35 protein-coding genes and 2 pseudogenes (1 of these 37 cut by a window edge) are annotated in these 52,545 nt (G+C 71.9%); 15 read left to right on the forward strand and 22 right to left on the reverse strand.

Features of this window, described 5'->3' with window-relative positions:
* From ACZ7LT_RS27700 to ACZ7LT_RS27735, 8 genes are all read right to left on the reverse strand, one after another.
* Positions 1–784, reverse strand: partial view of a DUF6039 family protein gene (locus tag ACZ7LT_RS27700; RefSeq protein ID WP_471238828.1) — the 5' portion only. It extends 146 nt beyond the left edge of the window; only the first 784 of its 930 coding nucleotides appear in the window; it begins with the start codon at positions 782–784; its stop codon lies off the left edge, out of view.
* A gap of 15 nt (positions 785–799) precedes the next feature.
* Positions 800–3,067, reverse strand: a complete 2,268-nt coding sequence (gene fabD / locus ACZ7LT_RS27705; protein ID WP_471238829.1) for an ACP S-malonyltransferase — start codon at positions 3,065–3,067, stop codon at positions 800–802.
* 4 nt (positions 3,068–3,071) lie between these two features.
* On the reverse strand, positions 3,072–3,932 hold the full coding sequence (locus ACZ7LT_RS27710) for a DUF6039 family protein (RefSeq protein ID WP_471238830.1): 861 nt from the start codon (positions 3,930–3,932) through the stop codon (positions 3,072–3,074).
* An 87-nt stretch (positions 3,933–4,019) separates the two neighbouring features.
* A complete protein-coding gene (locus ACZ7LT_RS27715; RefSeq protein ID WP_471238831.1) occupies positions 4,020–5,585 on the reverse strand; it encodes an MDR family MFS transporter in 1,566 nt (521 codons plus the stop codon).
* A gap of 285 nt (positions 5,586–5,870) precedes the next feature.
* Entirely contained in the window at positions 5,871–12,062 is a 6,192-nt protein-coding gene (locus tag ACZ7LT_RS27720) for an SDR family NAD(P)-dependent oxidoreductase (protein ID WP_471238832.1), read from the reverse strand.
* Positions 12,063–12,133: 71 nt separating this feature from the next.
* Positions 12,134–13,006, reverse strand: coding sequence for an ACP S-malonyltransferase (locus ACZ7LT_RS27725; RefSeq protein WP_471238833.1), 873 nt, complete (start codon positions 13,004–13,006; stop codon positions 12,134–12,136).
* Positions 13,007–13,010: 4 nt separating this feature from the next.
* The gene (locus tag ACZ7LT_RS27730) at positions 13,011–13,778 is read right to left on the reverse strand and encodes an enoyl-CoA hydratase/isomerase family protein (RefSeq protein ID WP_471238834.1); all 768 of its coding nucleotides are present in this window, start codon (positions 13,776–13,778) and stop codon (positions 13,011–13,013) included.
* A complete protein-coding gene (locus ACZ7LT_RS27735) occupies positions 13,778–15,007 on the reverse strand; it encodes a hydroxymethylglutaryl-CoA synthase family protein (RefSeq protein WP_471238835.1) in 1,230 nt (409 codons plus the stop codon). Before ACZ7LT_RS27735 ends, ACZ7LT_RS27730 begins: the two co-directional genes overlap by 1 nt.
* 196 nt (positions 15,008–15,203) lie before the next feature.
* Between ACZ7LT_RS27735 and ACZ7LT_RS27740 the strand changes: the two genes are divergently transcribed.
* The 3 genes from ACZ7LT_RS27740 (at position 15,204) to ACZ7LT_RS27750 (ending at position 17,332) form a co-directional block, all read left to right on the forward strand.
* On the forward strand, positions 15,204–15,956 hold the full coding sequence (locus tag ACZ7LT_RS27740) for a 4'-phosphopantetheinyl transferase family protein (protein WP_471238836.1): 753 nt from the start codon (positions 15,204–15,206) through the stop codon (positions 15,954–15,956).
* A 13-nt stretch (positions 15,957–15,969) separates the two neighbouring features.
* Positions 15,970–16,539, forward strand: a complete 570-nt coding sequence (locus ACZ7LT_RS27745; protein ID WP_471238837.1) for a YdeI/OmpD-associated family protein — start codon at positions 15,970–15,972, stop codon at positions 16,537–16,539.
* A gap of 82 nt (positions 16,540–16,621) precedes the next feature.
* Positions 16,622–17,332 (forward strand): Crp/Fnr family transcriptional regulator, encoded by a 711-nt coding sequence (locus ACZ7LT_RS27750; protein WP_471238838.1) that lies wholly within the window; start codon positions 16,622–16,624, stop codon positions 17,330–17,332.
* 109 nt (positions 17,333–17,441) lie between these two features.
* On the opposite strand, the gene ACZ7LT_RS27755 is transcribed toward ACZ7LT_RS27750, so the two are convergent.
* Positions 17,442–18,671, reverse strand: coding sequence for a glycosyltransferase (locus ACZ7LT_RS27755; RefSeq protein ID WP_471238839.1), 1,230 nt, complete (start codon positions 18,669–18,671; stop codon positions 17,442–17,444).
* Between the two features lie 93 nt (positions 18,672–18,764).
* A complete protein-coding gene (locus ACZ7LT_RS27760) occupies positions 18,765–19,379 on the reverse strand; it encodes a flavodoxin family protein (RefSeq protein WP_471238840.1) in 615 nt (204 codons plus the stop codon).
* Positions 19,380–19,676: 297 nt separating this feature from the next.
* On the opposite strand from ACZ7LT_RS27760, the gene ACZ7LT_RS27765 reads away from it, so the two are divergent.
* The 5 genes from ACZ7LT_RS27765 to ACZ7LT_RS27785 all read left to right on the forward strand — a co-directional run bounded on the left by ACZ7LT_RS27765 (position 19,677) and on the right by ACZ7LT_RS27785 (position 26,819).
* The gene (locus tag ACZ7LT_RS27765; RefSeq protein ID WP_471238841.1) at positions 19,677–21,185 is read left to right on the forward strand and encodes an aldehyde dehydrogenase family protein; all 1,509 of its coding nucleotides are present in this window, start codon (positions 19,677–19,679) and stop codon (positions 21,183–21,185) included.
* On the forward strand, positions 21,185–22,708 hold the full coding sequence (locus ACZ7LT_RS27770) for a GMC family oxidoreductase (protein ID WP_471238871.1): 1,524 nt from the start codon (positions 21,185–21,187) through the stop codon (positions 22,706–22,708). The genes ACZ7LT_RS27765 and ACZ7LT_RS27770 overlap by 1 nt, the downstream gene beginning before the upstream one ends.
* Positions 22,708–23,781, forward strand: a complete 1,074-nt coding sequence (locus tag ACZ7LT_RS27775; RefSeq protein ID WP_471238842.1) for a quaternary amine ABC transporter ATP-binding protein — start codon at positions 22,708–22,710, stop codon at positions 23,779–23,781. The genes ACZ7LT_RS27770 and ACZ7LT_RS27775 overlap by 1 nt, the downstream gene beginning before the upstream one ends.
* A gap of 73 nt (positions 23,782–23,854) precedes the next feature.
* On the forward strand, positions 23,855–25,822 hold the full coding sequence (locus ACZ7LT_RS27780; protein ID WP_471238843.1) for an ABC transporter permease subunit: 1,968 nt from the start codon (positions 23,855–23,857) through the stop codon (positions 25,820–25,822).
* A gap of 1 nt (position 25,823) precedes the next feature.
* A complete protein-coding gene (locus tag ACZ7LT_RS27785; RefSeq protein ID WP_471238844.1) occupies positions 25,824–26,819 on the forward strand; it encodes an ABC transporter substrate-binding protein in 996 nt (331 codons plus the stop codon).
* 61 nt (positions 26,820–26,880) lie between these two features.
* On the opposite strand, the gene ACZ7LT_RS27790 is transcribed toward ACZ7LT_RS27785, so the two are convergent.
* From ACZ7LT_RS27790 to ACZ7LT_RS27800, 3 genes and pseudogenes are all read right to left on the reverse strand, one after another.
* The gene (locus ACZ7LT_RS27790) at positions 26,881–27,222 is read right to left on the reverse strand and encodes a hypothetical protein (protein ID WP_471238845.1); all 342 of its coding nucleotides are present in this window, start codon (positions 27,220–27,222) and stop codon (positions 26,881–26,883) included.
* 69 nt (positions 27,223–27,291) lie between these two features.
* Positions 27,292–29,153, reverse strand: a pseudogene (locus tag ACZ7LT_RS27795) (serine/threonine-protein kinase).
* A gap of 49 nt (positions 29,154–29,202) precedes the next feature.
* Entirely contained in the window at positions 29,203–31,554 is a 2,352-nt protein-coding gene (locus ACZ7LT_RS27800) for a phosphoketolase family protein (protein WP_471238846.1), read from the reverse strand.
* 147 nt (positions 31,555–31,701) lie between these two features.
* Between ACZ7LT_RS27800 and ACZ7LT_RS27805 the strand changes: the two genes are divergently transcribed.
* The 5 genes from ACZ7LT_RS27805 (at position 31,702) to ACZ7LT_RS27825 (ending at position 39,890) form a co-directional block, all read left to right on the forward strand.
* Positions 31,702–33,180, forward strand: coding sequence for a glutamate-cysteine ligase family protein (locus tag ACZ7LT_RS27805; RefSeq protein ID WP_471238847.1), 1,479 nt, complete (start codon positions 31,702–31,704; stop codon positions 33,178–33,180).
* Positions 33,181–33,264: 84 nt separating this feature from the next.
* Positions 33,265–35,322: a DUF4139 domain-containing protein gene (locus ACZ7LT_RS27810; protein WP_471238848.1), complete on the forward strand. Its 2,058-nt coding sequence runs from the start codon at positions 33,265–33,267 to the stop codon at positions 35,320–35,322.
* A 6-nt stretch (positions 35,323–35,328) separates the two neighbouring features.
* Positions 35,329–36,918 (forward strand): DUF4139 domain-containing protein, encoded by a 1,590-nt coding sequence (locus ACZ7LT_RS27815; RefSeq protein WP_471238849.1) that lies wholly within the window; start codon positions 35,329–35,331, stop codon positions 36,916–36,918.
* 171 nt (positions 36,919–37,089) lie between these two features.
* The gene (gene katG / locus ACZ7LT_RS27820) at positions 37,090–39,279 is read left to right on the forward strand and encodes a catalase/peroxidase HPI (RefSeq protein ID WP_471238850.1); all 2,190 of its coding nucleotides are present in this window, start codon (positions 37,090–37,092) and stop codon (positions 39,277–39,279) included.
* 170 nt (positions 39,280–39,449) lie between these two features.
* A complete protein-coding gene (locus tag ACZ7LT_RS27825) occupies positions 39,450–39,890 on the forward strand; it encodes a nuclear transport factor 2 family protein (protein ID WP_471238851.1) in 441 nt (146 codons plus the stop codon).
* 62 nt (positions 39,891–39,952) lie between these two features.
* On the opposite strand, the gene ACZ7LT_RS27830 is transcribed toward ACZ7LT_RS27825, so the two are convergent.
* Positions 39,953–40,744, reverse strand: coding sequence for a class I SAM-dependent methyltransferase (locus ACZ7LT_RS27830; RefSeq protein WP_471238852.1), 792 nt, complete (start codon positions 40,742–40,744; stop codon positions 39,953–39,955).
* Between the two features lie 152 nt (positions 40,745–40,896).
* On the opposite strand from ACZ7LT_RS27830, the gene ACZ7LT_RS27835 reads away from it, so the two are divergent.
* Entirely contained in the window at positions 40,897–42,423 is a 1,527-nt protein-coding gene (locus ACZ7LT_RS27835) for a hypothetical protein (RefSeq protein WP_471238853.1), read from the forward strand.
* Positions 42,424–42,488: 65 nt separating this feature from the next.
* Here the strand turns inward: ACZ7LT_RS27835 and ACZ7LT_RS27840 are convergent, their stop codons facing one another.
* Positions 42,489–42,680, reverse strand: coding sequence for a DUF6381 family protein (locus ACZ7LT_RS27840; protein WP_471238854.1), 192 nt, complete (start codon positions 42,678–42,680; stop codon positions 42,489–42,491).
* Between the two features lie 155 nt (positions 42,681–42,835).
* Here ACZ7LT_RS27840 and ACZ7LT_RS27845 point away from each other — a divergent pair, with 155 nt between their 5' ends.
* Positions 42,836–43,624, forward strand: coding sequence for an Fpg/Nei family DNA glycosylase (locus ACZ7LT_RS27845; protein ID WP_471238855.1), 789 nt, complete (start codon positions 42,836–42,838; stop codon positions 43,622–43,624).
* Between the two features lie 90 nt (positions 43,625–43,714).
* Here the strand turns inward: ACZ7LT_RS27845 and xdhC are convergent, their stop codons facing one another.
* The 7 genes and pseudogenes from xdhC to ACZ7LT_RS27880 form a co-directional block, all read right to left on the reverse strand.
* Positions 43,715–44,524 (reverse strand): xanthine dehydrogenase accessory protein XdhC, encoded by an 810-nt coding sequence (gene xdhC, locus ACZ7LT_RS27850; RefSeq protein WP_471238856.1) that lies wholly within the window; start codon positions 44,522–44,524, stop codon positions 43,715–43,717.
* 1 nt (position 44,525) lies between these two features.
* Positions 44,526–46,970 carry a xanthine dehydrogenase molybdopterin binding subunit gene (gene xdhB / locus ACZ7LT_RS27855; protein WP_471238857.1) on the reverse strand — a complete coding sequence of 815 codons (2,445 nt, stop codon included), beginning with the start codon at positions 46,968–46,970 and terminating at the stop codon, positions 44,526–44,528.
* Entirely contained in the window at positions 46,967–48,430 is a 1,464-nt protein-coding gene (locus ACZ7LT_RS27860; RefSeq protein ID WP_471238858.1) for a xanthine dehydrogenase small subunit, read from the reverse strand. The genes xdhB and ACZ7LT_RS27860 overlap by 4 nt, the downstream gene beginning before the upstream one ends.
* A gap of 606 nt (positions 48,431–49,036) precedes the next feature.
* On the reverse strand, positions 49,037–50,476 hold the full coding sequence (locus ACZ7LT_RS27865) for a DEAD/DEAH box helicase (RefSeq protein WP_471238859.1): 1,440 nt from the start codon (positions 50,474–50,476) through the stop codon (positions 49,037–49,039).
* Between the two features lie 118 nt (positions 50,477–50,594).
* A complete protein-coding gene (locus tag ACZ7LT_RS27870; protein WP_471238860.1) occupies positions 50,595–51,092 on the reverse strand; it encodes a protease inhibitor I42 family protein in 498 nt (165 codons plus the stop codon).
* Between the two features lie 151 nt (positions 51,093–51,243).
* Positions 51,244–52,371, reverse strand: coding sequence for a serine hydrolase domain-containing protein (locus ACZ7LT_RS27875; protein WP_471238861.1), 1,128 nt, complete (start codon positions 52,369–52,371; stop codon positions 51,244–51,246).
* Between the two features lie 75 nt (positions 52,372–52,446).
* Positions 52,447–52,545: pseudogene (locus ACZ7LT_RS27880) on the reverse strand (DUF4097 family beta strand repeat-containing protein); the annotation flags it as partial.

Here is a 52,545-nt window from a genome sequence, read left to right on the forward strand (position 1 = left end):
GGGCCATCAGCTCCTGGTAGGCCTGGACGTCCGCCATGTGGATGAAGAAGTGCAGACGGTCCATCTGCCCGAAGGCCTCCTCGAACAGCAGGACCGTCGTCCGGCCCTTGGCGTTGAGGTTGTACGTCTCCGCGAGGGTCCGGGCGAGCACCCGCGCCTCGGCGCGGTAGGCGTGGTTGGCCTGGGCGGTGCGGTGCATGAGCAGCCCGGACGACGCGCTGGTGACGAGGGTCTCGACGGGCAGCGAGGTCTGCTGTGCGGCCGGCAGCAGCTGGAACCGGGCCCGGCCGTCCACCTGCTCGATCGGGTTCAGGTCGGCCTTCGCCATCGCCTCGGTGGCGGTGCCGAAGATGCCCCAGCGGTGCGGCAGCAGCACGGTCTCGCGCACGCTCCCCGCCTCGAACAGCTCCTCCCAGCCGTCGTCCTCGCCGGAGGCGCGCCCGAAGACACCGCTGCCCCGGTCGGCGCCGCGCTGGGTCAGCGCCGTGTAGTCCTGCAGCGAACGCAGGTGGATCAGCCAGTGCAGCCGTCCCCGGGTCCCGAACGCGTCCTCGTAGCTGAGCGCGGTGGCGACGCCCTCGTACTGCTCGTTGAAGCTCTCGGCCAGGGCGCGGGTGGCGGCCCGGGCGCGCGGGCCGTGACCGGCCCGGATCTGGGCGGTACGCCACAGCACGACCTCGGCCGAGGCGGTGTCGAGCGTCTTGTCCGGCGGCGTACGCACCTGGTGCTGGGCGGTTGCCACGGTGTGCAGGGAGTCGTCCATCGGGTACTTCCCTTCGCTCAAGAACGGATGTGTCGGTCAGCGGGTGGCCGGGGAGGCCGGGCGGGCGCCGGCGGCGGCGAGGACGTCGGCGGCGCCGGTCATCAGCAGGTCCGCGATGGCGTCGACGTCGCGCCGCCGCCACGACTCCAGGGCGGTCCCCTCCACCAGCCGGTTGAAGGCGCCCATCGCGGACCCGCAGTGGATCTGGAAGTTGGCGGTGTTGTCCTTGACGCCGTCGAGCGCGGCTCGTGTCGAGTCGGCGAAGTACCACTTGAAGACGAGCGCCATCCGCCGCTTCGCGTCACGCTCGGCGTCGCGGGCGGTCTCGGGCCGGCCGGTGTCCCGGTAGTGCCGTACGACCTCCTCCCACACCTGGTCCACGGACCGGCGGAAGCAACTGCGTTCGAGGACGGAGAGGGTCCTGGGGTCGATGTCCTCCAGGCGTGCGTGCCGGCGGTACAGCTCGTAGAGCTGGTTGGCGCGGGCGGGGAACATCGTTCCGCGCCGGACCACCTGCACGCGGGAGCCGATCTCGAAGAGGTCCCCGGCGGGGGCGTAGGTGACGTCCTGCACGTCGAGTCCGGCGAGCAGGTCCTTCACCGCGTCGGAGGTGCCGGCCTGCGGACTGCACTGGTTGACGCTGCCCGTGAGCACGAAGTCCGCGCCGAGCAGGAAGCAGGCCGCCACCGCCTCCGGGGTGCCGATCCCGCCCGCCGCGCCGACCCGCACGGGCTCCCCGCCCGCCTGCGGCGCGGCGCGCCGCGCCAGCCGCCGGAAGGTGGGAACGAGCGCGAGAGCCACCCCCTGGTCGGTGTGGCCGCCCGAGTCGGACTCGACGCAGAGGTCGGAGGCGACCGGCAGGTCCGCGGCGACCGCCGCCTCCTCCCGTGTCAGCGCGCCTTCCGTGACCAGTCGGGCGAGCAGCTCCGGCGAGGGCGGGGCGAGGAACTGCCGCGCCACCTCCGGCCGGGACACCTTGGCGAGCACCTGGCGGGCCGCCACCGGCCGCCCGGAACCGTCGCGGTACGCCCCCTTGGCCCGGAACAGCACCAGCGGCGCGGTGACCCGGGTGAACGCGGCGGCCTCGACGAAGCGCACCCCACGCCGCAGGAAGAGCTCGACGGTGGCCCGTTCCAGCTCACCGTCGGCCATGTCGTGCAGAAGGTTCATGCCGTACGCGGCACCGGACGGCAGCCGCCGTTCGATGTCGTCCAGGGCCGCGCCGATCTCGGGGAGGGACAGCCCGCCCGTACCGAAGAAGCCGAACAGTCCGGCCCCCGCCATCCGGATCACCAGATCGGTGGAGGCGATGCCCTGGTACATCGACCCGGCGACATAGGCGTGGCGGGTGCGGTAGACCTCACGGAACCGGGCCGAGCCGAGGTCGGTGCCGGGCCGGTGAACGGGCCTGTCTCCGACGTCTTTTGGGGCTGCGGGAGCCGCGGCGGGTGCCCGGCGGCCGGAGCGCGCCTCATGCCAGAAGCCCGTGAGCGTCCGGCCGCGGCCGATCTCCCACACCTCGTCCACTCCGGTGTCCAGCAGGTGGGTCATGGTCTCGGCCCAGCGGACCCGGGAGCGGATCTGACGGCCCAGCAGCGCCGCGACCGGTTCCCCGGCGGGGTACGGCCTGGCCGTCACGTTCGCGATCACGGGCAGCCGGGGCGGCGACAGCGGCGCATCGGCCAGTACGGCCGCGAACCGCTGGGCCGCCGACGCCATGTCCCGGGAGTGGAAGGCGGCGCTGACCGGCAGGCGTACGCACCGGATCGCCGGATCGCCCGCGGTCAGCAGGCCGGTGACCGCCGACACGCCCTCGGGCGCGCCGGAGATCACCACCTGGGTCGCCGAGTTGTCGTTGGCGACCTCGACGTCGTCGCGGCCGGACTCGGCGAGTACCCCTTCCACCTCGGCGAGGCCGGTGCCGATGACGGCGGCCATGGCGCCGCCGTCGGCCTCACCCATGAGCCGTCCACGCTCGGCGACCAGACGCAGCCCCGTGGCGAAGTCCAGTACACCGGCCACCATCAGCGCGTTGAATTCACCGAGGCTGTGCCCGGCGACCACATCGGGCTCGCCCCGTTCGGCGCGCTGCGCCAGGTACGTGAGTGCGTGGACGGTGAACAGGGCGGGCTGGGCGTAGCGGGTCAGCCGGAGCCGGTCGTCGTCGTCACGCAGGCACAGGTCCCGGATCGAGTAGCCGAGGATGTCGTCGGCGAGGGCGCAGTGATCGGGGAAGGCGTCGAAGACCTCGGCGCCCATGCCCCGGCGCTGGCTACCCTGCCCGGCGAAGAGCAACGCGCGCACGGCGTCAGAGCTGGCGGGGGACGAGGAGGGTGTCGGTGACCCCACCGGGCACGAAGGCCTGGGCTCCGGTGCCGCCGCCCTTCTCGGGGGCGATCATCTCCCGCTCCAGCAGCTTGCGGAACTGCGGGTCGCGGTCCGGCAGGTTGCGCAGCTCCTCCCACGCCTCGTACGAGGAGAGGTGGATCAGCATGTGCAGCCGGTCCATCGCGCCGAAGGTCTCTTCGTAGAGGTACGAGGTGACCTTGCCGCGCAGGTGCTCGTTGACGTAGTTCTGCCAGGCGAAGGCGTAGTACCGCGCTTCCTTGCGGGTCGCGTACCGGGCGTCGGCGACGCGGTGCACCATCAGCGGGGCGTTGGCGGAGTTGAGCTGCTCCTCCGGGGGCACCGCGGTCTGCCGCCAGGCCTCGGGCACCCACGCCTCGTGGGTGTCGTCCTCGGCGTAGTCCAGGCCGTGCTGGGGCACGAGGATCTGCTCGGTGATGCTGCCCTGCACCACGGCGTTGCCCCAGTTGCCGAAGCCGCGGTCGTCGGCGACCACGTCGTCGTTGAGCAGGATCTTGGTGGTCTCGTCGTGGTCGACCATCTCCAGGCTGGCGGCGTAGTCGGCCGGGCTCTTCATGTTGATGAACCAGTGGTGCCGGGCCTGGTCGCCGAACGCCTCCTGGAAGAAGAAGAACGTCATGCCGTTGAGGTCGGCCTTGTTCATGTGCTTGAGGACCTCGGAGACGAAATTCAGGCCCTCTTGTTCGTGTCCCGGCTTGAATTGGGCGTAGCGGGAGATGATGAATCCCGCATTGCCCGAGTGAAGCAGTTCGCTCTCGGGTCGTTCGACCTGATGGCGGGCCGGCCTCATAATGTCGGTCACCGCGACCTCCGCTCTTCGTCGGATTCGATGTGCCGACCCTAGGAGGAACGGGGATCGCGGCGACGCACAGTTTTGCGCAGACGGCGCTCAGTGCTCTTCGTCGGAAACGGTTTCTTTCTCGGTGGTGCTTTCTTCCGGGGTCTCGGTCGCGGGTGTCTCGGGCATCAGGAGACTCAGGACGAGCGCCAGGACGGCGAACGGCACGACGGCCAGGAAGACGGCGGCGAGCGCCTCGCCGTACGCCCCGACGACGATGTCCCGTTGCTCCCGGGCGAGGCCGCGGATGGCCTCGATGCTGCCCAGCGACGACTCGTCCAGCCCGCTGGCCGCCCCGCCGCGCGCGTCGGCCAGCAGCGCCGTGAACCGGCTGTTGAGTACGGCACCCAGCAGCGCCACACCGATCGCCGACCCGAGCCGTTGGAAGAAGCTGACCGCTGCGGTCGCGGCGCCGATGTCCGCCGGGGCCACGACGCCCTGGACGGCGGTGATGATCGGCTGGAGCGTGAAGCCCGCCCCGATACCGAAGACCACACCCAGCAGGATGATCAGCCAACTCGGGGTGTCCGCGCGGATGAAGCCGAGCGGGAGCAGGGTCACCACCAGCAGGGCGGCGCCGACGACCGGGAAGATGCGGAAGCGACCCGTGGCACTCATCCGGTTTCCGGCGTAGATCGAGGCGAAGCCGACGCCGATCATGGTCGGGACCACCGCGAGCCCGGCGGTGAACGGCGACATGCCCTTCACCGCCTGGAAGTACACCGGCAGGAAGACCACGCCGGTGAACAGGGCCAGGCCGGCGATCATGCTGTAGGCCGAGCCGAGGGAGAAGAGCCGCAGGCGGAACAGGTCCATCGGCACGACGGGTTCGGCGGCCCGCCGCTCCACGATCACCAGGGCGACGGTCAGTACGACGCTGAGCGCGACCAGTCCCAGCGCGAGCGGGTCGGTCCAGCCCCGCTCGCCACCGGCCCAGCTCAGGTACAGCAGCAGCGGGGTGGTGGCGGCGATCACGAGCGTGGCGCCGAGGTAGTCCACCTTCTGGCTGCGCCGTTCGGTGGCGACGCGGCGCAGGGCGGAGGCGGTGACGAACAGCGAGAGCAGGCCCAGCGGCACATTGATCAGGAAGATCCACCGCCATCCGATCGCGTCGACGAGGCCGCCGCCGACCAGCGGACCGGCCAGGGTCGCGATGCCGAAGACCCCGGCGACCATTCCCTGGTAGCGGCCCCGGTCACGGACCGGGACGACATCGGCGATCACGGACAGGGCAAGGGCGTACAGCGCGCCCGCGCCGAGGCCCTGCACCGCACGGGCGGCGATCAGCTGGGTGATCTCCTGGGCGACACCGCAGAGTGCCGACCCCACGATGAAGATGCTCGTCGCCACGACGAAGACGATGCGGCGCCCGAACTGGTCGGACACCTTGCCCCAGACCGGGGTGCTCGCCATCGACGTCAGAAGATAAGCCGTGATCACCCAGGCGAGGTTCTCCAGGCCGCCCACGTCACTGACGATGCTGGGAAGGGCCGTGCTGACCACCGTCTGGTCGAGGGCGGACAGCAGCAGACCGGTCATCACGCCGATGATCGCGCGGTTGATCTGTTGTTTGCTCAGCTCCGGTCCGGCCGAGACCGGTGAATGCGACGTCGTCATGGGCAGTCAAGGGCACGGTCCCCGAAGGTCCGCTCCCCCGTCCCCCTCTCCGTTCCGCGCGTGCGGGTTTTCCCCATACGGCGCACCGATGATCTTCTTGGCCCGGTCTCCGGCACGGGTGATCGGAAGTCCCAACGGCCGCCCGCCGTCGCCGGGTTCAGGATCTCCACACTGGCGCGGGACGATACCGGCCCGGGCGGACGCCTGTCCGGATTTCGCGCCCATCCGGCCGTGTCCGCACAGGGATGTCTCATAACGTCCGCCCGGGTTGGCAGTGCGGTCCGGTCATCGGAAGGCCAGGCGCAGTGCGGGCGGCTCCGCCGGGGCGGCGAGCGGCCGGGGCTCCGCCGACTCGGGCCGGTCCAGCCACAGCCGGCGGCGCTCGAAGGCGATGGGCGGCCTGCTCCTGCGGCGTTCCCCGGCCGCCTCCAGCAGCGCGGGGGGCGCCTCCGCGACGACGACGTGCGCGTTGGTGCCGCCGAATCCGAACGAGCTGACACCGGCCACCCGGGGTCGGCCCGGCAGCGGCCACTCCCGTGCCTCGGTGGCGAGGGCGAACGGCGAATCGTCGAGAGAAAGCCGTGGGTTGGGGGTTTCGCAGTGGAGGGTCGGCGGCACGACGCCATGCTCGACCGCCAGCAGCGCCTTCAGCAGACCGACGGCGCCGGCCGCGTGCAGCAGGTGACCCACATTGGACTTCACCGAGCCGAGCAGGCACCGTCCGCCGCGATGGTCCTTGTCCTCGTCGAAGACGGTCCGCAGGGCCCGGAATTCGAGCGGGTCCCCGATCGCCGTGCCGGTGCCGTGCGCCTCGATCATCCCGATCTCGGCCGGCTTGCGCCCGGCGTCGCGCAGCGCCTTGCGTACCGCCGCTGCCTGCGCCGCCGGGTTCGGCGTGGTCAGGCCCATGGTGCGGCCGTCGTTGGTGACCGCGGAGCCTTCGATGACGCCGTGGACCGGGTCCCCGTCGCGCAGCGCCGCGTGCAGCGGCTTCAGCAGCAGGACGACGCTGCCCTCACCGGGTACGAACCCGTCGGCACGCCGGTCGAACGCGGCGCACCGGCCGGTCGGTGACAGCGCGCCCGCGGCGGAGAACTCCAGATACGGCGCCTCGTCCAGCAGCACGCTGCTGCCGCCCGCGACGGCCGCCTCGATCTCCCCGCTGCGCAGGCTCTGGCAGGCCAGATGGATCGCCACGAGGGACGACGAGCAGGCGCTGTCCACGACGAGGTGCGGGCCGCGGAGGTCGAAGTGCTGTCCGACGTGGGAGGCGACGAAGTTGGGGTCGGACTCGGGCACCTCGGCCCGGATCTCCCCGCGCGAGGCATACCCCGTCCCCCGGGCTCCGGCGAACACCCCGACGTCCCGCCCGGCGAGCTCGGGCCCCTCAAGGCCGGCGTCGCGCAGACAGTCGGCGGTGGTCTCCAGGAACAGCCGGATGGTGGGATCGAGATAGCGGGCCTGCTCGTCGGTGAGCCCGAAGTGCCCGGCGTCGAACTCCTCGATCCCGCCGACGAATCCACCCCACTTGCCGACGGTGTGCCCCGGCTGCGGTGTGGCCCGGTGGAACCGCGAGGCGTCCCATCGCTCGGCCGGCACCTCCCCGATGGCCAGGTGCCGGCCACGTAGGTTCCGCCAGAAGGTGGCGACATCCGGGGCGCCGGGCAGCCGGCAGGCCATCCCGATGACGGCGATGGCATCGCGGTCGGGAAGCAGCGGGAGGGGCATTTGAGAGGGGCGGGGATGGGGGTGGGGGCCGGGGCTCTGCGGGGGGCCCGGCAGCGGGCCGGGTCGGCCCGACGCACCGGCGCGCGGTTCGGCGCCCAGCGACGGCGGTTCGTCGCCGACGCCGGAACCCGCCACCGCGCCCTGCCGCGGCCCGGGGCTCTGAGAGGGACCGGTCACAGTGCCTGTGCCCTGCGCCCACGGCTCGCCCCCCACGCGGGACACGGCCACCGAGCCCGCTCGCGGGCCGGAGCGCTGCGACGGCGGCTCGTCCGCAGCGCCGGACAGCGGCGCGGAGCCCGCCCGCGGCCCGGAAGCCTCCGACCGGAGCTCACCGACCACCGCCGCCGCGAGGGCTTCCGCCCGCGGCCCCTCGCCCGCGTCCGGCTTCGGCTCCGGCTCCGGCTCCGGCGCTCCATCGACCAGCCCCGGCAGGAGGTCGGCCAGGCAGTCGGTCAGGCTGCGCAGCGTGCTGTACTCCAGCAGCAGCGCCGGGTCCAGCGCTCGGCCGGCACGTTGCTCGATCGCGTCGAGGAGTTCGCCGAGCATCACCGACTCCACGCCCAGCTCGGCGAATTCGGCGGAGGGGTCGAAGTCGGCCGCCGGGATGCCGACCACTCCCGCGAAGATCTCCGACAGCCACCCCGGCACGGGGCGCTGTCCGTTCAACCGCCGGGCCGGCTCCGCGTCCCGTACGGCAGACACGGCGGCGGCGGGCAGCTTCAGCAGCTCCGTCGGGTCGCCCTCGCGCAGCCCGCGCAGAGCCACCACCGGGCCGCCGGGGAGGGAGGTGACGACCCGGTCCAGGGCGCGCAGGGCCTCGTCGTCTCCCGCCGCGTCCAGGCCGAAGCGTTCACCGGGGTTCCCCGCCCCCGGTCGGGCGCCGCTGTCGCGCCACATCGGCCAGGCCACCGAGTGGAGCCAGGGGGTGGCCGGCCCCAGGTGGGCGGTGAAGTCGTCGACGAAGCTGTTGGCCGCGGCGTACTCCAGTACGCCCGCGGCGACCGGCGGCACCACCGCGGCCAGCGAGGAGAAGGCCACCAGGAAGTCGGGCCGGTCGGGCAGGCACAGCTGGTAGAGGACCTCCAGCGCGTCCGCCTTGGGTTCGAGCACACGCCGGATCTCGCTCGGGGCGCGCCCGGCGAACGGTCCGACGGGCGGGGTCACCGCCGCGCAGTGCACCACTCCCCGGACGGGCCCGCTGTCCTCCCGGACCTGGTGGAGGAAGTCCTCGAGCCCGGAGCCGTCCAGCAGGGACCCACGGTGTACGTGCACCTTGGCCCCGGCCGCCTCCAGCGCGCGTACGGTCTCCACCGCGGCCCGCGCCTCGGCGGCCAGATCGGGGTCGTCCCACCGGCCCTCCGGGGGCAGGGACCGGGCGCCGAGCAGGGCGAGGTGGCGGGCGCCGCGGTCCACGAGGTGGCGGGCGACCCGGGCGCCGATGCCCCGGGTGGCGCCGGTGAGGACGTAGACGCCGTAGTGGTCCAGCTGGAGGGCGGGGGCGGGTGGGCCGGTGAGCGGGGTCAGTGCCGGGAGGTACACCTGTCCGCCGCGGTGTGCGGCCTCGCCGAACGGGTTTCCCGGGAGCGCGGACAGGAGTTCCCGGGCCTGGGCCGCGGGTGTCCGGTGCTCGGGGTCGAGGTCGACGGTGATGCCGGTGAGGTGGCCGCTCTCGGCGCCCAGGAAGCGTACGAAACCGGCGAGGCGTGCCCCGGCGTCCGGCAGCGGACCCGGGTCCTCGGTGGCGGCCGGGGTGACCGTGCGCCGCCCGCGGGTGGCGTGCAGGACGTGCAGCGGCTCGGTCCGTCCGGCCGCGCGGCGGGCGGCTCCGGCGGCGGTCAACCGCTGGAGCAGGGCGAGGCGTTCCTGCCAGGGGCCGGCGTCGTCGGTGGCCCGGTCGACGTCGGCGAGGTCGATGACGGCGGCCAGATCGGGATGGGCCGCGAGGGCCCGGTCGGCGAGGTCCGCCCCGGAGGTGCCCGTGAGGGTTCCGTGTGCCTCTCCGGCGCCGGAGTCCTCGCGGATCAGGTACACCCGGTCGGTACCCGCCTGGGCGACGACGGCGCGGGCCAGCGCGGCGCTGCCGGGGCCGTAGACGCACAGCACACTGCCCGGCAGTGCGGTGGGCGCACCCACGGGCCCGGCCGCGTGCCAGGTCTTGCGGTACAGGGGCAGTTCGTCGGGTGCCTGCGGCCGGGGCCGTACGGGCGCGGCGGCCGGTTCGGGCAGCCAGCAGCGCATCTTGGCGAAGGGGTAGGCGGGCAGGGGCACGACTCTGGGCCGGCGCCCGGCAGGGGGCGCGACACGGACGGGTCGGCCGGTGACCCAGTGGTGTGCGAGGGCGTCCGGGTCGCCGGTGCCGGTCGGCCCGTCCGGGACGCGGTCCGACGGCGCCCGGCCGCGTATGAGCGCGGTGGTGTCTCCGTCGAGGTGGCGGCGCAGCCGGTCGGTCAGCTCGTCCACACCGGAGACCACCACCGCCGCGCGCTCCCGCAGATGGTGGCGGCCTTCGGCGAGGGTGAAGGCGAGGTCGCCCAGGTCGGTGGCCGGGTGGGCGCGCAGGTGGGTGAGCAGGCGGGAGATCACCTCGCGGAGGCGGTCCTCGTCGTAGGCCGACAGCGTGATCAATGTGGGTGTGGGCGGTGTGGGTTCCAGCGGGGCGTCGGGCGCCAGATGGGCGGGCGGTTCCTGGAGGATCACGTGGGCGAGGGTGCCGCCCGCGCCGAACGAACTGATGCCTGCCCGGCGCGGAGCCTGGCCGGGCATGGTCCACGGCTGGAGGGAGCGCTGGACCCGCAGCGGTGAGGCGTCCCAGTCGATGTCCGGGTTGAGTTCGTCGGCGTGCAGGGAGGGCACGAGGGTGCGGTGGGCGAACTGAAGCACCACCTTGGCGATCCCGGCGAGGCCCGCCGACGCCTCTGCGTGGCCGATGTTGGACTTCACCGAGCCGATCGGCAGGGCGGCGTGGCCGAGGTCGTCCCGGGTGAAGACGCGGTGCAGGCCGTCGGCCTCGATCGGGTCGCCGAGCGCCGTACCGGCACCGTGCGCCTCCAGGTAGCCGATGTCCCGCGGGTCCAGACCGGCGTCGTCCAGGGCTTTGCGGACCACCTCTGCCTGCGCGGTGGGGCTGGGCACGATCCAGCCGTTCGTCCGGCCCGCGTTGACCACGGCCGTGCCGGCGACCAGGGCGTGGACCCGGTCTCCGGCCGCCTCTGCGGCGGACAGCGGCTTGAGGACGAGGGCGCAGACCGCCTCGGCGGGCACCATGCCGTCGCCGCCCCGGCCGAAGCTGCGGCACAGGTGGTCGCTGGAGGCGCCGCCCAGCCGGTCGATCTGACGGAACTTGTTGGGGTGGAGCGAGAGGTTGGTCGCGGCGACGACGGCGGCCTCGCAGTCGCCCGCGCGCAGGGCCCGGGCGGCCAGGTGCAGCGCCACGAGCGACGCCGAGCACATGGTGTCCACGGTCATGCTGGGGCCGTGCAGGTCGAAGGCGTACGAGACCCGGTTGGCGATGCCCGCCACCGTGGAGCCGCTGTCGGCGGCGGTGCCGAGCAGGCTCTGTTCCACGCCGAAGTAGGGGTATTCGTTGTACATGGAGCCGACGTAGACGCCGACCTTGGAGTCGTGGGACGCGCGCAGCCGCCGTGCCGGGTAGCCGGCGTCGTCGAGGGCCTCCCAGACGACTTCCAGGCAGAGCCGTTCCTGCGGGTCCATGAGTTCGGCATGGCGTGGTGTGATGCCGAGCAGCAGCGGATCGAAGCGGTCCACGTCGGCGAGGTATCCGCCGTGCATCAGGGAGGCCGGCCAGCCCGGCCGGAGCCGGTCGGGCGGCACGGGGCCGACGGTGCAGGTGCCGGTCCGTAGTAGTTCCCAGAAGTCGGGCAGGGACGCGGCGCCGGGGAACCGGCCCGCCATTCCGACGATCGCGAGCGGCTCCCCGGCGTCGCGTACGAAAGCGGGCGCTGGGACGGCCGGGGCAGTCGGGGAGACGGGAGCGACGGCAGGGGTCGAGGCGGCCGTGCGGACCGGTCCGGTGTGCCGGGCGGCGAGCACTTCGGCGATGTCGGCGAGGGTGCCGTGGTGGAAGAAGAGCGTCCGGCTCCGCTCCCCCAGGTCGCTCTCCAGCCGGGTGTTGAGCCGGGTGATCAGGAACGAGCTGAGCCCCAGCTCCTCCAGCGGGGCATGGGGACGGACCTCCTCGACGTCCATTCCGGCGGTCTCGGCGAACACCCGACGCAGATAGTCGACCGCCCAGCCGCAGTCGGCGGGCGGCTCACTCTCGGAGGGCTCCGCGGTTTGCTCGGCAAGGCTGTCCGGGCCGTCGAACGGGTAGGCGGGCAGCGCCACTCGGCGGGCCGGAGCCGTCCACAGCCGGCGCCAGTCCACGTTCTGCCCCGCCAGCCACGCCGCCAGCGCCTCCCCCGGGTCGTCCACCGCCGAGGGCTCGGCGGCGGACCGCGCGGCGACGTGCACGACCGAGCGTCGCGTGGCCGCCGAGGGCCGGGCGTGCACCACGTCGTCCAGGGCGGAGCGCAACTCCGTGACGGTACGGCACAGTACGGCGAGGCGGTGGGCGAGCGGCACCCGTCCGGTCTGGCTGGTGAAGGCGATGTCGGCGAGCGCGGGGGCCCCGGCGGGGGCCGCGGTGGCTTCCGGGCCGTCGAGGAAGTCCCGGTAGAGCCGGGCGAGGCACACGAGCCGCTCCTCGTCCGCCGCCGAGAGGAGGACCATCTGTACCTTCTCGTCGTGCACCACGCTCACCCCTGTCGTCCGACGGTCGGTGTTCGGGGCCGAAGCTATCCGCGCAGGGGCGCGGGGCCCGCTCACTCCTGAGCGTCGCCGCGGGACCGGCTGGTGTCGCCCGGCGTCGTACAGGCGGTCCACAGCCGGGGAAGCAGGCCGCCCGCACCGGCCTGGTGGAGCTCCGTGACCCCGGCCTCGCGCAGGTACGTCATGCTCGCGGACCAGCGGACCGGCCGGTACAGATGCTGGGCGAGCAGCTCGGCCAGCCGTTCGGGACGGTGGGGCCGGGCGGTCACGTTGGAGATCACCGGGATCCGTGGGGCGGCGAACGTCACCTCGGCGAGCGCCTCGGCGAACGTCGCGGCCGCCCCGGCCATGTACCGGGAGTGGCCGGGGTTGGGCGCGTCGATCAGGGTCGCCTTGGCGACGCCGCCGCCGCGGAGGACCGTTCCCAGCGCGCGCAGCGAGCCGGTCGGTCCGGCCAGGACGGTCTGGTCCGGGGCGTTGAGGTTGGCGATGTCGAGATCGGCGAAGCCTTCGGCGGCCATCACCGCCGTCAGCTCGTCGACGCCGATGCCGGTGACGGCCAGCATGCCGCCGGGGACGGGGCATCGGGAGATCAGCTCGGCCCGGAGCAGGACCAGCCGCAGTCCGGTGGCGAAGTCGACGGCCCCGGCGTGGCAGAGCGCGGTGAGCTCGCCCATGCTGTGCCCGGCCACGTAGGCCGGCTCCGGCAGGCCGAGCGCGGCGAGGCGGGTGAGGACGAAGAGGGTCGGCTGCACGCGGGTGAGTACGCGCCAGGGGCTCCCGGGCTCGGCGGTGAGCACCGGCCGCAGCGGGTGGCCGAGGATCTCCTCGGCCCGCGCGGTCTGCTCGGGGTACCGGTCGAGCAGATCGGCGCCCGTGCGGCCGCGCAGGGCGCCTTGGCCGGGAAAGGCGAGCGCCGTCAGCACGGGTCTACACCTCCCACGGCATCCGCTGGTGGCGTACGTAGTTGTCGATCCTGCCGCGGACGACCGGTGAGTCGAGCAGCCGGGCGAAGACCTCTCCGGCCTGGGCGCGGGCGGTGTCGGGGAGGGGGGCCAGGCTCGCGCAGTACGCCTTCGCCTCGGCGATCGTCGGCCGGTCGATCTTGGTGACGCGGCCGAGGAGCCTGCGCAGTTGCTGCCCGTGCGCCCCCTCCACCTCGTCGACGAGCCCGAAGGCGCGGGCGTCGGCTGCGGTGACCGGCGCCGTGGACAGTGTCATGGCGTACGCCCGCTGGAATCCCAAGCGGCGCATCAGGAACGGCAGGATGTTGCAGGGCAGCAGTCCCCACAGGGCTTCGGGCAGGCCGAAGGAGCTGCGCTCGGTGGCGAGGACGAGGTCGCAGGCCGCGGCGAGGCCGACGCCGCCGCCGAGCGCCTGGCCGTCGACGGCGGCCAGTACGGTCACCGGTACTTCCGTGATCCGGCGCAGCAGGTCGAAGAAGTCGCCGCCGCCCTTGGAGTCGTCGTCGGCGGAGATCTCGGCGAGGTCCAGGCCGGAGCAGAGGGTACCGCCGGTGCCCTCGATGACGACGGCGCGGGTCCCGCGGTCGGCGGCGGCCGTCTCCAAGGCGTCGCGCAGCAGGACCACGTCGTCGGCGGTGAGGCTGTTCTTGCGGTGCGGCCTGTTGATGACGAGGCGGGTGACGGGGCCGTCCTGTTCGGTCAGGACGGCGGGGCCGGTGGTGTGTGTGGTCATCAGGTCCACCTGTACTGGCGGTGGTAGCCCTCGATGCGCTCCAGCATCAGGAGGCCGCGCCCGGTGAACTCCTTGCCGAGGTCGCCGTAGGCGTCCAGGTCGAAGTGGGCGTCCCTGACCCCGAACTGCGCCCGGTCGCCGTCCGCGGCGACCGTGTCGTACTCGGCGACAGTGAGCGGTCTGCGGGCGGCCAGGGCTTCCTCGACGCCGAGGTCGGCGAGGTCGTCGACCGCCCGGGGGTGTACGACGCCGCTGAAGAACTCCGAGGCGCAGCCGGATCCGTAGGAGAAGAGGCCGACGCGGCGGGGCTCGGGAAAGCTGCCGTGCCGGATCAGGGAGCACAGCGCCAGGTAGAGGGAGGCGGAGAAGATGTTGCCGACCTCGGCGCCGTACTCCATGGACGGGCGTACGCGGCGCTCGTAGTCGGCGTCGACCTCGTCCCGGCCGGCCTGGCGCTGCTGGCGCAGCAGCCGCCGGTGGGCGCCGCGGACCATGCCGACGAAGGGGGTGTGGAAGGCCAGGTAGCCGAAGCCGTCGACGATGTCGGCGCCGTCGACGCGCGCGCGGTAGGCCTCGAAGGAGTGCTGGAGGCATTCCAGGTAGGCCAGCATGGACACGTCCTGGTTGACGATGTCGATGCCGGGGCCGGGGCGGAAGGTGTCCATCACCTCGAAGGTGTGGCAGCCGCTGGCGCCGAGGTCGAGTTCCAGGGTGGTGGCGTCACGGCCGACGAGCATGGCGACGGCGCCGGCCCCCTCCGCGCCCTCCCATTGCTCGCCGAGCGCGGGCACCCCGGCGGCGTCGGCGGCGACGACCAGGGCGAGCGTGTCGTCGTACGGGCTGGCGTGCACCATGCCCGCCGCGGTGTGCAGTGCGGCGGTGCCGCCGTAGCAGGCCTGTTTGACCTCGAAGGAGCGGCAGCGTGGGCCGAGTTCGAGGTAGCGGTGCACATAGGTGCTGATGGATTTGCCGAGGTCGGTCCCTGACTCGGTGGCCACCACGACCGCCTCGATCCGGTCGCGCTCGGCCGGGGTGAGGCGGCGGATCAGCGGGAGGGCGGCGTTGACCGCGTTGGTCACCGCGTCCTCGAACGGCATGTTGACCGACTTACGGCTCATCATGAGGTTGCCGAAGCGGCTCATGTCGTGGCCCCGCGCCTCGTACAGGGTCCTGATGTCGACGCAGATCCGTCCCACGTACGGGTGGAGGGCTCTGATTCCGACGCCCATGCGGCTCTCCCGTCTGCCGGAACGCCCCGGCGTCCGTCTGACCGGGGGCCGAGCATGCCGTGGAGAGCGCGACGGTGACTGCGCACTATTGCGCAGTCGGGGGACCTTCGGCCGATGAGACTGACCGAACGTACACGTGTCCGGAAACAGAACTTACGGTTCCATACGGCGGGGTGCGATGGGATACAGGGGGGCGGTGGCTCACGTCTGGTGCCAGGCGGTGGTCGAGGGCCCGGCGGCCGGCGACGGTGTACGCCCCGCCGACGTCGAGTGGGCGCTGTGCGACGCGGAGCGGCTCCGCAGGGAAACGTTGCGCCGGGCGCCGGACCGGGCCCTGTACACCGCGGCGTGGGGTCTTGTGCGGCACGCCCTGAGCGAGGTCGAGCCGCGGGTCGGCCCGGACGAGTGGCGTTTCGTACGCTCCGTGCTCGGCCGCCCCGAGGTGCACGCGCCGGCCTGGTGCCGTTCGCTGCGGTTCAATCTGTCGCACACCGATGGTCTGGTGGCGTGTGTGGTCACGCGTGACGTGCGGTGCGGTGTGGATGTGGAGCGCCCTCGCCGGGTGCTGCCGCTGCACCGGCTCGCCCGGTCCGTCCTGTCGGCGCGCGAGCAGCGTGAGTTCGACGCGGCTCCGCCGGGGCGGCGCCAGGAGCTGTTCTTCCGTTACTGGACGGTGAAGGAGGCCTACCTCAAGGCGATCGGGACCGGGATGCGGTTCCCCATGACCGACTGCGAGTTCGAGGTCGGCACCGGCCGGCCGCGGCTGCGCTCCCTCGCCGCCGGTCCCGGGCACGCCCGGTACACCTTCCGGCAGTGGCCCGTGCGGGACGGCGGGCTCCTCGCCGTCGCGGTCCAGGGCGGCGCCGCGCACGAACCGGAGCGAGATGTCCTGATACGAGTACGGGCGTCCCAGATCTGTGAAGAAAGCCCGCATCCCACCGCGTTCTGATTGGATCGAAGCCATGAGCGAACCAACAATCCCTTTCGAGGATCATGTCCAGTGGGAGCAGTGGCTGGAGGAGAACCACGAGAGCGCGGCCGGGGTCTGGGTAAAGATCGCGAAGAAGGCCAGCGGCATTCGGAGCATTACCTACGCCGAGGCCCTTGACGTCGCCGTCTGCTTCGGGTGGATCGACAGCCAGCGCGACAAGGTCGACGATCAGTACTGGCAGCAGCGCTTCACTCCACGGACGAAGAAGAGCCCCTGGTCCCAGGTGAACCGGGAACGGGCCGAGCGGCTGGCCGCCGCGGGCAGCATCCGGCCCGCCGGACAGCGGGAGATCGATTCCGCGAAGGCGGACGGCCGTTGGGAGGCGGCGTACGCCTCGCAGAGCAAGATGACCGTGCCGGACGACCTGCAGGGAGCACTTCTCGAAGATCCCGCGGCGGCGGATTTTTTCGCCACCCTGGACAGCAAGAACCGGTACGCGATTCTGTATCGCATTCAGAGCGCCAAAAAACCCGAGACACGCGCCAAGCGGATTGAGAAGTTCGTCACTATGATGGCGAACAGCGAGAAGATTTACCCGTGATGATTCGTGGCCGAGGTCCGGCTCGATCGGGCCTCGGCCGCCTGTCGTCAAGACATGGCATGACCAACGGGGAGGGGTTTCGGTGCAGCACGTTCGACTCGGCAAGTCTGCCCTCTATCTACACCTGCTGCAGAACATGGAAAACCGCAAGATCTCGTTGACCCCTATCAGCTTAGAGCGCGGCTACAACCTCTACACGTGCGGCGAGAGGATCGACGACCTCTTCCTCATCGTCCACGGCGGCATCAAACTCACCACAAGTGCCCACAGCGGCAAGGAATGTATCCTGGACATATGTAGGCGCGGTGACATACTCGGTGCCCTTTCACTGCTGCCTTCCGTCCATGAAGAATCCGCCACGGCAATGCTGGACAGCCGTGTACTGCGTATCAACCGGCGTGACTTCGTCCGCATCCTGCGCAGCGACCCCGATCTCTTCCAGAGCTGGAGCCAGCATCTCGCCCAGCGTATAAGGGAACGCGAAAGCACGATCAAGCATCTGGTCACCATGAAGTGCGAATACCGCCTCGCGGCGATCCTGCTCCACCTGTCCGACCGATTCGCTGGTCAGAAATCTCAGTGGCAGCACATCGACGCCCGGATCACGCACGACGAGCTCGCGGCCATGGTCGGGACGACCCGGTCGCGTATCGGATTCTTCCTCAAGAACTTCAACGGCCGCGGCCTGGTCAAGCGGTTGCCGGACGGCACACTGCTCATCAACTCGGGCACTATCTCCGACTTCCTCGCCACGGATCCGAACGAGGAAGAAGCCGAACTCCAGCACGCCTGAGCGGGAGCCGCGACGGCTCGTCGGCACGGGACTGCCGGCCCTTCACCCTCGTCCATTCCTCGGCGCCGTACGCCACCCGCGGCGGCGACCGGTGTGATGCCGCACGGCCTCAGCGGGCCGCGCGCTCGATGGCCTCCAGTACGGGCCGTACGCCGTCCTCGTCGGCCAGCCGGGCGGCCACGGCGCGGGCGCGTCGGCGATGGCCCGGGTCGCGGGTCGCGGCCGTCAGCGCGGAGGCGAGGCGGGCGGAGGTCACCTGTCGCAGCGGGATCGCGGCGGGCGCCACGCCGAGCCCGACCAGTCGGTCGGCCCAGAAGCCCGCGTCGAACTGAATGGGCACCGGCACGGCGGGAACTCCGGCGCGCAGACCGGCGGCGGTGGTGCCGGCGCCCGCGTGGTGGACGACGGCGGCCATGTGCGGGAAGAGGAGGCGGTGAGGGACGTCCCCGACGGTGATCATGTCGTCGCCGTCGACGCGCAGTCCGGCCCAGCCTTCCTGGATCACGCCGCGCAGGCCCGCCGCACGCAGCGCCTCGCGGATCTGGCCGCTGAAGCGGGACGGGTCAGGGACGGGGATGCTGCCCATGCCGATGAAGACCGGCGCGGGTCCGGCGGCGAGGAAGTCGCATAGGGAGGCGGGCAGTTGGGCGGTGCCGTCGAGCGGCCACCAGTAGCCCGTGATGTCCAGACCCGGCCGCCAGTCCCGCGGCCGGGGGGCGACGTGCGGGCTGTAGCCGTGCAGGACGGGCCAGCGGCGGCGCTCACGTGCCCGGCGCTGGGCCTGGAGGCTGCGGGGCGGCAGGCCGAGCCGCCGGCGCAGGGCGTGGGCGGCGGGGGCGTAGACCTGGTCGATGGCGAGGTTCACGCCATGCCCGGCCGCCTTGTTGGCGAGCGCGCCCCAGGAGCCGCCTCCCGTCATCGGCGGAGCGAACTGGCCCGTGGGGTGCAGGGGTTGCAGGTGGAGCCCGACGCTGGGCAGACCGAGCCCTTCGGCGATGGCGTACCCCAAGGGCACCACCGACCCGGACAGCAGGAGGATGTCGCGGCCCCGCGCGGCCTGGAGCAGCGCGTCCGTCATCTCCACGGCCAGGGCCCTGGCCATAGCCGCCACCCGCACCAGCTTCCCCGGCCCGGTCCCGCTCCGGTGCAGGGTCCTCCCCCGCTCCGACCGCAGTTCGGCCCGCGGATCGATGGGCAGCGGATGAAACCCGGCCCTGGTGGCGGAGACCAACGGCCCGAATCGGCCGTGCGTCACGACGGTGACCTCGTGCCCGGCGTCCACCAGCCCTTCGGCGAGCCCGGTGAAGGGCGCCACGTCCCCCCGCGAACCAACCGTCATGATCGCTACTCGCACGATCCCTCAGTATGAAGCCCGGCGCTGCCCCGAACCAGAGGGCGCGCGCGGCGCGCGGGGGCGCGCTCTGGTGGGCCGTCAGCTGGGCGGATACGAGGCGCCCTTGAGGCGGCGCGCGAGGTGGGCGGCGTTGGCGGCGAGGGTGGCCGTGGTGGCGGCGGTCTTCTCGGGGGTGTCGTCCAGGTCCTGGTAGTCGGTGCCGTGCATGGCCTCGCCGACCCAGTAGGTGACCGCGTTCGCGGGCAGGGTGAAGCCGACGTCGCTCAGGCCCTGGAAGAGATCGGCGCTGACCTTGTGGGCGCCGTCCTCGTTGCCGACCACGCAGACGCCCGCGACCTTGCCGTAGGTGAGCATGCGGCCTTCGTCGTCGGTCTCGGAGAGCTCGGCGTCCAGGCGCTCCAGCACCCGCTGGGCGAGGCTGGAGGGGTGCCCCAGCCAGATCGGGGTGGACAGGATGAGGATGTCGCAGCCCAGGATCGTGTCCCGGATCTCCGGCCACGCGTCTCCGTCGCCCATGTCGGTCTTCACCCCGGGTTTCACGTCGTGATCCACGACACGGATCACCTTCCCGGTCACTCCGTGCCGGCCGAGGGCGGTCATGGTCTGTTCGGCCAGCAGCTGCGAGCTTGAGCGGGCGGGGGACGGCGAGAGGGTGCAGACGAGTGCGACGGCACGGAGCGGTGTGTGATCCATGGTCTCGCTGCTGCCCCGCTCCCCGTGCTTCTACCGCTTCCGCGGCGAAATCCACTCGCACGTCCCGGGCGTCGCCGCCCATCGCGGCGGCCACATTTCGCGGCCGGTGCCGTCGGATCTGTCGATCCGCCCGTATGTGACGCGGGACACTCGATTTCCGCCCTCCCAGGCCACGGAAAGTGAAACAGATCACTCTCCGTGAACTTTTGCGCATGGTTCGCCAGGCACGGGGCAGGCGGCCAGATCGCCGGGGCCGCCCGGCAGGGGGGATCAAAGGAACGAAAGGCCATACGCGACGTGTCCGCAGCACAACAGACCATCCACGTGGGCGGAGAGTGGCGAGCAGCCGCCTCCGGCGCCACGCGCGAGATCATCGACCCCGTCGACGCGACCGTCTTCGCGGTCGTGTCGGAGGGCGGTGCCGCGGACACGGACGACGCCGTGGCCGCCGCCCGTGCCGCGTTCGACGACGGTGCCTGGCCGCGTACGCCGGTCGCCGAGCGCGCCGCGCTCCTGCGGCGCGTCGCCGACCTGCTGGAGCGCGACCGTGAGCGGATCGGCGCGCTGGAGAGCCAGGACGCCGGCAAGACCCTGGAAGAGGGCCGCGTCGACGTCGACTGCGTCCGTGACGCCTTCCGCTACTTCGCCGACCTCGTCATGAACGAGAGCGGTGGGCGGGTCGTGGACGCCGGCTCCGACGAGATCCACAGCGTCGTCGTGCACGAGCCCGTCGGCGTCTGCGCCCTGATCACGCCGTGGAACTACCCGCTGCTCCAGGCCAGCTGGAAGATCGCGCCCGCGCTCGCCGCCGGCAACACCTTCGTGATCAAGCCGAGCGAGATCACCCCGCTGACGACCGTCGCGCTGATCGAGCTGCTGATGGAGGCCGGGCTGCCGCTGGGCGCCGCGAACATCGTCACCGGCCCCGGCGACACCGTCGGCGCCCGGCTCGCCGAACACCCCGACGTGGACCTCATCTCGTTCACCGGCGGTCTCGTCAGCGGTACGAAGGTCGCCCGGGCGGCCGCCGACACCGTCAAGAAGGTCGCCCTCGAACTCGGCGGCAAGAACCCCAATGTCGTCTTCGCCGACGCCTGCGCGACCCCGGAGGGCTTCGACACCGCCGTCGACCAAGCGCTCAACGCCGCGTTCATCCACAGCGGTCAGGTCTGCTCCGCCGGTTCCCGGCTCATCGTCGAGGAGTCGCTGCGCGAGCGCTTCGTCGCCGAACTCGCCCGCCGGGCCGAGCTGATCCGGCTGGGGCGCGGCACGGACGAGGGTGTCGAGTGCGGCCCGCTGGTCTCCGCCGCCCAGCTCGCGCGGACCGAGGAGTACGTCGCCTCCGCGCTGAAGGAGGGCGCGGTCCTGCGCGCGGGCGGCGAGAAGCCCGAGGGCCCCGGCTTCTTCTACCGGCCCACCGTCCTCGACCGCTGCAACCGCCGTATGCGCGTCGTCCGCGAGGAGATCTTCGGCCCCGTCCTCACGGTCGAGACCTTCCGCACCGAGGACGAGGCCGTCGCCCTCGCCAACGACACCGAGTACGGCCTCGCCGGAGCCGTGTGGACCTCCGACGCGGGCCGCGCCCGCCGCGTCGCCGGCCGGCTGCGCCACGGCACCGTGTGGATCAACGACTTCCACCCGTACCTGCCGCAGGCGGAATGGGGCGGCTTCGGGAAGTCCGGCATCGGCCGCGAGCTGGGCCCCACGGGTCTCGCCGAGTACCGCGAGGCCAAGCACATCTACCAGAACCTCGCTCCGCGCCCCGTGCGCTGGTTCGCGGGCCGAGCGGAGAAGGACCGCGCATGATGAACGACCACACCCTGTACGACTACGTCGTCGTCGGCGGCGGCACCGCCGGATCGGTGATCGCCTCCCGGCTGACCGAGGACCCGGACGTCACCGTCGCCGTCATCGAGGGCGGCCCCAGCGACGTCGGCCGCGACGACGTGCTCACGCTGCGCCGCTGGCTGGGCCTGCTCGGCGGCGAGCTGGACTACGACTACCCCACCACCGAGCAGCCGCGCGGCAATTCGCACATCCGCCACAGCCGCGCCCGCGTGCTCGGCGGCTGCTCCTCGCACAACACCCTGATCGCGTTCAAGCCCCTGCCGTCCGACTGGGACGAGTGGGCTGCGGCCGGCGCCGAGGGCTGGGACGCGGCCGCCATGGACCCGTACTTCGCCAGGCTGCGCAACAACATCGTGCCCGTCGACGAGGCGGACCGGAACGCGATCGCCCGTGACTTCGTCGACGCGGCGCAGACCGCGCTCGGCGTGCCGCGCGTCGAGGGGTTCAACAGGCAGCCGTTCCACGAGGGGGTCGGCTTCTTCGACCTCGCCTACCACCCGGAGAACAACAAGCGGTCCTCCGCCTCGGTCGCGTACCTGCATCCGTTCCTGGACCGGCCGAACCTGCACATCGCCCTGGAGACCTGGGCGTTCCGCCTGGAGCTGGAGGGCACCCGCGCCACCGGAGTGCACATCCGTACCAAGGACGGCGCGGAGCATGTCGTACGGGCCCGTCGGGAGGTCCTGGTGTGTGCCGGGGCCGTGGACACCCCGCGGCTGCTGCTGCACTCCGGCATCGGGCCGCGCGCCGACCTGGAGAAGCTCGGCATCCCCGTCGTGCACGACCTGCCGGGCGTCGGCGAGAACCTGCTCGATCACCCCGAGTCGGTGATCGTCTGGGAGACCCACGGGCCGATCCCGGAGAACTCCGCGATGGACTCCGACGCCGGACTGTTCGTCCGCCGCGACCCGGAGGCGGAGGGACCCGATCTGATGTTCCACTTCTACCAGATCCCCTTCACCGACAACCCCGAGCGCCTGGGCTTTGAGCGGCCCGCGCACGGCGTGTCGATGACCCCCAACATCCCCAAGCCGCGCAGCCGCGGCCGGCTGTACCTGACGAGCGCCGACCCCGAGGTCAAGCCCGCCCTGGACTTCCGCTACTTCACCGACCCGGAGGACTACGACGGCCGGACCCTCGTCGACGGCATCCGCATCGCCCGCGAGATCGCGGCGAGCGAGCCGCTGGCCGGCTGGTTGAAGCGGGAGGTCTGCCCCGGCCCCGAGGTGACCTCCGACGAGGAGCTGAGTGAGTACGCGCGGAAGGTCGCGCACACCGTCTACCACCCGGCGGGTACGTGCCGGATGGGTGCCGCCGACGACGAACTGGCCGTCGTCGCGCCCGACTTGAGGATCCGTGGCCTGGACGGCATCCGGATCGCCGACGCGTCCGTGTTCCCCACCATGACCGCCGTCAATCCGATGATCGGCGTCCTCATGGTCGGGGAGAAATGCGCGGACCTACTGGGAGGTAAAGCCTGATGAACACGCCGACCGCACCGCATACACCCCCTTCCGTGTTCGCCGTACGCGACCTGTGGAAGGTCTTCGGCCCGAAGGCCGACCGCGTCCCCGCCGACGCGGAGCTGGGCGCCCTCGACGCGGCCGGGCTGCGCGCGCGCACCGGCTGCACCGCCGCCGTACGCGACGTCTCCTTCGACGTCCGCAAGGGCGAGGTCTTCGTGGTCATGGGCCTGTCCGGCTCGGGCAAGTCGACCCTCGTCCGCTGCCTGACCCGGCTCATCGAGCCGACCTCGGGCTCGATCTCCATCGACGGCGAGGATGTGTTGTCGATGGACGCCGGACGGCTGCGCGAACTGCGCCGGCACCGGGCGGCGATGGTCTTCCAGCACTTCGGGCTGCTGCCGCACCGCTCGGTGCTGGACAACGTCGCCTACGGGCTGGAGATCCAGGGTGTGGGGCGCGCCGAACGGCGCGAGCTGGCGGCGGAGTTCGTCACCAAGGTCGGCCTCGACGGCATGGAACACCGCAGGCCGGGCCAGCTGTCCGGCGGTCAGCAGCAGCGCGTCGGGCTGGCCCGGGCGCTCGCCGTGGACCCCGAAGTCCTGCTGTTCGACGAGCCGTTCAGCGCGCTGGACCCGCTCATCCGCCGTGACATGCAGGAGGAGGTCGTACGCCTGCACCGGGAGGAGGGGCGCACGATGGTCTTCATCACGCACGACCTGAGCGAGGCGCTGCGGCTCGGCGACCGGATCGCGCTGATGCGCGACGGCCGGATCGTGCAGCTCGGCACGCCCGAGGAGATCGTGGGATCGCCCGCGGACGACTACGTACGCGACTTCGTCCGGGACGTACCGCGCGAGCAGGTCCTGACCGTCCGGGCGGCCATGCGCCCCGCGCGGTCCACCGAGTCCGAGGCGGGCCCGGCGCTCGCCCCGGACGCCACCGTCCACGAGGCCATCGAGGCCGTTGCCCGCACGGGCGAGACCGCGCGGGTCGTCCAGGACGGCCGCTGTCTGGGCGTGGTCGACCACGCGGCCCTGCTGGGGGTCGTGGCAGGGGTCGCGGCCCCGGCCGGAAAGGCGGCCGCCTGATGTACGCACACACGACCTGGCCGCCGCCGGGCCGCCCGGCACACCATGACCGCCGTGGCCGGAGGTGGGGCCGATGACCGCCACCGTCACCCCCGCCACCGGGGCGGCCACGACCGCCACCGGCACCGGCGCGCTGCGCGCCTTCGCCCGGGACCGCCGCCTGCCGATCGCGGCCGGCGCGTTGGTCGCGCTCGTCCTCGGCGCCCTCCTCCTGGGCGGCGGCGGCTGGCCCGCCGCGCTCACGGTCGACCTGTCCGGGCCGCTCGGCACCACCAACGACTGGATCATCGACAACCGCGACAGCCACCCGCTGTTCCTGTACGGCCTCGGACACGTCAGCAACGCCGTCGTGCTCTCCGTACGCGCCGTCTATCTGGTGCTGCTCGCCCTCGGCTGGGCCGGCGTCACCGCCGCGGCCGGGCTGGTCGCCTGGCGCGTGGCGGGCGCCCGGCTCGCGCTGGTCGCGGTCGCCGCCTTCGGGGCGTGCGGACTGCTAGGCATGTGGGTGCCCACCATGCAGACGCTCGCCCTGATGGTGGTCGCCGTCGGCGCGTCCGTCCTGCTGGGCGGGGTCCTCGGGCTCGCCGCCGGTGTCTCGGACCGTACGCACCGGATCCTGCGGCCCGTCCTCGACACCATGCAGGTGCTGCCGGCGTTCGCCTATCTCCTGCCGGTCGTGCTGGTCTTCGGCATCGGTGTGCCGGCCGCCGTCCTCGCCACCGTCGTCTACGCCGCCCCGCCCATGGCCCGGCTCACCGCGCTCGGACTGCGCGGCGCGAACGCCGGGGTGATGGAGGCCGCCGCCTCCCTGGGCGCCACCGCCCGGCAGCGGCTGCTCACCGCCCGGCTGCCGCTGGCCCGCAAGGAACTCCTCCTCGGCGTCAACCAGTCGATCATGATGGCGCTGTCGATGGCCGTGATCGCGTCCGTGATCGGCGCGGGCGGCCTCGGCGACCGCGTCTACCAGGCGCTCGCCTCCGTCGACGTCGGAGCGGCGCTCGCCGCGGGCGTCCCGATCGTGCTGCTCGCCATCGTGCTCGACCGCGTCACCGCCGCCGCGGGCGAGCGGATCGGTGCGGATCCGGCGCGCCACGCACGGCTCGGCTGGGCCGTCGCGGCTGTGGCCACCGCCGTCGTCGCCGTGGCGGGTCGCCTGTCCGGCCGGCTCGGCTGGCCCGAGGCCTGGACGGTGGACATCGCCCCGGCGGTCAACACGGCCGTCGACTGGATGACCGCCCACCTCTACTCCGGCGTGCCCGTGATCGGCGGCACCGCCGACTGGGCCGGCCGCTTCACCACCTGGGTCCTCGACCCGGTCCGCGGCGGCCTGCAGTGGCTGCCCTGGTGGGCCGTGCTGGTGACCGTCGGTGTGCTCGCCCTGCTCATCGGCACCTGGCGCACGGCGGCGACCGCCGTCGCCGCGATGGCCGGGATCGGCGTGCTCGGTGTCTGGGACCCGGCGCTCGACACGCTGTCCCAGGTCCTGGCCGCCGTCGCCGTGACGCTGGTGCTCGGCTTCGCCGTCGGCATCGCCGCGGCCCGCAGCGCCCGGCTGGCCCGCGCGCTGCGCCCCGTCCTGGACGTCTTCCAGACGATGCCGCAGTTCGTCTACCTCATCCCCGTGGTGGCGCTCTTCGGTGTCGGCCGCGCCCCGGCGGTCGCCGCCGCCGTGGTCTACGCGCTGCCCGCGGTGGTGCGGATCACCACCCAGGGCATGCGGGCCGTGGATCCGGCCGCCATGGAGTCGTCGCGTTCGCTGGGCGCGACCGGGCGGCAGCAGCTGTTCCAGGTCCAACTCCCCCTGGCCCGGCCAGCTTTGCTGCTGGCCGTCAACCAGGGCGTGGTCCTCGTCCTCGCCGTCGTCGTCATCGGCGGCCTCGTGGGCGGTGGGGCGCTCGGTTACGACGCGGTCTTCGGCCTCGCCCAGGGCGACCTGGCGACCGGTCTCGTCGCCGGTGCGGCCATCGTCGGCCTCGGCCTGATGCTCGACCGGGTCACCCAGCCCACGGAACGCCGAGACCCTGCCGGAAAGGGGGCCTGAGATGGCTCGCAACCGCACCCGCATCCCTACCCGCGCGCGCACCCGTACGCGCTTCGCCGCCCTGGCCGCCGCCGTCGCGCTCACGGCCCTCACCGGCTGCGGCGCCGCCGACATGACCACCCAGGCCTCCCCGTACGCCGACGCGAAGAGCTCGCGGACGGTGACCCTGTCCGTGCAGTCCTGGGTCGGCGCGCAGGCCAACGTCGCCGTCGCCCAGTACCTCCTGGAGCGGGAGCTCGGCTACCGCGTCGACACCGTCCAGATCGACGAGGTCCCCGCCTGGGACGCGCTCAGCCAGGGCCGGGTGGACGCGATCCTGGAGGACTGGGGCCATCCGGATCAGGAGCAGCGGTACATCGACGACAAGGGGACCATCAAGCGCGGTGGCGACCTCGGGGTGACCGGCCACATCGGCTGGTTCGTGCCCACGTACTTCGCGAAGGAGCACCCGGACGTCACCGACTGGAGGAACCTCGACAAGTACGCCGACACCTTCCGCACGGCGGAGAGCGGCGGCAAGGGACAGCTCCTGGACGGCTCGCCGTCGTACATCACCAACGACAAGGCGCTGGTGAAGAACCTGGACCTGGACTACCAGGTCGTCTTCTCGGGCTCGGAGGCGGCGCAGATCACCCAGATCAAGCAGTTCGCCAAGGAGAAGAAGCCGTTCCTGACCTACTGGTATAAGCCGCAGTGGCTGTTCGAGAAGGTCCCGATGACGGAGGTGAAGCTGCCGCCGTACAAGGAGGGCTGCGACGCCGACCCGAAGAAGGTGGCCTGCGCCTACCCCCACACGCCGCTGCAGAAGTTCCTCAACGCCCGCTTCGCGGACGGCGGGGGTGACGCCGCCGCCTTCCTGAAGAAGTTCCGGTGGACGACGGACATGCAGAACGACGTGGCGCTGATGATCGCGGAGCAGAAGCTGTCACCGCAGGAGGCGGCGCGGAGGTGGGTCGAATCCAACGAGGCCACCTGGCGGACCTGGCTCCCGTCGTGACGCGCGGGTGCGGTGGGCCCGGCATGCGCCGGGCCCGCCGCACCGGCGGCCTGGCGCGGCCCTAGGCTCTGTCGGCCGCCGCCTCGACGGTCTTCGCGGACGTGGCCAGCTCCACCACCGCCTTCAGGCTCAGGCCCGGTGCCGCCTCACGCAGCGCCTTGATCGCGGCGAGGGAGTCGGCGGGGCCGGTCACGCCCGCCGCGTCGAGCCGCTCGCGCACCCAGCGGGCCCGCAGCCGCTCCGGCGGGACGGCCACGGCGTCCCGCACGATGGCCAACGCCCGCTCCAGCCCGGCCCGCTCCTCCGGCGCGGCCCCCTCCAGCGCGTCGCGGACGGCTGCCTCGATGCCGTCCGCGTCCCGTACCACGATTGTCTGCACTTCCGGCTTCGCGATTCCGAACATGCGGCGATCCTCCGCCCGTGCCGGTGCGTAGGACAAGCGAGTTGAGGATCCTCAGAGGTCGGGCATGCTCTAGCTCAGCCTCGTCCAGCGCTGCGAGGCCTCCCCGGCGCACGTGGCCGTCACCAGGCCGCTGCTCATGCCCAGGTCGAGGCAGCCGCCGCCGTAGTCGGCCCGCAGGCTGCCGTTCGAGCCCGTGCGCCACAGCCGGCTGGCGTCATCGGAGCAGTCGCCCACGAAGACGGCCTGGCCGAGACCGTTGGAGTACAGACACCCGCCGGTCTGCCGGTTCTCGAGCTTGAAGCTGCCGTCCGGCCCGCTCCGCATGGTCCACCGGGCGGTCGAGTCGGAGCACGACCCGTGGTCGGAGGAGCCGTAGACCTGGACGATGCATCGGCCGTTGTCGCCGTTGCGGTAGCGGTAGGTGCCCGAGGTCGGAGGCTTGGACGCCGTGGGCTTGGCACCGCCGGGGGTACCCGAGGCCCCCGTGCCGGTGGAGGTGCCGGGGGTGCTTGAGCCGGTGGAGGTGCCGGAGCCCCCTGAGGGTCCGGAGCCGTCCGAGCCCCTGGAGGCGGCGCTTCCGCCGGAGCCGTCCTGGGTGCCGGTCGCGGCGCCTGCGCCCGCCGTGACCTGGGTCCCGCCGGCGCCCGCGCTCTGGCCCTTGTCGTCCCCCTGGCCCTTGTCCTGGTCCTTGGGCGGCGACGTGGCCGGTGACGCCGTACCGGGCAGGGTGCCGCCCTTCGTCGGCGGCGTCGGGTCGGCGGGTGCCGAGACTGACGAGGACGCGGTGCCGCCCGCCTGGTTTCCGGGGGCCGACGTGTGCGGCAGGTTCTGGACGACGAGGGTCGTACCGCCCGCGACCACGACGACGGGGACGACGGCGAGGACGACGCGCGTACGGCGGCGACGTTCGGGCCGCTCGGTTCGTTCGCGAACTTCCGGACGAGCCTCGGACTTCGGATCCGCGTCCGGCTCCGCGTTTTCGCCCGCGAGCGGGAGTGTCGGTACGTCGATCTCCTCACGTCCGCGGCGAACGCGGCCCGCTCGGAGAGCCGCCCGCTGATCGCCGCCGGCCACAGCGGGGCACTGAACGGGCCCTTCTGCGCGGCGCGTTCGAGGAGTTCCGCGGCGGTGGGACGGCCCTCGGGGTCCTTGGCGAGGCAGGCCGCGACGACCTCGGCGAGGTCCGGCGCGAGAGCCCGCAGGGGCTCCAGGTCCGGCTCCTCGTGGACGATGCGGTACAGCACGCCGTGCCCCGACTCGTCCCCGAAGGGCGGCCGCCCGCACGCCGCGTAGGCGAGGACCGAGCCCAGCGCGAACACATCGGCGGCGCCGGTCAGTCCCTTCGTCCCCGAGGCCTGTTCGGGCGCCATGTAGGCGGGTGTGCCGACGACCATGCCGGTCTTGGTCAGCTGGCTCTGTTCGGCGGCGCGGGCGACGCCGAAGTCGATGAGGGTGAGACCGTCGAGGGTCAGCATGACGTTGGACGGCTTGATGTCCCGGTGCACCATCCCGAGCGCGTGCACCGACGCCAGCCCGGCCGCCGCCTCCCGCAGCAGCAGCCACAACGCTTGCGCGGGCAGCGGGGCGCCGTGCAGGTCGACGGCCTCCCTCAGCGTGATCCCCGGGACGTACGCGGTGGCGAACCACGGCGGCCGCGCGGTGCGGTCGCTGGCGAGCAGCGGTGCGGTGGTCTCGGCGGGCAGCCGGGCGATGTTGTCCAGCTCGTGCCCGAAACGGCGCAGGAAGTCCTTGTCCTCGCCGACGACCGAGGCCAGCAGCTGCTTGACGGCGACGTACCGGCCCTCGTGGACCCCGAGGTACACCCGCCCCATGCCTCCGGCGCCGAGCCGGCCCACCAGCGGAATCGCCCCGATCCGCGGCGGATCCTCCGCCTCCAGCGGCTCGGCTCCGCTCCCCCTCAGCTTCACCACGTCTCCACGTCTGCCCCGTCAGAATTGGAATCCGGTTCCAGAATCTAATCTAATTCCAGGCCCAGTCGGCGACTTCGGGGAGGTCCGTGCCGTGTTCACGGATCCAGGCGTGGTGACGGGTACGGGCGTCCGCCATGGCCTGGCGTACGCCCACGGCACGCACCCCGAGCCCCGGCACGCGGTCGATGACGTCCATGACGAGCCGGTAGCGGTCGAGGTCGTTGCTGACCACCATGTCGAAGGGCGTGGTGGTGGTGCCCCTCTCCTTGTAGCCGCGGACGTGGAGGTGGGCGTGGCCGGTCCGGCGGTAGGCGAGGCGGTGCACCAGCCAGGGGTAGCCGTGGTACGCGAAGATCACGGGCTTGTCCGGGGTGAAGAGCGCGTCGTACTCGGCGTCGGTCATGCCGTGCGGGTGCTCCCCCTGGGGCATGAGCCGGGTCATGTCCACGACGTTGACGACTCGGACGGAGAGGTCGGGCAGATGGTCGCGGAGCAGTCCGGCGGCCGCCAGGACCTCCTGGGTGGGCACGTCGCCCGCGCAGGCGAGGACCACGTCCGGGTCGCGCGTGCCGTCCTCGGTGCCCGCCCACTCCCACACCCCCGCGCCCCTGGCGCAGTGGACGCGGGCCTCGTCCAGGGAGAGCCAGTCGAAGCAGGGCTGTTTGCCGGCGACGATCACGTTCACGTAGTCGCGGCTGCGCAGGACGTGATCCGCCACCGACAGCAGTGTGTTGGCGTCCGGGGGCAGGTAGACGCGGACGACCTCGGGGCTCTTGTTGAGCACGTGGTCGACGAAGCCGGGGTCCTGGTGGGAGAAGCCGTTGTGGTCCTGCCGCCAGACATGTGAGGTCAGCAGGTAGTTCAGGGACGGGACGGGCGCGCGCCAGTGCAGGGTGCGGGCGGTCCTGAGCCACTTGATGTGCTGGTTGACCATGGAGTCGACGATGTGGACGAAGGCTTCGTAGCAGGAGAAGAGTCCGTGGCGGCCGGTGAGGACGTAGCCCTCCAGCCAGCCCTGGCAGGTGTGTTCGGAGAGGATCTCCATCACCCGGCCGTGCCGGTCGAGGTGTTCGTCGGTGTCCGCGGTCCGCTCCTGCCACGCCTTGCCGCTGGCCTCGTACACCGCCTGGAGGCGGTTGGACGCGGTCTCGTCCGGCCCGACGAGCCGGAAGTCACGGCGGTCGGCGGTGGCGGTCATGACGCCTTCCAGCAGGTCGCCGAGGACCGTGGTCGGCTCGTGCCGGGTACGGCCCGGCTCGTCGACGGGGACGGCGAAGCGTTCGAGCGGCGGGAGGGGAAGCTCGCGGGTGAGCAGACCGCCGTTGGCGTGCGGTGTCGCGCCCAGCCTTCGCCGGCCCTCCGGTACGCAGGCCAGGACGTCGGCCCGGGCCCGGCCGCGCTCGTCGAAGAGGTCATCGGGGCCGTACGAGCGAAGCCACTGCTCCAGCTGTGCCAGGTGGTCCGGGTTGTCCCGCACCCCGGCCAGGGGCACCTGGTGCGAGCGCCAGGTGCCTTCCACCGGCAGACCGTCGACCTCCGCCGGGCCGGTCCAGCCCTTGGGCGTCCGCAGTACGATCACCGGCCAGCGCGGACGCCCGGCCGGACCACCGGAGCGCGCTGTCCGCTGGATGGCGCGGATGCGGTCGAGTGCGGTGTCCATCGCGTCGGCCATCGCGCGGTGCACGTCGTGCGGGTCGTCGCCGGTGACGTACAGGGGGTCGTGACCGTATCCCCGCAGCAGCTCGTCCAGCTCCCCCTCCGGCAGCCGGGCCAGCACGGTCGGGTTCGCGATCTTGTAGCCGTTGAGGTGGAGGACGGGCAGCACCGCTCCGTCGCGCACCGGATCGAGGAACTTGTTCGAATGCCAGGAGGCGGCGAGGGGCCCGGTCTCCGCCTCGCCGTCGCCGATGACGCAGGTGACCAGCAGGTCCGGGTTGTCGAGCGCGGCGCCGTAGGCGTGCGACAGGGAGTAGCCGAGCTCGCCGCCCTCGTGGATGGAGCCCGGTGTCTCGGGCGCGACATGGCTGGGGACGCCGCCGGGGAAGGAGAACTGCCGGAACAGCCGGGCCATGCCGGCCTCGTCCCGGGTCACGTCCGGGTACACCTCGCTGTAGCTGCCTTCGAGCCAGGAGTTGGCGAGGACGGCCGGTCCGCCGTGCCCGGGGCCCCAGATGCACAGGGCGTCGAGTCCGTGCTGTCCGATGACCCTGTTCAGATGGGTGTACACCAGGTTGAGCCCGGGTGAGGTGCCCCAGTGCCCCAGCAGCCTCGGCTTGATGTGCGCCGGCTCCAAGGGCCCCCGCAGCAGCGGGTTGTCCATCAGGTAGATCTGTCCGACGGACAGGTAATTGGCTGCCCTCCAGTGGGCATCGAGCCTGGCCAGCTCCTCGTCGCTCAGCATCTCGTCCCGTCCTTCCTGTGGCGGCCCTTCTTCGACTGTGTACGCCTTCCCCGGAACTCTCCGGACGACAACCTGCGGTGGTTGCGGCGCCCGGGGAGTGGGACGCTGAAGGTGGGAATCCGTACCGAGGAGACTCGGGAGGCCCGAATGGGACGCGATGTCCCGGCGCTGGTGTTCACCCGTGACGACCGTCGCCAGTTCCGGAACAAGATGCACATGTGCCTCGACGTGTTCGCGCGGATGCTGCGGGAGTCGCGCTTCGACTTCGAGCGGCCGCAGGTCGGCCTGGAGATCGAACTGAACCTCGTGGGCTCCGCCGCCGAGCCCGCCATGCGCAGCACGGACGCCCTGGAGGCGATCGCGGATCCGGCCTGGTCGAGCGAGCTGGGCCGGTTCAATCTGGAGATCAACGTCGCACCGCGGCGGCTCACCGCCGGAGGCCCCGACTCCTGGGAGCAGGAGATCCGGGACGCGCTCAACCACGCCGAGGAGAAGGCCGCGGCGATCGGCGCGCATCTGATCATGATCGGGATCCTGCCGACGCTGGAGCTGAAGGACGTGGGTCTGGCGGCGCTGTCGGAGAATCCGCGGTACCACCTGCTGAACGAGCAGATCTTCGCCGCGCGGGGCGAGGACCTGTTGATCGCGGTGGACGGCATCGAGCGGCTGAGGACGTACGCGGACACGATCACGCCGGAGGCGGCGTGCACCAGCACCCAGTTCCACCTACAGGTCTCCCCGGACGAGTTCGCGGACTACTGGAACGCCGCGCAGGCCATCGCCGGGGTGCAGGTGGCCTTGGCGGCGAACTCCCCGTTCCTCTTCGGCAAGGAGCTGTGGCGCGAGACGCGTATCCCGCTGTTCGAGCAGGCCACCGACACCCGCCCGGACGAGATCAAGGTGCAGGGGGTGCGGCCCCGGGTGTGGTTCGGCGAGCGGTGGATCACCACCGTCTTCGACCTCTTCGAGGAGAACGCGCGCTTCTTCCCGGCGCTGCTGCCGCTGTGCGACGACGAGGACCCGCAGGAGACGCTCGAAGGCGGGGGGACCCCCGGTCTGGCCGAGCTCACACTGCACAACGGGACGATCTACCGCTGGAACCGCCCCGTCTACGCCGTCGTCGACGGCGTACCGCATCTGCGGGTGGAGAACCGCGTACTGCCCGCCGGTCCCACGGTGGCCGACGTGCTGTCGAACGGCGCCTTCTACTACGGGCTGACCCGCGCCCTGGTCGACGAGGACCGGCCCGTCTGGTCGCGGATGTCGTTCTCGGCCGCGGAGGACAATCTGCACGCCGCGGCGCGGCACGGCATCGACGCGGAGCTGTACTGGCCGGGGATGGGCGAGGTCCCGGTGACCGAGCTGGTGCTGCGGCGCCTGCTGCCGCTGGCCCACCGGGGTCTGGAGCTTTGGGGCATGGACGCGGCCTGGCGGGAGCCGCTGCTGGGGATCATCGAGCAGCGGTGCGTCAGCGGCCGCAACGGCGCGGTGTGGCAGTCGGAGATGTTCCACCACCTCCACGACGTGATCCACGCCGACCGGCACCAGGCGCTGCGGCGGATGACTCAGCAGTACATCGACTACATGCATCTGAACGCGCCGGCGCACACCTGGCCGGTCGAGTGATCCCCGTACCCGGGGGTCCAGGGATCGCGCGGACCGTTCGGGCGTAGGCTTCGCTCGGTACGGACGCGTGGGGGGCGGGGGCGCATGACGGCTGAGGCAGCACACAAGTGGGGTTCGACCCTCGATTCGGTCGTGGTGTACGCGCAGGGCGCGCTCTGCCGCCGCCTGGCCCGGGGCAGCGTGCCGCCGGACGGCCGGCTGCGGGTGACGGGACTGCCCCGCTCGCTGGACCCGGGCTCACTGCGGGCCCGTGTCCTGGGAGCCCCCGGGATCCGGGTCACCGAGGCCCGGGTGGAGGCCGAGGCCGAGCCGCTCGGGACCGGCGCGCCGGACGACGTACGGCGTGAGGTCGAGCGGCTGCGTGACGCGTACGCGGCGGCACAGGGCCGCCGGGACCGGCAGCTGGGCCTGATCGAGGAGGTCAGGGGTCTGCGACCGGTACCGCCGCCCCGCAAACGCGACGACGGGCACCGCCGCACCCCTGCCGACGCGTGGCTGGAGCTCGCCGACTTCGTCGACGAGCGGCTGACGGGACTGCACGGCCGCCTCGTCGAGCTGGAGGAGGCGCTGCTCCGCGCCGGGCATGAGCTCTCTGTCGCCGAGGACGCGCTCGCCCGCGCCTCCACCGACGCACCGTCAGCGCACGTGGAGACGACGGTCTGTGCGGTCCTGACCCTCGACGGCGCCGCCGGTGACGCGGAGGTGGAGCTGGAGTTGGAGTACGGGGTGCCGGGCGCCGTCTGGGTGCCGGCGTACCGTCTCACGCACCGTCAGGGAGATGGCACCGGCCGTCTGGTGCTGCGTGCCTCGGTCGCCCAGCGCACCGGCGAGGACTGGACCGGTGTGCGCATCGCCCTGGCCACCGCCGACCTTCGGCGCCGCACCGACCTGCCGCGGCTCCGCTCGGTCCGGATCGGACGCCGGCAGTCCGCCCCCGCGCCGTCCGGCTGGCGTGAGCCTCCGGCGGGGCTCGCCGACCTGTTCGCCGGGTTCGACGCGGCGGGTCCTCGCCCTGCCACGACCGGCGCACCCGGGGCTGCCAGGGTGGGCTCCGCGCCCGGCTCCGCGCCGCCGCCCCCGCCGGCGCCCCAGGGCTACGGCGCGCCGCCGGAGGCCGTCGGCGGCGGGCTGTCCGACTTCGCGCAGCGGGCCCCGTCCCGCCCGGCCGGCAGGCCGCGTACCGCCGACATGTCCTTCGCGGGCGCCCCCGCCGCCATGCCCCCGGCGGCTCCCGGCCGCGCCGCGCCGCCACCGCCCACGGGCCCCGCGGCACCTGGCGCCGCGCCACCGCCGCCGCTGTCCGGTCCTCCGCAGCCCAGTGACGCCGAGCTCGACTACGCCGCCCTCGTCCTGTCGGGCCCCGAGGAGCCGGGCGGTCGCCGAGGCCGGCTGTTTCCCGACGCTCCCACGGACGCCGTGGCCGCCGAGTACCGCCGCCGCGCCGAAGCGGTGGCCGCGCTGCCGCTGCCCGGACACGCCGTGCGGCCCCGCGCGTCGGCGGGCTCCTTCGACCACCGCTTCGATGCCGTAGCCCGCGCCGACGTTCCGTCGGACGGCACCTGGCACACCGTCACCGTCGGCGAGATCCCGGTAGGCCTGCGCACCGAGTACCTCTGCGTGCCGTCCGTGGAGCAGACCGTGTACGCGACGCTGGTGCTCTCCAACGCCACCGACCAGGCGCTGCTGGCCGGCCCGGTGGAGGTCACCGTCGACGACGACTTCCTGCTGACCGCCGCGCTGCCCACGCTCGCCCCCGGCGGTGTCCGCCGGGTCGGGCTCGGGCCGGCCGACGGTGTCCGTGTCACCCGCCGTACGCACCTGCGCGAGTCGACCTCGGGCCTGCGGGGCAACACCACCGTCCTCGACCACAGCGTCCATGTGGAGCTGGCCAACCGGCTCGCGAGGCCCGTCACCGTCGAGATCCGGGAGCGGGTGCCGGTCGCCTCCGAACCGGACGTCCGGATCGAGGAGCGGGCCGACTGGACGGCGCCCGAGGTCGGCGCCGGGCCCGAGGACCATGCCCCGGGCACCCGCGTCTGGCGGGTGGACCTGCCCGCCGGCGGCACCGCTGCCCTCGACGGCGGCTACCAGATCCGTATCCCGGCCGGCAAAGCCCTGGTCGGCGGTAACCGCAGGAGCTGACACCCCATGTCCACGGCACCCATGTCCACGGCATCCACCGCCACGGCACCGCAGCCGATCGCCCTCCCCGTCACCGCCGTCACCTGCCTGGAGGACCGCGCCCACGTCGAGCGTGCCGTCGTGCTCGACCTGGCCGCCGGGGTCCAGCGGCTGCGGCTGGGACCGATCAGCGCGCTGGCCGTCGATCGTACGCTCCATGCCGAGCTGACCGCCGACCACCCGGCGACCGTGCTCGACGTACGGATCGTCCGCACCTGGACACCGCGCGAGCCGGTGCCGTCCGCCGACGACTCCGCCCTGCGCCACCGCGTGCACACCCTGGAGGAGGAGCGGCTCGCCCTGGAGCAGCGGCGCGACCGGCTGCACGCCCGCCTCGACCTGCTCGGCCGGCTCGCCGCCGATGTGCTGCGGGAGATCGGCGAAGGCGCCGGCTCCGGGGAGAGCGAAAGGGCCCGCTGGGCCCGCGAACTGGACCGGGTGGACGCCGAGCGCGACACGTACGGCGAGCAACTGCGCGCCGTGGAGGCCCGGTTGGCCGCCCTCGCCGCCGAGCTCGGCGAGACCTGGCGGGCCATGGCCCTCACCGAGGACGAGCCCGCCGAGCTGGTCGGTCATGTCGAGCTGACCGTGGAGGCCGCGGTCGCCGGGCCGGTCGGGCTGCGCCTGAGCCACCTCACCCCGTGTGCGCTGTGGCGGCCCGCGTACCGCGCCGTGCTCGACGGTGACTCCATGACGCTGGAGACCGACGCGATGGTCTGGCAGCGCACCGGCGAGGACTGGTCGGACGTACGGCTGACGCTGTCGACGGCCCGGTCGGCGTCGGCCACCGAGCCACCGCGCCTCGCCGAGGACCGGCTGACGCTCAGGGACCGCTCGGCCGCGGAGCGCCGCACGGTCGACGTCGAGCTGCGCGAGGAGGAGATCGGGGACCTCGGCCCGGTCCCGGTGCTCGGCCTGCCGGGGGTGGACGACGGCGGCGAGGCGCGGGTCCTGACCGCCCCCGCACCGGTCTCCGTGCCCGGCGACGGCCGCGCCCACCGGGTGCCGCTCTCCGTCTTCACCACGGCCGCGAGCAGTGAGTACGCCTGCTCACCCGAGGTGTCGCCGCTGGTCACCCAGGTGGTGCGGTTCGACAACCGGTCCGGTCATGTGCTGCTCGCCGGGCCCGTGGACCTGGTCCGCGGCAGCGGCTTCAGCGGCCGCGGCACGCTGGACTTCACCGCTGCCGGCGCCCTGGTCGAGCTCGCCTTCGGCAGCCGCGACGACCACCGGGTGGTCCGGCAGACCGAGGAGTCCCGCGAGTCCGCCGGGATCACGCAGCGGACCGTGGTCACCCGCACCGTCCGGCTGAACCTGTCCCGCTTCTCCGCCCCCGGGGAGCACGGCGAACGGGTGGTCGTCCTCCGGGAGCGGATCCCTGTCTCCGAGGTCTCGGCGGTGGAGGTACGTCTGCGCGAGGAGGCCTGTTCCCCGGCGCCCGACGCGCTCGACGCCGAAGGCATCGCCCGCTGGAACGTCACCCTCCCACCCGGCGGCCGCCGCACGGTCACGCTGGTGTACGAGCTGTCGGCGAGCTCCAAAGTCGCCGGGCTCTGAGCTTCTCCGGGGCCCGCGGGAAATGGGTGAGACCGGTAAAATAGGTTCGGACTTTTGACCGCTTGTTACGCGCGGGTGCCCTGCGTGTTCTCATAGCGGTGCGGTCTGCGGTGCGCGACCATACGGACGCAGCGAGCAGAAGGAAACACCGCGACAGGAAGAAGGACTGACGTGTCCGGCAGCGAAAGCGAGAACCCGGTAATTCCCTCCCCGGCCCCCACGGCGACCCGGCCCAAGACGAACCGGGACTGGTGGCCGAATCAACTGGACCTTCAGGTTCTCCACCAGCACTCGCCCCGGTCCAATCCGATGGGCGAGGACTTCGACTACGCAGAGGAGTTCGCCACCCTCGACGTGGACGCGCTGAAGCGGGACGTCTTCGAGGTGATGACGACGTCGCAGGAGTGGTGGCCTGCCGACTACGGCCACTACGGGCCGCTCTTCATCCGGATGAGCTGGCATGCCGCGGGGACGTACCGCATCGCCGACGGCCGGGGCGGCGGCGGCTCCGGCGCTCAGCGCTTCGCCCCGCTCAACAGCTGGCCGGACAACGCCAGTCTGGACAAGGCGCGCCGTCTGCTCTGGCCGGTCAAGAAAAAGTACGGCCGGAAAATCTCCTGGGCCGACCTTCTGGTTTTCGCCGGAAACTGCGCCATGGAATCGATGGGGTTCAAGACGTTCGGGTTCGGCTTCGGACGAGAGGACATCTGGGAGCCGGAGGAAATCTTCTGGGGTCCCGAGGACACCTGGCTCGGAGATGAGCGCTACAGCGGCGACCGGGAACTCGCCGGTCCTTTCGGCGCCGTACAGATGGGACTGATCTACGTCAATCCTGAGGGCCCCAACGGAAACCCGGATCCGATGGCTGCCGCCCGGGACATTCGCGAGACGTTCGGCCGTATGGCGATGAATGACGAGGAGACGGTCGCTCTCATCGTCGGCGGCCACACATTCGGCAAGTGCCATGGTGCGGTCGATCCCTCGTACATCGGTCCGGAACCCGAGGCCGCCCCCCTCGAGCAGCAGGGCATCGGCTGGCGGAACACGCACGGCCGCGGCATGGGCGTGGACACGCTCACCAGCGGGCTCGAAGGCGCATGGACCACCGAGCCGACGAAGTGGGACAACGGATACCTGAACAATCTGTTCACGTACGACTGGGAGCTGACGACGAGCCCCGCCGGTGCGAAGCAGTGGAAGCCCACGGATCCCTCGGCCCAGGGCACGGTCCCGGACGCTCATGATCCGTCGAAGCGGCACGCTCCCATGATGCTGACGACGGACCTCTCGCTGAAGCTGGACCCGATCTACGGGCCGATCTCGAAGCGCTTCCACGAGAACCCGGACGAGCTCGCGCTGGCGTTCGCCAAGGCGTGGTACAAGCTGCTGCACCGCGACATGGGTCCCCTCTCGCGCTACCTCGGCCCATGGGTCCCCGAGCCGCAGCTGTGGCAGGACCCCGTCCCCGAGGTCGATCACGAGCTGGTCGGGGACAGCGACATCGCCGCACTCAAGAGCAAGATCCTCGACGCGGGACTGTCCGTCTCCCAGCTGGTCACCACCGCTTGGGCGGCGGCGGCGAGCTTCCGCGGCACCGACAAGCGCGGCGGGGCCAACGGGGCCCGGCTTCGGCTCGCGCCACAGAAGGACTGGGAGGTCAATGCCCTGCCCGAGGTCGCCGAGGTGGTGCGGACCCTGGAGCAGATCCAGCAGGACTTCAACACCTCACAGACCGGCGGGACGAAGGTCTCACTCGCCGACCTGATCGTCCTGGGCGGGTGCGCGGGTGTGGAGCGGGCCGCGAAGAACGCCGGTCATGACATCACGGTCCCGTTCGCCCCGGGGCGCACGGACGCCTCGCAGGAACAGACGGACGTGGAGGCGTTCGCCGTACTCGAACCCCGGGCGGACGGCTTCCGCAACTACCTGCGGGCCGGGGAGAAGTTGTCGCCGGAGACCCTCCTGCTGGACCGCGCCAACCTGCTGAACCTGACCGCTCCCGAGATGACGGTTCTCGTCGGCGGCATGCGGGCCCTGAACACCGGCTTCGGGGGATCCTCGCACGGCGTCTTCACCCACCGGCCGGAGACTCTCACCAACGACTTCTTCGTCAACCTGCTCGACATGGGCACGGAGTGGAAGGCGTCGACCTCGACGGAGAACGTCTTCGAAGGCCGGGATCGCGCCACGGGTGAGGCCAAGTGGACGGCCACCGCCGTCGACCTCGTCTTCGGATCGAACTCCCAGCTACGGGCGGTCTCGGAGGTCTACGCGTCCGAGGACGCGGGAGAGAAGTTCGTGCGCGACTTCGTGGCGGCGTGGGACAAGGTGATGAACCTCGACCGCTTCGACCTCGCCTGATCCGCTGTCCCGGTCGGCCGCTCGCCGGCCGGCCGGGACTCGGGTGGCCGCCCATTACCCCTGAGGTAATCGACCGCACTCCCCTCGCCCGGCAGGATCAGGCACGTCAGCGGGGAACCCCCGCCGAGATCCCACCGCCGAGATCCGGCCGCAGCTGCGAGGAGAGCGCCATGACCGTCACGCCCCCTGCCTCCACCACGAGTTCCGTCGCCGAGGCCACCCGGGCCGTCGTACAGGAGTTCCTCGCCGCCCGGCTCGCCGGGGACACCGGGCGGCTCGTCGCACTCTTCGCCGACGAGGTCGACTGGGTGCTCGCCGAGAACCCCAACGTCCCGTGGATCCGCCCGCGGTCCACGGCCGCCGAATGCGCCGCGCAGTTCACGGAGTTGATGGACCACACCGTGCCCGAGGACGCCCGCGCCTCGGTCGACACCTTCCTCGTCGACGGCACCGACGCCGTCCTGATGGGGCACGTGTCGGGGACCGCACGCGCCACGGGAAGGCCCTTCGAGGGCCCGTTCGCACTGCACCTCACCGTCGAGGACGGCCGGATCACCCGGCACCGCCTCTACGAGAACAGCCTGTCGATCGCCGAGGCCTGCGCCCCCTGAAGGCGCTCATGCACCCCCTGCCGGCGCAAGGGACATGTGCCGGAAGCCGGCGTAGCGCGCCATCACGCCGCGTGGGTGACGCGGAGCTTCGACTGGCCGTGCGGCAGCCGCTCCCAGTCGTCCATGAAACGGGCCGTCAGACCGTGCCGCGCGGCCAGCCGGATCAGGGTCTCGGTGCGGTAGTAGAAGTCCTCGCCCAGGACCTGGTGCTCGCGCGTCTCCGTACGGTCGTAGGTGAAGTCGAAGAAGCCGCCGGGCGCGAGGATTCGTCCGACGTGTGCGAGGCATTCGTCGATGATCTCCAGCGGCGAGTGCGAGAAGACGCTGTGGGCGTGCACGACCGTGAACGCGGCGTCGGGCAGGAAGTCCAGCTTGAGGTCGTCGACCGGCGTAAGGTACGGCAGCTTGTGCTGAAGGCCGTAGCGGACGAGGGTCTTCTTGGCCTCGATGAGGATGTCGGGCGAGATGTCGATCCCGTAGTAGTGGCCCGGCTCCAGATGGTCGATGAACCGCCAGCCTGCCCGCAGGTTGCCGCAGCCGATCTCCAGCAGCCGGTCGTTCGGCCGCAGCCCATGCTCCCGCAGGTAGTCGAACTGCATCTGCCCGATCGCCAGCCAGCGCTCACGCGAGGGCGCGCCGCCGACCGCCGCCTCCGGGCTTCGCGCGGTGTCCGACGCCATCACCGCCCGGTAGTACGCGACATGGCCGCCACGGTGGCGTAGCCGCAGCCACGCGTTCCGGCTCACGCGACGCAGATGGGGCACCACGCGGCGGGGATGCCGCAGGGCGTACCGCACCTTATGGCCGATCCGTGAGCGGTTCACCGACAGGCGGGATGCGGCTCCTTGCTGCATGACGACCTCCGTGCCGTCCGTGGGACACCCCTTCACGGATGCTATCCATGGAGCGACGCCCAGGCTGGGAGCTCACTCGTTCGGAATGCGTGTTGCGCCGAGTGCCGCGCCGGCCCGGGCGGCCGGCCGTGGCCGGCGGCAGCCTGGCTGCCATGCCGGACAAGGGCGTGATCAGCGAGGTACGGGCCGGTGCGGCGGGCGGGGCATGGCAGGGACCGTCCGCCGGGACGGCCCCGAGGAATCCTCTGCCGCTGCTCGCAGCGGTCTCCGCCGCCTTCGCACTCGTCCATCTCGCGCTGATCGCTCCTGGTCTCGGGCTCGGCTGGGACGAGTCGGTGTACGTCAGCCAGGTGAGCCGGCAGGCACCGGCGGCGTTCTTCAGCGCGCCGCGCGCCCGGGGCATCACCTACCTCGTCGCCCCCCTCACGGCGCTGACCACCTCCGTCGCGCCGCTCCGCGTCTACCTGGCCCTGCTGGCGGGCTGCGGGCTGTTCCTCGCCCTGTGGGCGTGGCGCCGGCTGCTGCCCCCGCCCGTTCCGGGCGTCGCGGGCGGACTGTTCGCCGGCCTGTGGATCACGATGTTCTACGCCTCGCAGGCGATGCCCAACCTGTGGGTCGCCTACGGGGCGCTGGCCGCGGTCGGCTGCTTCCTCCGGGCCGTACGGGACCCTGGAGACCGGTGGGCGCCCGCCGGCCTGGCCGCCGCGGTGGCGTTCGCCGCGCTGATGCGCCCGACGGACGGGGTGTGGCTCGCCCTGCCGCTCGCCGTCGCCTCCGTGGTGATGAGGGCCCGGCGGCGGGGGCTCCTGCTGCTCGCGCTCGCCGCCGGCCTGGCCGCCGGGTGCGCCGAATGGATCGTCGAGGCGTACGTCTCGTACGGCGGCCTCGCCGCCCGTCTCGACCGGGCCAGCGAGATCCAGGGCCGGCTCGGCTGGTACTTCTCCGTCGACGACCATGCGCGCGCCCTCGGCGGACGCACGCTGTGCCGCCCCTGCGACGTGCCCTGGCGGTACCCCGCCGCGGCGCTGTGGTTCCTCGCGCTGCCGCTGCTCGTGGCGGCGGGTGTGCGGGCCGCCGTCCGCGCCCGCCGCCACCACACGGAACTGGTGGTGGCGACGGTGGTCGGTGCGGTACTGGCCGCGCCCTACCTGTTCACCGTCGGCTACGCGGCCCCGCGTTTCCTTCTGCCCGCCTACGCGCTCCTCGCCCTGCCCGTCGCGTACGCCCTGCTCCGGGCCTGCCGGCCCCGGCCGCGCGGGCGGCGGATCGTGGTCGGGCTTGTCGCCGTGGCCCTGGTCGCGCACCTGGCGATCCAGTACCGGCTGGCCGACAGCACGGCCGACCGCGTGCGACGGGACACGGCCGACCTGGAGCGCGTCGTGGCCGACCTGCACGCCCTGGGCGTGCGCCCGCCGTGTGTGGTCAGCGGGGTGGAGTCGATCCGCGTGGCCTTCCGCGCCGGCTGCGCCTCCCGCCAGCCCTACGGCCCCAACAAGAGCATCACGCCGGAGGAACTCCTCGCGACGGCGCTGACCCGACCGGTCGCGATCCTGGTGTCGGACGGGGCCCGGCCCCCCTCGTACGCCCGTGGCTGGTCCGCCCATCCGGTGCCGGACCTGGGCAACCGGACGGGGCTGCGCGCCTACGTGTCCGGCGTGCGGCGACCGGGGCGTCAATGACGGCCGCACCACATGGGGGCGAGGGCCTTCCGCCGTCGGGACGGGGATCGAAGCGGGCCGGGCGGCTACCGGTCCGGGTAGATGTCGCCGCTGGCCATGCCGGACTCCTGCTCGCTCTGGTCCCTGAGCCGGCGGGCCTCGTCCCGCAGCCGCTGCTGTTCCTGCGGGTCGGCTGCGCCTTCCGCCGCCCGGTCCAGCTCCTTGGCCTTCTCGCGCATCTGCCGGACGTGCGCCCGCGCCTCGTCAGCGGTACTCATCAGGGCACTCCTCGTGGAGAGAGACGAACGACCACACCAGGGAAGCAGTGCGCCCGCACGTGCGCACGTCGAGGGCTTCCTCACCGCGGTGCGGCGGCGGCCGGCCGTGCGGGGTGCGACCCTGGGTGTGATGGGCGTCGCGAAGGGGTGATGGCATGCCCGAGCTGCCCGATGTCGAGGGGTTCCGGGAGGTCCTCGCCGACTGCGCGCAGGGCAAGCGCATCACCCGGGTCGAGGTGCACGATGCGGGCGTGCTGCACGGGGTGGGCGCGGAGCGGCTGCGCCGCCGCCTGGAGGGGCATCGGTTCACCGAACCCGGGCGGCACGGCAAGTGGCTGCTCGCCCGCACCGATGGGCCGACCGTGCTGATGCACTTCGGCATGACCGGACAGCTGGTCTGCTGCCGCGCGACGGACGACCGTCATCCGCACGACCGCGTCGTGTTCACCCTCGGCCGCGACCAGCTGCGCTTTCGCGATCAGCGCAAGCTTCAGGGCATCTGGCTCGCCGAGGACCCCGACGCCGATGTCGCCCGAGCCCTAAGTGACCAGGGGCCCGACGCGATGGCGATGGACCGGGGCGCGTTCGACGAGCTGTTGTCCCGGCGGCGCGGCCGCGTCAAGTGGGTCCTGACCGACCAGGCCCTGATCGCCGGGCTGGGCAATCTCCTCGCGGACGAGATCCTGTGGCGTGCCCGCCTGCATCCGGCCCGCCGGGCCGAGGAGCTGACCGACGACGAGCGCCACCGACTCCACACCGAGATGCGCCGCACGCTGCGCTCGTCGATCCGCGCCGGACGCGTCCCGCCGCGCGGCTCCTGGCTCACCGGCCGCCGCGACGACCCCGACCCGGCGTGCCCGCGCTGCGGCCGCCCGCTGAGCCGCCGGCGCATCGGCGGACGCGGCACGGTGTGGTGCCCCGACTGCCAGCCGGAGACCTCATAGTCCGCTGACGGTAAAGCTGACGGCAAAAGGGTGCCCCGCACGTGTGCGTTCGCACGAAGGCGGGGCACCCCTGTCGATCCGGTGGGAGAGTCAGTTCCCCTCGTTTTCGAAGGTACGCAGCAGATCGGCGGCGACGCTCACGGCAATCGTCGCGGGTTCCTTGCCGGTGATGTCGGCCAGCCCGATCGGGGTCTTGATCCGGTCGATGGTGGCCTTGTCGTGCCCGCCCTCGGTGGCGAGGCGTTTACGGAACCGTACCCACTTGGCCGCCGACCCGATCAGCCCGATGGAGCCGAGATGGGTCGTACGCAAAGCGGCGTCGCACAGAGCCGCGTCCTCGGCGTGATCATGGGTCATGATCAGGATGTGGGTGCCGCGCGGCAACTCCGCCAGCACCTCCTCGGGCAGCAGCGGCGTGTGATGCACATGCACCTGCGCCACCGCGTCCGCCAGCACGTCGAGCCGCTCCTTGGTGAGCATGTCGGAGCGGGTGTCGATCAGATGGAGGTCGAGGTCCTGACGTGCCAGGATGCGCGCCAGTTCCAGTCCGACGTGCCCGACGCCGAAGACTGCCACCGCCCGTACCACCGGCAGTGGTTCGAGCAGCACCGAGACCGTGCCGCCGCAGCACTGCACGCCATGCTGGTTGACCACCTTGTCGTTCAGGGCGAAATCCATCAGCTCCGGATCCGGCTTGGACGCGGCGATCATCTCCCGGGCCCGATCGATCGCGACGGCCTCGACGTTGCCGCCACCGATCGAGCCCCACGTCTCGGTCTGCCCCACAACGAGCTTCGCACCGGCGTCGCGCGGGGCATGGCCGCGCACGGTCGCGACGGTCACCAGCACGCCGGACTCCCGGCGTGATCGCAACCGTGCGACCGCGGCGACCCACGTCATGTCAGGCACCGCTCAACGCTTCTGCGTCGGTGCGGACCTTGCCCTCGACATGCCCGTTTCCGGCGTGGCCGCTGGCGGCGAACCCGTTACGGGCGTCACCTTCCCGGGAGGCATCGCCCTGACGAGCGGCCTGGATCGCCCAGTACACCGCCTCCGGCGTCGCGGGCGAGGCCAACTCGACGCTGACCCCGCTCGGCCCGAACGCGGCGGCGGCCTGCCGCAACGCCTCTCGCACCGAGAACGCCAGCATCAACGGAGGCTCACCCACCGCCTTGGACCCGAACACCGCGCCTTCTTCGGTGGCGTTCTCCATCAGCGTGACGTTGAACTCCTCGGGCATCTCCGAGAAGCTCGGCAGCTTGTAGGTGCTCGCGGCCTGGGTCAGCAGCCGGCCGCGGTTCGGCCCGTCACTGGCGTCCCAGCGCAGGTCCTCAAGCGTCAGCCAGCCCGCGCCCTGTACGAAACCACCCTCGACCTGACCGATGTCGATCAGCGGGGACAGGCTGTCGCCGACATCGTGGACGATGTCCACCCGCCGGATGCGGTACGCGCCGGTGAAGCCGTCCACCTCCACCTCGGTCGCGGCGGCGCCGTAGGAGAAGTACTTGAACGGCGAGCCCCTGAACGTCTTCGCGTCCCAGTGCAGACCCTCGGTCCGGTAGAAACCGGCCGCCGAGAGCTGAACCCGCTGGAAGTACGCGGTACGCACCAGGTCGTCCCAGGCCAGCTCCTTGTCGCCGCCCAGGACGCGCGCGACGCCCTCGACGATGCGCACGTCCGAGGGGTTCGCACCCAGCTGGGTGCCGGCCACGTGCAGCAGCCGCTCGCGCAACTGCTCGCAGGCGTTCTTCACCGCAGCACCGTTGAGATCCGCACCGGAACTGGCGGCGGTGGCGGAGGTGTTGGGCACCTTGTCGGTTCGCGTCGGGGCCAGCCGCACCTTGTGCAGCGGGATACCCAGCGTGGTCGCGGCCACCTGCAGCATCTTGGTGTGCAGGCCCTGGCCCATCTCGGTGCCGCCGTGGTTGATCAGGACCGAGCCGTCCTTGTAGATCAGCACCAGCGCACCGCCCTGGTTGAAGGCGGTGAGGTTGAACGAGATCCCGAACTTGATCCCGGTGAGCGCGAGCCCCCGCTTGGTGTGCGGGTGGGCGGCGTTGAAGGCTGCGATCTCGCGCTTGCGATCGGCGATGCCGGCGTCGGCCTGCACCTGCTGCCAGATGGTGGAGATACGTTCGGGCTGAGTGACCGGCTGTCCGTACGGCGTCGTCTGGCCCTGCCCCGGCCGGTAGAAGTTGCGCTCCCGCAGCTCCATCGGATCCAGGCCGAGCAGCGGCGCGCACCGGCCCATGATGTCCTCGATCACCAGCATGCCCTGCGGTCCGCCGAAGCCGCGGAAGGCGGTGTTGGAGACCTTGTTGGTCTTGGCGATGCGACCGGCGATGCGGGCGTGGGGAATCCAGTAGGTGTTGTCGATGTGGCACAGCGCGCGGGCCACCACCGGCTCGGACAGGTCCAGGCTCCAGCCGCCGTCAGCGGTCAGGGTCGCGTCCAGGGCCTGGATGCGGCCGTCGGCGTCGAAGCCGATCTTCCATGTGGCGTGGAACCCGTGGCGCTTACCGGACATGGTCAGGTCCTGAGTGCGGTTGAGCCGCACCCGGACCGGCCGGCCCGTCAGCTTGGCACCGAGCGCGGCGACGGCGGCGAACCCGTGCGGCTGCATCTCCTTGCCGCCGAAGCCGCCACCCATCCGCAGGCACTGCACGGTCACCTCGTGGCTGTGCAGGCCAAGCACGTGCGCGACGATTTCCTGGGTCTCCGAGGGGTGCTGGGTGCTGCTCTGGATGAACAGCTGCCCGGCCTCGTCGACAAGGGCCAGCGCCGCGTGCGTCTCGAGGTAGAAGTGCTCCTGGTCGGAGAACTGGAACTCGCCGGTGAACACGTGCGCGGAGTCGGCGAAGCCGGCGTCGACGTCGCCGGTCAGCATCACGGGCCGGGCGCCGTGGAAGCTCTCGGCCGCGATCGCGTCCTGCAGCGTGATCAGGGAGGGCTGTTCGTCGAGTTCCACCTCGACGGCCGCCGCACCGATCCGGGCCGCCTCCAGGGTCTCCCCCAGCACCCAGGCGACCGCGTGGCCGTAGAACATGACCTCGTCGGGGAAGAGTGGCTCGTCATGCTTCATTCCGGCATCGTTGACGCCGGGCACGTCGGCGCCGGTCAGCACGCGGACCACACCGGGCACGGCGAGCGCGGGCTCGGTGCGCAGCGCGGTGATCCTGCCGTGGACCTTCATGACCTGTACCGGGTAGGCGTGCAGCACGTCCTTGGTGCGGTGGACCAGGTCGTCGGTGTAGAGCGCGGTGCCGGTGACGTGCAGGCCGGCGCTCTCGTGGGGCATCGAAACGCCGACGGTGGGCTTTTCGGGACGCTCGGACAGATGACTCATGACGACACCGCCTCGGTGGTTCGCGCGTACAGCTTCAGCAGGCTCTGGCCGAGCATCGCGGCGCGGTAGTCGGCGCTGGCGCGGTGATCGTTCATCGGCGTGCCCTCGGCCCGCAGCACCGGGGCCGCGGCCTCGACGGTCTCCGCCGTCCACGGCTTGCCCTCCAGGGCTGCCTCGGTGGCGAGGGCGCGGATCGGGGTGGCGGCCACGCCGCCCAGGCCGATGCGTGCCTTGCGGACGATCCCGTCCTCGACGTCGAGCGCGAACGCGACGGCCACGCTGGAGATGTCGTCGAAGCGCCGCTTGGCGATCTTGTGGAAGGACACGACCGGCGACAGCGGCAGCGGGATGCGCACGGTGCGGATGAGCTCGCCGGGACGGCGCACGCTCTGCCGATAGCCGGTGAAGTAGTCCGCCAGCGGGACCTCGCGCTCTCCGTCGGCGCCGGCGAGCACCACCGATGCCTCCAGCGCGAGCAGTACCGGTGGGCTGTCGCCGATGGGGGAGCCGGTCCCGAGGTTGCCGCCGAGGGTCGCACCGTTGCGGATCAGCCGGGATGCGAACTGCGGGAAGAGCTCGGCCAGCAGCGGGACGCTGCCGTCGAGGCGGCGTTCGATCTCGGTGAGCGTCAGGGCCGCCCCGATGTCGATGGAGTCGGATCCGACTCGCAGCTCCCGCAGTTCGGGCAGCCGGTCGACGGCGACCACGCAATCCGCCCGGCGGGCACGGATGTTCACTTCCACGCCCCAGTCGGTGGAGCCGGCGACCACCACCGCGTCGGGCCGCTCGCGCAACAACCCCAGCGTTTCGGCCAGGGTGCTCTTCCGTACGAACGCACTGTCGCCCTGGGTGTATTCGGTGGCAACAGGTGCGGGCGGGGACTGCTCGCGACGCTGCGCCAGCGGGTCCTCATCGGTGGGCGTACCGACGGCGAACGCGGCATCGCGAATCGGGCGGTAGCCGGTGCAGCGGCACAGGTTTCCGCTCAGCGCGTGCAGATCGAAGCCGTTCGGACCGTGCTCGGCGTCGGTGCCGTCGGCCGGGTCCGCGTGCGCGCAGCGGTCGGGCCGGTAGTACTCGGCGGCCATGCTGCAGACGAACCCCGGTGTGCAGTAGCCGCATTGGGAGCCGCCGCGGACCGCCATCTCCTCCTGCACCGGGTGCAGGGTGGACGGCTTGCCGGGTTCGCCGGCGGTGGCGAGACCTTCGGAGGTGATGACCTCCTGGCCGTCCAGCGCCGCGACCGGGACCAGGCAGGCGTTGACCGCGACCCAGTCGGTGGGCTTGTTCACTCCGGGACGGGCCACCAGGACCGAACAGGCACCGCATTCACCTTCGGCGCAGCCCTCCTTGGTGCCGGTGAGGCCACGCTCGCGCAGAAAATCCAGCACGGTGGTCTGGGGCGCAGCCGGTGAGATGGGTGTTTCGTTCCCGTTGACCGTGATCCGCGCCGCTACCATGACAGGCCTTCATTTCGGGACACAATCGGACGATTCATTATGTTCGCCATTTTCAGGCAGCTTTCTGTGTTCAGAGGCGCCGCGTGACAGGAGCGGGCGCGAAGAAGCACGCGACAGCGACGTGCCATGAGGTGATGAAGAGAAACCTGGAATGTGCCACGGAAGGGCACGTCAGAACGGCGTAATCAGCAGCCGTGCGCGATACGACCCGGAACCCAGACCGTGGTGTGGGCGAGGCGACTCAGGTCAGAGCTGGTGTACATCCGCCGGTCGCCTCCTCTCGGTCGTCATGGGTCGACGTTGACCGCAAAGTAGTCGCTGGCGCCACGGAGGTCAACAGGTCGGCCTCTGCGGCCGGAGAACTGAACGGATTCGAGAGCCGGTTGCCGCGCACCAGCACGACGGTGTCTCCGGCGGCGGCCGAGCGGAAGACGTCCTCGGCCGCCGGACTCAGGTCAACGCCGCCGGGCTGTGGTCAACGCCGTCGGACTCAGGTCAACGCCGCCGCGGCGGCGGCACGCTCGGCGTCGAGCAGGGCGCGCATCGCGCCCGGGCCGGCCCGCTGCGGCTCCGCGGCGACGCCCTCCGGCGATGGGCGTACGCCGGTCAGTGGGCCTTGCGAACGCGGGCGGCCCGGCGGGCCTCCGCGGTCTTGCGGGCTTCGGCGGCCTTGCGGGATTCCTTCGCCGGGCGGCCCGTACGATCACCCGCACCGCGGAAGGGGGCGTAGCCGCTCTTCGGCGCTGTCCCCGCCGGGGGCCGTTTGGCTCCGGTGATGCTCGTCAGCGTCGCCTCGCCGGACCGCACCTGAGTGACGGTCGGCCGGATCCCGGCGTCCGACAGCATCCGGTTCACATCCCGCCGCTGGCCGGGAGTGACCAGGGTGGCCACGCTGCCGGACTCACCGGCGCGCGCCGTGCGCCCGCCTCGGTGGAGGTAGTCCTTGGGGTCGGTGGGCGGGTCGACGTTGACGACGAGGTCGAGGCCGTCGATGTGGATGCCACGGGCGGCGACGTCGGTGGCCACCAGTACCGTGATGGCGCCCTCCTTGAACCGGGCCAGTGTGTGGGTGCGCTGGGGCTGGGACTTCCCGCTGTGCAAGGCGGCCGCCTGTACGCCGCTGTCCCGCAGATGGCCGGTGAACCTGTCCACGCCGGCCTTGGTCTCCAGGAACATCAGCACCCGTCCGTCCCGGGCGGCGATCTCGGTGGCGACGGCGTACTTGTCGGCCGGGTGGATGTGCAGCACATGGTGCTCCATCGTCGTCACCGAGCCTTCCGCCCGGTCGACGGAGGCGAACACCGGATCGTGCAGGTACTGCCGGACGAGATGGTCGACGTTGCGGTCAAGCGTGGCGGAGAAGAGCATCCGCTGCCCGTCGGCGGGCGTGTGGTCCAGGATCTCCGAGACCTGCGGCAGGAAGCCCAGGTCGCACATCTGGTCCGCCTCGTCCAGCACCGCGATCCGCACCTGGTTCAGGTGGCAGTCACGGCGGGCGAGCAGGTCGGCCAGGCGCCCGGGGGTCGCGACCACGACCTCGGCGCCGGCCCGGACGGATGCCGCCTGCCGCCCGATCGACAGCCCGCCGACGACGGTCGCCAGCCGCAGCCCCAGTTCCTGCGCGTACGGGGCCAGCGCGTCGCTCACCTGCTGAGCGAGTTCCCTGGTCGGTACGAGGACCAGCGCGAGGGGCCGTTTCGGTTCGGCACGCCGGCCTGCCGTACGGGCGAGCAGCGCGAGCCCGAAGGCGAGCGTCTTGCCCGAACCGGTCCGTGCGCGGCCGAGGACGTCACGGCCGGCGAGAGCGTTCGGCAGGGTGGCCGCCTGGATCGGGAACGGTTCCCGTACCGAGAGGCCGGTCATGGTCTTCAGCAGCGCCGACGGCAGATCCAGCTCGTCGAAGGAGCCGACCGGCGGCAGGCCCGGGGTCACGGCCGCGGGCACCGCGAGCTCGCCTCGCGGCACCACGGGACGACCGGTCCTGTCGGCACCGGCGTGCCCGGAGGCTGACGGGGACTGCCCAGCGGCTGGCGGCTTCGCGTTCATGGGTACCTTCCTCGGATCGGCGCCCGGAACGGGCCGGGGCCCGTACCTCGTCTCGGTACGGGCCCCGGCTACGTCGAAGCGTAGGGACATTTTACCAGTGCGCGGTCGCTCGACGACCTCAGCGAACGGTGATCTCGTAACGGAAGAACGCCGGATCATCGCCCGGCTCGTCCGTCGCGTCGGCCGTGGGGACGGGTACGGCGGTGGCCCTGGTCTGGGCCACGCCGGCGCAGCGGGCCATCGGACAGTGCAGCAGCGTCACCGTCGTCGTGCCCTTTGCGCGGGCGGTGAACGTGAAGTACGCCGTACCGTCCCCGCCGCCGGCGATGCCCTCGTCGGTGCCTTCGATGTCCTCGCGGGTGCCCTGGTAGTCGAGGACGTCGGCGTCCGGCTTGGGGTCGGCCAGGTACCAGTGCTCGCCCATGTAGGGACGGGCCGGAACCTTGAGGGTGAACTCGTCGCCGGCCGCCACGGTGATGCGGCGCTCTCCGGTGCCGTACTCGCTGGGACCGAAGAAGCCGGTGACGGCGAGGACGAGGGCGAGGCCGAGGGCCGCCAAGGCGGTGGCAAGGAGGCGGCGGGCCGTCTTCGAGGGCGGTATCACGCGTTTGATCATGTCGGCCGGGAATCTAGCACGTGTCCCACCACATGCGCCTCTGAATACGCCTCTGACCTGCGTGTTCCTACGGTGCATAGACCGTGGTCCAGAAGTCGTGGAAGAGCCGCTCCGAATCCGGGGTGAACATCCGAAGACGCCGCTCGGCTGTCTACGGAGTCGGCTCGGCCGCGTGAGCCGATTCGGCCTGGCTGCTGCCGAACACCTCCTTGACGAGCATCTGCGCCACCTTCTGGAACGCCGCTGCCAGGGACAGTGCCGCGTCGTCGACGTAGTTCAGCGAGGCGGTCAGGGTCTTGGTGCCGTCGGGCGTGCTGTACATCAGCGCGGCGTGGCCCGCCATGCCGCCGTTGTGGGTGATGACGGTGCCGCCGTCGCCCGTGTCCTGCACGAACACCCCCAGTCCGTATCCGACCTTGGGGTGCGGCTTGCACATCTCGGCGAGCAGCGGGGCCGGCAGGAGCTTGCCGCCCAACAGCGCGGAGATGAACGTCTGAAGGTCCTGGGTGGTCGAGATCATGTCTCCGCCGGTGGAGATCCAGGAGGGGTTCTGACGGGTGACGTCGACCGTCTGCTGCCGGCCGGCATCCTCGTAGCGGAAGTAGGCGTGGGCGTGCGGCTCGGGTATCTCCGGGCTGGTTTCCGGCACCACGGTGCCCGAGAGCCCGAGCGGCTCCAGGATCAGCCGGTTCATCTCCTCGGCGAGCGAGCGGCCGGTGACCTTCTCGATCAGCAGCCTGGCCAGCACGTAGTTGGTGTTGGAGTAGCTCCAGTCGGACCCCGGCTCGAACCGCGCCGGCTTGGACAGCGCCAGCCGTACCAGCTCCTCCGGCCGGTAGGTCTTGAACCGGCTGTCCACCCACTCCTGGCCGGCGGTCGTGGCGGAGATCCCCGGCGCGAAAGTCCCGTCGTCGTAGTACTCGCCGGTGAAGTTGAACACCCCGCTGGTGTGCTGCAGCAGCATCCGTACCGTGATCCGCCGGTCAAGACCGAACTCGGGCAGATGGTCGGCCACCGGGTCGTCCAGCCCGATCGTACCCTCGGCCACCAGCTGCAGCACCACGGTCGCGGTGAAGGTCTTGGTGTTGCTGCCTATCCGGACGTGCCCGTCGATCTGCGGCTTGGCGGTCTCGCCCAGCCTGCTCACCCCGGCGCTGCCCACCCACTCTCCCCGCTCGTCGTGCACGCGCATCGTCACACCGGTGAGACCGGAATCGACCATCTCCTCGATGGCCTTGCGCAGCTCCGGGCGGTCCTGGTCGGTAAGAGTGAGGGACATGGTGGTGTACTCCTTCAGAACTGTCACGAAATTCAACTGAACGGACGGGATCGCGGCGCCTCGGGGGCGCATCTGTCACAGGCTGCGGGCGGTGATGTTGCCGTACGAGGTGGTCGCGTTGATGTTCAGGCCGGCGGAGGCGCCGTCGGTGTTGTTGAGGGTGTTGTGGATCCG

The sequence above is a fragment of the Streptomyces sp. NPDC039465 genome (assembly GCF_055639315.1).

What these genes read in the sequence shown, in the direction of transcription:
- ACZ7LT_RS27805 (WP_471238847.1), top strand. Translation starts at nt 31,702, where the DNA reads ATGGGACGCGATGTCCCGGCGCTGGTGTTCACCCGTGACGACCGTCGC.
- ACZ7LT_RS27815 (WP_471238849.1), top strand. Translation starts at nt 35,329, where the DNA reads ATGTCCACGGCACCCATGTCCACGGCATCCACCGCCACGGCACCGCAG.
- ACZ7LT_RS27860 (WP_471238858.1), bottom strand. Translation starts at nt 48,430, where the DNA reads ATGGTAGCGGCGCGGATCACGGTCAACGGGAACGAAACACCCATCTCA.
- ACZ7LT_RS27865 (WP_471238859.1), bottom strand. Translation starts at nt 50,476, where the DNA reads ATGAACGCGAAGCCGCCAGCCGCTGGGCAGTCCCCGTCAGCCTCCGGG.
- ACZ7LT_RS27840 (WP_471238854.1), bottom strand. Translation starts at nt 42,680, where the DNA reads ATGAGTACCGCTGACGAGGCGCGGGCGCACGTCCGGCAGATGCGCGAG.
- ACZ7LT_RS27760 (WP_471238840.1), bottom strand. Translation starts at nt 19,379, where the DNA reads ATGGATCACACACCGCTCCGTGCCGTCGCACTCGTCTGCACCCTCTCG.
- ACZ7LT_RS27810 (WP_471238848.1), top strand. Translation starts at nt 33,265, where the DNA reads ATGACGGCTGAGGCAGCACACAAGTGGGGTTCGACCCTCGATTCGGTC.
- ACZ7LT_RS27845 (WP_471238855.1), top strand. Translation starts at nt 42,836, where the DNA reads ATGCCCGAGCTGCCCGATGTCGAGGGGTTCCGGGAGGTCCTCGCCGAC.
- ACZ7LT_RS27800 (WP_471238846.1), bottom strand. Translation starts at nt 31,554, where the DNA reads ATGCTGAGCGACGAGGAGCTGGCCAGGCTCGATGCCCACTGGAGGGCA.
- ACZ7LT_RS27825 (WP_471238851.1), top strand. Translation starts at nt 39,450, where the DNA reads ATGACCGTCACGCCCCCTGCCTCCACCACGAGTTCCGTCGCCGAGGCC.
- ACZ7LT_RS27870 (WP_471238860.1), bottom strand. Translation starts at nt 51,092, where the DNA reads ATGATCAAACGCGTGATACCGCCCTCGAAGACGGCCCGCCGCCTCCTT.
- ACZ7LT_RS27785 (WP_471238844.1), top strand. Translation starts at nt 25,824, where the DNA reads ATGGCTCGCAACCGCACCCGCATCCCTACCCGCGCGCGCACCCGTACG.
- xdhB (WP_471238857.1), bottom strand. Translation starts at nt 46,970, where the DNA reads ATGAGTCATCTGTCCGAGCGTCCCGAAAAGCCCACCGTCGGCGTTTCG.
- ACZ7LT_RS27770 (WP_471238871.1), top strand. Translation starts at nt 21,185, where the DNA reads ATGAACGACCACACCCTGTACGACTACGTCGTCGTCGGCGGCGGCACC.
- ACZ7LT_RS27875 (WP_471238861.1), bottom strand. Translation starts at nt 52,371, where the DNA reads ATGTCCCTCACTCTTACCGACCAGGACCGCCCGGAGCTGCGCAAGGCC.
- ACZ7LT_RS27790 (WP_471238845.1), bottom strand. Translation starts at nt 27,222, where the DNA reads ATGTTCGGAATCGCGAAGCCGGAAGTGCAGACAATCGTGGTACGGGAC.
- ACZ7LT_RS27730 (WP_471238834.1), bottom strand. Translation starts at nt 13,778, where the DNA reads ATGACCACACACACCACCGGCCCCGCCGTCCTGACCGAACAGGACGGC.
- ACZ7LT_RS27745 (WP_471238837.1), top strand. Translation starts at nt 15,970, where the DNA reads ATGAGCGAACCAACAATCCCTTTCGAGGATCATGTCCAGTGGGAGCAG.
- ACZ7LT_RS27835 (WP_471238853.1), top strand. Translation starts at nt 40,897, where the DNA reads ATGCCGGACAAGGGCGTGATCAGCGAGGTACGGGCCGGTGCGGCGGGC.
- ACZ7LT_RS27830 (WP_471238852.1), bottom strand. Translation starts at nt 40,744, where the DNA reads ATGCAGCAAGGAGCCGCATCCCGCCTGTCGGTGAACCGCTCACGGATC.
- ACZ7LT_RS27775 (WP_471238842.1), top strand. Translation starts at nt 22,708, where the DNA reads ATGAACACGCCGACCGCACCGCATACACCCCCTTCCGTGTTCGCCGTA.
- ACZ7LT_RS27735 (WP_471238835.1), bottom strand. Translation starts at nt 15,007, where the DNA reads ATGGGCGTCGGAATCAGAGCCCTCCACCCGTACGTGGGACGGATCTGC.
- ACZ7LT_RS27780 (WP_471238843.1), top strand. Translation starts at nt 23,855, where the DNA reads ATGACCGCCACCGTCACCCCCGCCACCGGGGCGGCCACGACCGCCACC.
- ACZ7LT_RS27755 (WP_471238839.1), bottom strand. Translation starts at nt 18,671, where the DNA reads ATGACGGTTGGTTCGCGGGGGGACGTGGCGCCCTTCACCGGGCTCGCC.
- ACZ7LT_RS27715 (WP_471238831.1), bottom strand. Translation starts at nt 5,585, where the DNA reads ATGACGACGTCGCATTCACCGGTCTCGGCCGGACCGGAGCTGAGCAAA.
- xdhC (WP_471238856.1), bottom strand. Translation starts at nt 44,524, where the DNA reads ATGACGTGGGTCGCCGCGGTCGCACGGTTGCGATCACGCCGGGAGTCC.